Source organism: Niveispirillum fermenti, assembly GCF_048066175.1.
Classification (GTDB): Bacteria; Pseudomonadota; Alphaproteobacteria; order Azospirillales; family Azospirillaceae; genus Niveispirillum; species Niveispirillum fermenti.
Genome location: NZ_JBLTXA010000001.1, coordinates 1 through 57,671 on the forward strand (window position 1 = coordinate 1; position 57,671 = coordinate 57,671).

Sequence of the window (57,671 nt, forward strand, 5' to 3'; positions counted from 1 at the left end):
TCGGCGGTCGCCGCCGTACCAGCTCCCGGTGAGTTGCACTCACCGGGAGCTGGTATCACGCCGCAGGCGGGCCCAATAATCCAGCCGTTTGCGCACCTCCCGCTCGAAACCGCGTTCCACAGGGCGGTAGAAAGGCCGGCGGTCCATCCCCTCGGGAAAATAGTTCTGCCCGCTGAACCCCTCGGGCGTGTCGTGATCGTAATTGTAGCCGTGGCCATAGCCCAACTGCTTCATCAGTTTGGTCGGCGCATTCAGAATGTGCTTGGGCGGCGACAGGCTGCCCGTTTCCTTGGCGGCGCGCGCAGCCTCCTTATACGCCGTGTAGGCCGCGTTTGATTTCGGCGCCGTGCCCAGATAGATCACCAGTTGTGCGATGGCCAGTTCCCCTTCGGGGCTGCCAAGACGCTCATAGGCTTCCCAGGCGGCGGTTGCCTGGGTCAGGGCGGCAGGATCGGCCATGCCGATATCCTCCACCGCGAACCGCGTCAGCCGCCGGGCGATGTATCGCGGATCCTCTCCCCCAGCCAGCATGCGGGCATACCAGTAAAGGGCGGCATCCGTGTCCGATCCGCGCAGCGACTTGTGCAGGGCAGAAATGAGGTTGTAATGGCCTTCCTGCGCCTTGTCGTATAGCGGCATGCGCCGCTGCACGGCGGCGGCCAGACCGTTATTGTCCAGCATCGTGCCTTCCGGCAGGGCGAACAACTCCTCGCACAGGTTAAGGCAATAGCGGCCGTCACCGTCCGCCAGTGCCTTGACGGCGGCCCGGGCGTCGGGGTCGAGCGGCAGGGGCCGCCCCTCCTCCGCCTCCGCACGCGCCAGCAGCAATTCCAGGGCCGCATCGTCCAGCCGGTTCAGCACGAAGACCTGCGCCCGCGACAGCAGGGCGGCGTTCAATTCAAAACTGGGATTTTCCGTTGTCGCCCCGACCAGGGTTACGGTCCCATCCTCCACATAAGGCAGGAACCCGTCCTGCTGCGCCCGGTTGAACCGGTGAATCTCGTCGATGAACAGCAGGGTGCCCTGCCCGCCCTGCCGCCGGGTCCTGGCCGCCTCGAACACCCGCCGCAGATCGGCAACACCGCTGAAGATTGCCGAAAGGGGTTCGAAATGCAGGTCGGTCGTCTGGGCCAGCAGGCGCGCCAGCGTCGTCTTGCCGCAGCCGGGCGGGCCCCACAGGATCATGGAGACCAGCCGCCGGGACCCGATCATCCTCCCGATAGGGCCATCGGGCCGCAGCAGATGGTCCTGGCCGACCATCTGGTCCAGGCTTTGCGGACGCAATCGGTCTGCCAGGGGCCTGGGCGCCTGTGCTTCAAACAAACCTGCCACCCTATCCGTTCCCATGGCCATGGCGATCCCGTTCCGTTCCCTTATTTCAGATGGGGGACGGGCTGCGCAATGTCCATCCCGCCCTGTCGGCGCCGTCGCCGGACGGTATCAGGATGGGGGCTGCGCCGGGGTGGCCGGGGCCGCGGCGGGGGGCGGCGCGGCCGCTTCCTGCCGGGCCGTGCGGTAATTGTCCAGGAAATTGCGGAACAGGTCGATTTCCGTAATGCGTGAGCGGATGGTGGCGGCATCGGCCAGCCCCGCCGCTTCCTCCGGCCGGGTCAGCAGGCGGAATGTGTTGGCATCCCTGGAATTTTCCATAGCAGGGCCGAAATCACGGCGCAACGTCTCCAGCCCGGCATTGTCCTGTGCCAGCGACAGCGCGATGGCATGGTTGATCACCAGCCCGGCCGTCTGTGGTTCCAGCGCCGCGCCCGCGGCCGGCGGCGGGCCGATCAGATCACCCAGAGCCGCCGCCGCGGCCGGCCATTGGCGGTCACGCATCGCGATATCGACGCGAAGCAGATTGGCATTGTGCGACTGGTCTGTCGCCAGCAACTGCACGGCGTCCGCCCCCTTGCCCGTCTGCGACAGGGCGCGGGCACGCAGAAGCTTGCGCTCCTCCACCAGTTCAGGGGGCAGCCCGTCCACCAGACTCTTGTCCAGGGCGGCGATGGCGTCATCGGGCTTGCCATCCAGCAGGCGGATACCGGCCAGCCGCGCCCCGACCTGGGCCTTTTCGGTTCCCGTCAGCCGATACTGCACCTGATGGTCCAGCAACTGGGCCGCCCGGTCCAGCAGATCGATCTCCACCAGCCGTTCGGCCAGACGGCGGATGATCCTGTCGCCATCCGGACCAGGCGGGGTCAGTTCCCGATATTGTTCATAGAGCGCAAGAGCCTCCACGGCCGACATGCTGGCCGCGCCGTCATTGGCGAACAGATTCGTGAAGGTCCGCGTCAGGTCGGATGCGATCTCTCCTGCGTCCCTGGTATTGGGGAACTGCGAGATGGTCTGCCGCATCGTATCGAAGGCCTGGGGATAATTCCCGGCCAGCGCATGCACCTCGCCGATCCGGCGCAGATTGGACAATTCCAGGGCGTCACCACGCCAGGCGAAGCGCAATGTCTCCATCTGCCGGGCGGCCTCCTTGGGCTCCATCCGGCCCAGGTCCAGCGCGGTGTCGATATAATCGCGCTTGCCACGCATGGCATAGAGCCGGTCGCGCCCTTCCTGCGCACTGGCGAAATAGGGCAAAGCCTTCTCATTATCGCCCAGGGCCCGGAACACGGCGCCACGGAAATACTGCACCGCCGCGGCCTGAGGCCCTGTTTCCCCACCCCGCTTGGCGACACGGTCCATGATCGATGCGGCTTGGTCGGGGTGCCCGGCCTTCAACGCCGCGTCCGTGGCGGACAGGGCGAGGCCGGTGTAAAACGGCTCCGGATAGCGGTCCAGCAACTCCCTGTTCTGGGTGAACAGAGTGTTGGCCCCGTCGAAATCCTGCTGACCGGCCAGGGCGGCGGCCCGCCACAGGGCCGCGTCGGGTTCCGCAGACAATTGCCGGTTGGAAAGATCGGCCTGTGCGCCTGCGTAATCGCCCGTCAAGGCGCGGCCGATACCGCGCACGGCCAGAAATTCCGGCCGGCGGTCGACATCGGGCTGCAATTCCTGCACCCGCGACAGCATCCCCAGCGCCTCATAGCCCAGCCCGTTGGCCAGATAGAAGCGTGCAATGTCCAACCGCCCGCGCGTGCGTTCCGCCTCTGGCATGGCAGCCAGCCGGTCCCAGCGTTCCTGTCGCGCACGGGTGAAGTCACGCAAGGGGACCTGTCCCCAGCGCTGAAAATCGAACAGCCTCTCCTCCTCCGCCGCGGGCGGCGGGGGTGGAACGGCGACCTGCACGTCGGCCGCGGGCGACAGGGTCAGCCCACCGGGAACGGAAACCTCCACCCCCTCGCGCACGGGCTGGACCAGCAGACGATCATCCAGCGGGCGGACGACGATGCCCTGCAGCGTGGGCAGGAACTGTACCTCCGCATAGCGCAGCGGAACCGGCATATGCGATCCCGGCTGCGGCAGCGGCACCACCTTCAGCATGTCACCAACCACAGGATCATGGAAGGCCAGCACCGTTCCCGCGTCCGGGGCCGCTACCACCAGCCGGGAGCCCAGCGCGAAATCCAGGTCCGGTTCAGGCGTCAGAATATGGTCATCGGGACCGTCGGGCACCGCCGAGGGGGGCTGGCCGTTTGTACGGGACAATAGCAGCCGCCATGCCGTTCCATCCCGCTGCACTGAGGCCTGCATCAGCGCCGGCATCGGAAATCTGAACCCCGCACCGTCCGGCACGTCCAGCCGGTCGATACTGACCGGCAGTTCCGGCGGGGGGGCCGGCACCGCACCGTCGGGAATTTCCCCGTCGAACAGCACATGCAGGAAGCCCGCACGTTCAAAGACGGCAGCGGACCGCGCCACCTTGGGATCAAAGACCAGGACCACCGGGGCCGCCGCCGCTTCCACCGCTGTTGCTGCCGGCTCGACCACCGGTGCCGGCGCCGGCACGGGTGAAGCCAGCGGCGCCGGCGTAACGGGTGTCGCCGCGGCGGCCGACGGGGCCGATGCCGCGGTGCCGGATGGTGATGCCCCGGGGCCGGAGGATGCCGCTGGTCCGGGTGCTGCGGTTTGTGCTGGCGGCGGCACAAGGGCCGTGGGAGCACCCGTGGCCGCCTGCTGCGCCGGCGGGGTGATGGCACCGGGGGCCGGCCGGCCGCGCATTTCGTACAGCGGTGCCCCTTCGCGCACGCCACGCGGGTCGGCCGCCGGAGGGGCGGCGGCAGTGGTAGCAGCGGCAGGGGCGGCGGATGCCGGAGCCGTCGTCGCCGCGGCGGGATTGGTCGGCCGGGCGATGGCGCCGGGTGGCGGCCTGTCCAGCACATCGACAACGATGCGGTTGCCCACCCGGCTGTCCTTGAGGCCGGCCCCGGCAGGAATGTCGAAGCGCAGGGTCACCGCGCCGTCACCGGCCGTCTGCGACAACCCGGCGATACGGCTGGGCCGCGCCCGTGCGACCGCTGCCAGATCCAATTCTGCCGGCACGGGAAAGCGGATCGAAACCGCCGTACCATTCTGTTCCACACTATAGGGCGTGGACCGGGGCCAGTCGAAGACAAGCCGGCTGTAGGTCGGATGCACACCGCTGCGCACAGGCACCCGCAGCGCGGGCGCGGCGGCCGGGGCCGGCGGGTTCTCAGCCGGCGCCGGGATGGATTGCTGCGCCGCGGACGGTGGTGCTGCCAGCAGCGCGCCCAGAGCCACGCCCAACACCAATGCCCGCCGCAATCGAAGACGCCCGGCCATCATGGCGTCACCCCATGTTCACGGACGACCAGATCGACGCGCCTGGCCTGTGGCGACACACGCCCGCCCGACCGTCCATCGCCATGACCGCGCACCGTGATATCCCGCAGATAGCCGGCGGCCCGCAGCGCCTCGGCCACCGATTGGGCACGCGCCAGCGACAATTCCCAGTTGCTGGGCCAACGGCTGCCGGCCGGCAGTGCATCGGCATGACCGACGACATCGACGGCATTGCCGATATTGGCTGCCACCCCCCCCATGACGAACATGGCCTGCCGGCCGCGCGCCGACAGGGTGGCATCGCCGGGCGCGAACAGCAGGTCAGCCGGCATGGACAGGACCAGCGAGCCGTCGATACGGTCGATGCGCACATCGGCCAGCTCGGGATTGCCCGCCATCTGGCTTTCGAACACGCGGCCCAGATAACCCAGGTCGATGGCCTTGCCACGATCCAGGCTGGCGGCGGAAAAGGCGGCCTCCGGCCTCTCCTCGCCCTCCTGCGCCGGCGTGGCCCCCGGCACGCCCGCGGCCAGCGCCTGGTAACGGGCCGGATCAGGCTCGGACATGGCGTAAAGCATGACGAAAAAGGTCAGCAGCAGGCAGATCAGATCGGTGAAGGTCACCAGCCAGGCACGTCCGGCCACCGTGTCAGGTGCCGCGAAACTGAACAGGGCCGGGGAACGGCGGTCGCGCATCACTGGCCCCCCGACCCGTGGATCGTGAATAGCAGCCGCATGCCGCCCGCCCTTTGTCCCTTCTCCAGCCCGACCGACAGGGATGGGGCATCGGCCCCCAACGCCGTCAGGGCCCGGGCCAGCGAACCGGCCCGCGCGACAAGGGGGCCCGTGTCGGCATCATCGGGTGCGGCGAACAATATCTCCGCCCGCACCGCCACACCCGATCCGCGCGGTTCCAGCACGCGCGCGATGCGGTCCATCAACCCCTGCTGATCAGGCCTGATCGATTGCCCGTCACCGGAGAACAGGGCCGCGGCCGGCAAGGCGATGAACAGGGTCCCCGCCTCCTGCCCGGCCTCCACCTTGGCCAGGGGCAGTTCGGCCCGGATCAGGTCTCCCAGGTCCCGCACCGCGCGCGCCGCCTCGCGCAGCGACTGCTGCCGGTCTCCGGGCGCCCCGGTCAGCAGCGCCTGGCTGGAAAAGGCGTCATCCACGCTGCGGATGACAGCGCCCACCTTCTCATCATGGAAATGCGAAACACTGTTCAGCAGGATGAAGAAGGCCAGCAGCAGGATGAACAGGCCCAGATACAAAAGCTGCCCCCCCTGCCCGCCGCCGCCCTGGCCATCGCCGGGCGCGGCGAACCGCACGGGAACCGCGATGTCAGGATCGGATCGGTCGGATGGGAGCGGGCCGGGCATTCATCCTCAATCGAACAGCGAGTCGATAAAGGCCTGATCGATACCCGTACCGGGCATGGACGGGCCGTTCAACAGGTCGGAATCGGCGGAACCGGATGCGGCGGCCGGGGCGGCGTCGGGGTGACGGCGCTGCACCTCCTCCCCCATGGCGATCAGCAGGGCTTCCACCTTCTGCTCGATATGCTTCAGAGCACGCACGACCTTCGTGATGCGCTGTCCCGTGATGTCCTGGAAATTGCATGCCTCGTAAATGCCGGTCGTGATGTCCATCAGCTTGTTTGACACTTCGGCCGGCACGTCACCGGCCAGCGCCATCATCTGGTCGCAGGCATCCATGATGCGGTTGGTCGCATCCTCCGTGGCGCCGACCACGGCGTCCAGTTCATCGGTCGCCAGGGGAATATGTTCTGAATGGATATCGGCCGGCTGGATGCTGGCGATCTCCTTCTTGGCGGTATTGATGAACCGGGCCAACCCTTCCAGTTCCGCATAGACATGCAGGTGATGCTGGCCCAGGTCTCCCCCCATGGAGGACAGGACGGATGCGACAATGGTCGTCACCTCCTCACGCGAAAGGGGCTGACGCGCCTCCGCGCGGGCATTGTCCAGACGGCCCTGGAGAACCGGATCGGCAGCGGCAGTGCGGAGCATCGGGAGACACCTTCAAGCGCTAAGGACCAAGGAACCGGGCAAAGCCGGCAGAGCGAACGGACAGCGCCCGGCCGCCTTCATACAATTAATCGGGCACGGTGGGCAGCGTCTTCCGCGCTGCCAGCAAAATCGTCACTTCCTGGGCCCGCTTCTGTTCCATCGCCGCCAGGACGGGCGCAACCTTCGCCTCCTTCATGCGGCTGATCACATTGATCAGCACGTCATTTTCCAGGCTGTTGAAGATTTTCGCGGCATCCACGGGCTTCATCGTCTCGTAAATCTTCACCAGACTGTCCAGTTGGGCCTGCTGTTCACTGTTGACCTGAGTCAGCAAGCCCTGGATTTCCTGCTTCAGGCCCTGCAATTCACCGATCTTCTGATCGAATCGCTGTTCGGCCGCCGCCAGCATGGCTTCCCGCTGGTCCAGTTCGCGCGCGCGCGTGTCCAACTGCTCCCGGCGTTCCTGCAGGCGCTGGAGCAATTCCAGTTCCGTGGGGGTGAAGCTCTGACCCGGTGCGCCGGACGGGGCCGGTCCCACATCGGGTTGATGCGTGGCGGGCGGGCTGGCCGCAGGCTCGGCCGAAGCAGGCGGCTGTGCCGGCGGGGATTGGGTGGCCGGGGGATCGCCGGCCTGTGCCACCTGGGTCGGTGGCGGCGTCAACGCGGGCGCGGGCGGCAACTCGGGCAGACCCTGCGGCCCCGTCTCCTCCGCGATGGAGGGGGAGATCAGCGACAGGCCCCGCCCCGTGGTCAGGGTCAGCCAGATGTCCCCCACCTTGAAGCCCAGGACCAGCATGGCAACAAAGATGGTGGCCGGCAAAAGGCCGGGACGGACCAGTGCCCGACGCGCAGCGCGCCCCTTGCCCGGCGGAACACGCCCCTTGCCTGCGGCACGGACGGGCGCGCCGGGCCGCACGGGCTTGGCCTTGGCCGCCGCCGGCTTGCCGCCGGACGGCGTGGCGGCATTCTTCTGCGGGGGCTTGGCCGCAGGTGCGGGCTTGGGCTGCCGGGAAACGGGAAGGTCGGTCATGGGCGCAGATTCTCCAGCGCCTGAAGCAGTTCCTTCTCCGCCCGGGAGCGGGGTTCAGGTCCGCCCGGCGACGGGGCCTGCGGAGGCGGCGCCGATGTCGCAGCGCGCACGGCAGCCGCAGCGGCAGGGGCCGACGGGCGCGGCAACGGCGCGGCCGTCAGCGGCGGGGGTGGTGCGGATGGCATGACGGCCGCCCGCGCCTTGCCCGAGGCCGCTTCCAGCCGGTTGGCAAGGCCGTCGGCCGCCTGCACGATCAGCTCCATCTCCTCCTTCAGGGTCTGGGCACGGGTGATCAGGGCGGCCAGCGCCTCTCCCGATTCCTGCGCCGTGCGGCGCATGCCCTTCACCGAACTGTCCGCCTGGGCCGTCGCCTCGGCAAAGCCCTTAACCAGTTCCTCCAGTTCCGCCCGGCTTTCCTTGACGGCGGAAAGCTGCCGGTTGAGCCGCAGGGCGTAGATGATGGTCGCCACCAGCAGGCCGACGATGGCCACGTCCAGCAACAGCGAGAGGATGGAGGCGATCATGGCTGCGACTCCGGCTTGGGGGCTTCCTTGTCGATACGCACGGCGATATTCCCGCCCTTGCGGCCCATCCGGCCCAGGAACATGGGCACATCACCGCAGCGCAGTTCGATCGTCTCGTCGGGTGCGACGTTCAGCAGCACGCGGCTGCCCACCCGCCAGGACATGACTTCCTGCAATGGCAGCACGATCTCGTCCAGCACGGCGGAAAGATGCACGTCGGTCTGCCAGAGTTCGGACGCCAGATGGGTTTCCCAGATGCTGTCGCGGCCGAACTTCTCACCCATGAACATCTGCAGCAGCAGTTCGCGCACGGGTTCCAGCGTGGCATAGGGGATCAGCAGTTCCAGGCGCCCGCCCCGGTCTTCCATGTCGATGCGCAGCTTGACCAGCACGGCGGCGTTCGCCTGGCGCGCGATGGTGGCGAAACGCGGATTGGTTTCCAGCCGATCGAAACGGAAGGTGACGGGCGACAGCGGATCGAAGGCCGCCGAAAGGTCCGACAGGACCACATGCACCATGCGTTCCACCAGATTGCGCTCGATGGTAGTATAGGGCCGGCCTTCGATACGCATGGCGGCGGTGCCGCGGCGCCCGCCCAGCAGCACGTCCACGATGGAGTAGATCAGCGCCGAATCGATCACCATCAGGCCGTAATTGTCCCATTCCTCCGCCTTGAACACGGCCAGCATGGCGGGCAGAGGGATGGAGTTCAGATAGTCGCCGAACCGCACGGAACTGATCTGGTCCAGGCTGACTTCGACATTGTCGGAGGTGAAGTTGCGCAGGCTGGTCGACATCATGCGCACGAGGCGGTCGAACACCACCTCCAGCATGGGCAGGCGCTCGTAATTGACCAGCGCAGAATTGACCAGCGCCATGACGCCGGTATTGTCGCCGTCGCCCGCCCCGTCCTTGTCGAAACCCAGCAGACTGTCGATTTCATCCTGGTTCAGGACGCGCGTGGCACCGCCGCCGCCGCCCATGTCGCCAAAGGCGTCGCCGGCCCCTTCATCGGCCATGGCCGCCCATTCGGCGGCCATCCTTTCTTCTTCGCTCAGTTCCTCAGGCCCGGCCATGGAACGCACCCTTTCGCATCACTGCTGGATCAGGAATTCCTTGACCAACACATCCTTGACCTTGACAGGCGCGGCCGCCGCATTGACCCGCATCAGCAGTTCCTCCCGCAGCCGGTAGATGCCGGCGGACCCCCGCAGATCATCGACGCGCAGTTCACGCAAGTAAACCTGGAAGGCATCCGTGATGCGGGGCATCGCCTGGTCCAGCGGCACCATATCCTCCGGCCGCGCCACCTCGAACGTGATCCCCAGCTTCAACAGCGTGGCCCGCCTTTCACCCGTATTCAGGTTGATCAGGATATCGGGCATGTCCTTGTAGAGCGGCGGACCCTTATAGGGGGGCAGTTCAGGTTCGGCCGGCGCTTCCTCCGCATGCTCGCCCTCCGCCTTTTTGCCCAGCAGGCCGTCCAGCGCACCGGTGAAGAAAGCGGCAGCGGCCCCGGCGATGACCAGGACGACGGGCAGCACGATGAACAGGACGATCTTCTTGCCGCTCAACTTCTTGCGCGGCAGATCGGTCTCCGACCCGCCGCCATCGGTCTCCAACGACGTCATGCTCACCACCCCCAAAACCGACAGGCCCGCCGATGCGCGTCAAGACCCTGCGCCAAGACCCAAGGAAATCCGGCATCGCTGTCGATCCGGAATGATACCAAGCCGACTCAACGCTTTCCACGCATTTACAGCATCGAAAGCATAATTTGCGGTGAATTCCCAACAATCTTGCGCAGGAAACCAACCGGAACCGGGTCCGGAGCGGCGGGCAGCCGGTCATCCGCCCTCGATGATAAAATGCTGCAACGCAGCTTAACCCCCTTCCGGTTTGATGATACCGTCGTCCGGACCGGCAACCAGCCGGCGAATAATGCGGGGGTCTGGGGCGAATGGGCATTCACGTCGCGTTGAACCACAAGACAGTCTACCGCTACGACCGGCCGGTTTTGCTGGGCCCGCAGGTCGTGCGCCTGCGCCCCGCGCCGCACTGCCGCACGCCCATCCTCTCCTATTCGCTGAAGGTCACGCCCAAGAAACAATTCCTCAACTGGCAGCAGGACCCGCAATCCAACTGGCTGGCCCGTTTCGTCTTTCCGGAAAAGACGACCGAATTCACGCTGGAAGTCGATCTGGTGGCCGACCTGGCGGCCATCAATCCGTTCGACTTCTTTCTGGAGCCGGCGGCGGAACGGGTGCCCTTCGACTATGATCCGCTGCTGGCCAAGGACCTGAAACCCTTTCTGGAGACAGAGCCGGTGGGCCCGCACCTGCGGGAACTGCTGGACGCGGTCGACCGGTCGGAACAGGCCACCGTGGGTTTCCTGGTGGGGCTGAACGCCCGGCTGCAGGAGATGATCGGCTATGTCATCCGGCTGGAACCCGGCGTGCAGACGCCGGAGGAGACGCTGGAGAAGCGCACCGGCTCCTGCCGCGACAGCGCCTGGCTGCTGGTGCAGATCCTGCGCAATCTGGGCCTGGCGGCTCGCTTCGCCTCCGGCTACCTGATCCAGCTTGTCGCCGACCAGAAGCCCCTGGAAGGGCCGGAGGGGCCGGAGGCGGACTTCACCGACCTGCACGCCTGGTGCGAGGTGTACCTGCCGGGTGCCGGCTGGATCGGACTGGACCCGACATCGGGCCTGTTCGCGGGCGAAGGCCACATCCCCGTCGCCTGCACGCCCGATCCGTTCAGTGCCGCCCCCGTATCGGGGGCGCTGGACGAATGCGAGGTGTCGTTCGAGCATCATATGGCCGTGACCCGCATCCGCGAGCAGCCACGCACCACCAAGCCCTATTGGCCCGAACAATGGGCCGCCATCGATGCGCTGGGCCGGCAGGTGGACCGGGAGATCGTGGACGGGGATATCCGCCTGACCATGGGGGGCGAACCGACCTTCATCTCCATCGATGACATGGACGGCGCGGAATGGAATACGGCGGCATTGGGGCCCACCAAGCGCCTGCTGTCGGGCGACCTGATCCGCCGGCTGAAGCGGCGCTTTGCGCCCGGCGGCCTGCTGCATTTCGGCCAGGGCAAATGGTATCCCGGTGAAAGCCTGCCGCGCTGGGCGCTCCAGCTTTACTGGCGCAAGGATGGCGACGCGCTGTGGACGCATGAGGAATACCAGGCCGACGAGCGCCGCGACTATGGATTCACCGCCGGGCACGCCGAGAATTTCATCCGCACCCTGGCGGAAAAGCTGGGTATTTCCGGCGACTATGCCCGCGCGACATATGAGGACCCCTGGCACTATATCCAGAAGGAACGCAAGCTGCCCATCAATGTCGACCCCTTCGATTCGAAGCTCGACAGCGAGGAGGAACGGGCGCGGCTGGCCAGGGTGTTCGAGCGGGGGCTGGACCAGCCCATCGGCTTTGCCCTGCCGCTGAACCGCCGGCACGAGGCGACGGGGCCGGTCTGGCTGTCATCGGCCTGGACGACGCGGGCCGACCGTCTGTTGCTGGCCCCCGGCGACAGTCCGGTGGGTTACCGCCTGCCCCTGGGCTCCCTGCCCTGGGTGGCACCGGCGCAATATCCCTATCACTACGAGCAGGACCCGTTCGATCCGCGCACACCGCTGCCCGCCTATGAGGAACTGTCGCAGCAACTGGCGGAGAACAAGGGACGCACGGAGCCGGTGGAGAACCGCCGACGGATGGCCGACGTGCGGGAGGCCGTGCCCGAAAAGGGACAGTCGGCCTGGTGGATCGTCCGCACGGCCCTGTGCGTGGAGCCGCGGAACGGCCGGCTTTATGTCTTCATGCCCCCCACCTCTTACCTGGAGGATTGGCTGGCACTGGTGGCCGCGATCGAGGCGGCCTGCGTCGAGCTGGACATGCCGGTGGTACTGGAAGGCTACGGCCCGCCCAAGGACCCGCGCCTGGACAGCATCGCGGTCACCCCGGACCCCGGCGTGATCGAGGTGAATATCCACCCGGCCGCAAGCTGGGATGACCTGGTCCGCAACACGACCGAACTGTATGAGGACGCCCGTCAGAGCCGGCTGGCCACGGAGAAATTCGCCCTGGACGGACGGCATGTGGGCACGGGCGGCGGCAACCACGTCGTCGTCGGCGGGCCGACACCGGGGGACAGCCCGTTCCTGCGCCGGCCGGACGTGCTGCGCTCGCTGCTGACCTACTGGCAGAACCATCCGGCGCTGTCGTTCCTGTTCTCCGGCACCTTCATCGGCCCCACCAGCCAGCATCCGCGCGTGGACGAGGCGCGGCACGACAGCCTTTACGAGCTTGAAATCGCCTTCAAGGTCCTGGACGAGGCGGGGGCCGACTGCCCGCCCTGGCTGGTGGACCGCGCGCTGCGGCATCTGCTGGTCGACGTGCAGGGCAACACCCACCGCAGCGAGTTCTGCATCGACAAGCTGTACAGTCCCGACAGTTCCACGGGCCGGCTGGGGCTGCTGGAACTGCGCAGCTTTGAAATGCCGCCGCATGCACAGATGAGCCTGGTGCAGCAATTGCTGCTGCGCTCCCTGATCGCCTGGTTCTGGAAACAGCCCTATCGGGCCCGGCTGGTGCGCTGGGGCACCCGGCTGCATGAGCGCTTCATGCTGCCGCATTTCGTCGCCCAGGACATCCAGGATGTGGTCGGCGACCTGCGGGCGGCCGGCTATGCCTTCAATGAGGAATGGTTCAAGCCGCACATCAATTTCCGGTTCCCCACCCTGGGCCATGTCAGCCAGCGCGGCCTGGTGCTTGAACTGCGCACGGCTCTGGAGCCCTGGCATGTACTGGGCGAGGAGCCGGGCGGCGGCGGCACCGTGCGTTTCGTGGACAGCAGCCTGGAACGGGTGCAGGTGAAACTGTCCGGTGCCAGCGACGACCGGTTCATCGTCACCTGCAATGGCCGCAGGGTGCCACTGCATGCGACGGGTACGGAGGGCGAGTTCGTGGCCGGTGTCCGGTACCGCGCCTGGCAGCCACCTAACTGTTTGCACCCAACGATCCCCGTGCATACGCCGCTGATCTTCGATATCGTGGATAGCTGGACGGGTCGCTCGATCGGCGGCTGCACCTACCACGTGGCACATCCGGGCGGGCGGAACTTCACCACCTTCCCGGTCAATGCCAACGAGGCGGAGGGGCGGCGGCTGGCTCGGTTCTTCCCGTTCGGGCACACGCCGGGGCCGATGGCGGCACCGGTCGAGATCCGCAATCCAGAGTTTCCGTTGACCCTTGACCTACGCCTTGGCTGATCCTCCCCGCGGCAGCGCGGGCTTATCTGCGGAACCCTGGGACGAGATGGTCACGGGCGACGGTCAGGTGCGCGCGCACTGGCAGTCCTTCATCTCGTCCGGGGCCAGCGACAGCGCCTCCATGGAGGAGCGCTGGGATGCCGGCCGCCGCCTGCTGTTCCAGAACGGCGTGACCTACCATGCCTATGCCGACCCGCAGGGGGTGGAGCGACCCTGGCCGCTGGACCCCATCCCCCTGCTTCTGCCGCAGTCGGAATGGCTGATGATCGCCCGGGGGGTGCAGCAGCGTGCGCGCCTGCTCGACCGGGTGCTGGTCGATTTCTACGGACCACAGCGCCTGCTGCGCGACGGGGTTCTGCCGGCGGGCCTGGTGTTGGGCGATCCGGGCTTCCTGCGAGCATGCCACGGCCTGACGCTGCCCACGGGATCGCGTCTGACGCTGCTGGCAACCGACATGGTGCGCGACCGCGACGGCGTCTGGCGCGTCCTGTCCAGCCGCACCCAGGCCCCGACGGGCACGGGATACACACTGGAAAACCGTGTGGTGCTGAGCCAGACGCTGGCGCAATCGTTCCGGGCCTGCAACGTGGAACGGCTGTCGCCCTTCTTCGAACAATTGCGCCAGACGCTGGTGGCCCTGGCCCCGCGCCAGTCCGGTCCCGATGGCTGCCCGCGCCTCGTGCTGCTGACCCCCGGCCCCCTGAACGAGGCCTATTTCGAGCATGCGTTCCTGGCCCGCCACCTGGGTCTGACCCTGGTGGAAGGGGCGGACCTGACCGTGCGCGACCAGGCCGTCTATCTGAAAACGCTGGGCGGGCTGGAACGGATCGACGTCATCCTCCGCCGCGTGGATGATGATTTCTGTGATCCGCTGGAACTGCGCTCCGACAGCATCCTGGGCGTTGCCGGCCTGCTGGAGGCCGTGCGTGCCGGCAATGTCGTGGTGTGCAACGGATTGGGCAGCGGCGTCACGGACAGCGTGGCGCTGACGCCATGGATGGGCGAGCTTTCCCGCCACCTGCTGGGAGAGGAGCCGTTGCTGGCCGATGTCCCCACCTATTGGGGCGGGGATGCACGGCAACGGGCGGAAATGGTGGCCGGCCTGGACCGGCTGGTTTTCCGCCCCGCCTATTCCACGCTGGGCCACCGGCCGACCTTCGGGCCGGAACTGGACCATGCCGGCCGCGCCGAACTGGCGGCCAATATCCGCCGCCGCCCGCAGGATTGGGTGGCGCAGGAACCGGTCACCCCCTCCACCGCCCCCGTCTGGCGGGACGGGCGGAAGCTGGCCCGGCCGCTGGTGCTGCGCGCATTCGCCTGCGCCACGCCGGATGGCGACTGGATGGTCATGCCGGGCGGGCTGGCACGCATCAGCGCGGATGACCGTTTCGCGTCGGTCTCCCTGCAGACGGGGGCGGGCGCCAAGGATGTCTGGATCACCGGTGCGGCGGGCACCAATCCACAACGCCGGCGCGGGGCCAGTCCCCTGATGCCCGATGGCACGGGCGACACCGGCCCCCGCACGGGCGACCTGCCGTCGCGCGCCGCCGACCATCTGTTCTGGGTCGGCCGCTATGCGGAGCGGGCCGACAATGCCGTGCGCATCCTGCGGGCCGCGGCCCGCCGCCTGTCCGACGACGCCCACCCGGGCGCGGAGGAGGAATTGCTGCCGCTGCTGCGGCTGATGGGTTTCACCGGCATGATCCCGGCGGAAATTTCCGGCCTGCCCCAGGCCGATGCCGTGCGCGGCATGCGTCAGGCGCTGGAGATCGTGGCCGACCGCGGCAATCCCGGCGGCCTGCGGGCCACCATGGACCGGCTGCGCCGTGCCGCATCGGGGGTGCGTGACCGGTTGCCGGGCGAGTTCAGCCGTGTATTGACCGTGCTGGACGAAGTGTCGGCCCGGCCCGTGAAGGCCGACCCGGCAGCCATGCATCTGCATCTGGACAAGATATCGCGGCTTCTGGCCTCGTTGATCGGGCTGGAACTGGATGGCATGTCCCGCGGGCCTGCCTGGCGCTTTCTGGTGCTGGGGCGCCGCCTGGAACGCGCCATCGGCATCGTCGGCGCCTTCCATGGCTGCGGGCTTGGGGCCGGAACCAGCGCGCCGGTGGCCGCCCTGTCGGTCCTTCTGGAACTGGCCGCCGCCGCCACCGCCTACCGGGAGCGCCATCCGGTCGGCATCCGGCGCGAACAGGTGCTGTCGCTGCTGCTGGCCGACAAGGAACATCCGCGTTCCCTGGCCTTCCAGATCAAGACGGTGCAGCGGCAATTGGAGAAATTGCCGGTGGTCGAGGGCGAGACGCCGGCCACCAGCCCGTCACGGCAGGCCTTCGACCTGCTGGACGCCGCCGCCGGCCTTGTCGCCGATCCCCAGCCGGCCCGCGACCCGACCGCGCTGGCGGCGTTGGCGGAACGGCTGGGCCGTCTGCTGCCGGAAATCTCCAACCTGTTGAGCCAGGCCTATTTCAGCCATGTCTTTGCCCGCACGACGTGAACAGGTCCCGGTGGCGCTGCCGACGGATGGCGAGCCAAAGCCGGCGCCCAAGCCGGCAACGCGCTACCGCTGCACACATGTGACACGCTATGCCTACAGCGATACGGTGACCAGCGCGCAGATGCTGGCCCATCTGAAGCCGCGCCGCCACCCGCGCCAGACCTGCCATGACACCCGGCTGACCATCGTGCCATGGCCCGCCGTACTGACGGAACGGGAAGACTGGTTCGGCAATCCCGTCACCTATGCCGCCCTGCATACCCCCCATCGCGAACTGGCCGTGACGGCGGAGATGGAGGTGACGGTGGAACCGCCACCGCCCTTCCCGGCCGAGACGACACCGCCCTGGGAGGAGATCGCGGCCCTGGCGGCCGGCCGGGGCGACACGGTGGAGTTCGTGCGGCCGTCGGCGCGCGTCCCCATGGCCGACGCTGCCCTTTGCCTGTTCGCAGCCGGGTTCTTTCCCACCGGCAGGCCGGTGGGCATCGGGGCCCTGGAATTGACGCGCCGCATCCATGCCGATTTCAGCTTCGATCCCACGGCCACCACGGTCAGCACCCCGATCAGCGAGGTTCTGACCCGGCGCCGCGGCGTCTGCCAGGATTTCGCGCATCTGATGATCGGAACCTTGCGGGCGCTGGGCCTGCCGGCCCGCTATGTTTCCGGCTATCTGCGCACGCTGCCCCCGCCGGGCAAGGAGAAGCTGCGGGGGGCCGACGCCTCCCACGCCTGGGTGCAGGTCTGGTGCGGGCCGGATGAGGGCTGGATCGATCTTGACCCCACCAACGGCCGGCAGTGCGACACCGATCATCTGACCCTGGCCTGGGGACGCGATTACGACGATGTCTGCCCGCTGCGCGGCGTGATCCTGGGTGGCGGCAGCCATGGTGTGCTGGTGGCCGTGGATGTGGAGCCCGTGGACAGCCCTTGAGGTTCCAGCCCCCACGGGCCCTGCTCCCCCACCGTCGGCGGCGGCGACCCTGCCCCACACCGCCGATGGGTTCCCACGATCCGCCGACATGCGCTATAGAGCCGCTTGACGGGGAAAATGCAGCGGGGTCGGTTCGGGATGCAGGTCGGCATCGACATGGGTTTGACGGCGGAGGGGCGCACCGCCACGATGGACCTGGAGGAATTGCTGGCCACCCGCCTGCTGGTGCAGGGCAATTCCGGTTCCGGTAAATCGCACCTGCTGCGCCGGCTGCTGGAACAGTCCGCTCCCTGGGTGCAGCAATGCATCATCGATCCAGAGGGGGATTTCGTGACGCTGGCCGAGAAGTTCGGCCATGTCGTCGTCGATGCGGCCCAGCATACCGAATCCAGCCTGCAGAAGGTGGCGGCCCGCGTGCGCCAGCATCGCGTCTCCGTCGTGCTGGCCCTGGACGGCGCCGATATCGAAGGCCAGATGCGCCTGGCCGCCGCCTTCCTGGGCGGTCTGTTCGATGCCGAGCGCGATTATTGGTATCCGATGCTGGTCGTGGTGGATGAAGCACAGCTATTCGCGCCTGCGGCAGCCGGCGAGGTCTCCGACGAGGCGCGCAAGGCCAGCCTGGGGGCCATGACCAACCTGATGTGCCGGGGCCGCAAGCGCGGGCTGGCCGGCATCATCGCCACCCAGCGCCTGGCCAAGCTGGCCAAGAACGTGGCGGCGGAGGCCAGCAATTTCCTGATGGGCCGCACCTTCCTGGATATCGACATGGCGCGCGCGTCGGACCTGCTGGGCATGGAGCGCCGTCAGGCGGAGATGTTCCGCGACCTGCAGCGCGGGCATTTCGTGGCCCTGGGCCCGGCCGTGTCGCGCCGCCCCCTGCCCATCCGCATCGGCGAGGTGGAAACGTCGGGCCGTGGCGGCAGCCCGAAGCTGATGCCCCTGCCCGACCAGCCGCCGGCCGATGCCCGCGACCTGATCCTGACCCCGTCGGCAGACGAACTGGCCGCCCCGCCGCCGCCCGTGCGCAAGGCCCCACCCGCGCCGCCACCCGACATCAACACCGCCCTGCGCCTGGCCGGCCAACGCCAGGCAGAGATGGCGGCCACCGCAGCACTGAATCCCGAACCCTCGCTGTTCGAAGCTGCGGAGAATGACGGCAAGCTGGACGAGGTGCTGAGGCAGGTCCTGGCCGATCCTGATGCCGCGTTCCGCACCGATGCCGTTCTGTATCAGGATTTCCTGGTCCGCTGCCGCATCCACCGGCTGCGGGGGGAAACGCTGGACATGCCGGCCTTCCGCCGACGGCTATCGGTGATCCGGGCCGGGGTGGATGCGGAAGGGGCCGACGACCCGGACTGGACGGAGGCGGAGAAGGCCGCCAAATCCCTGCCGGAGGACATGCAGGGGGTGTTCCTGCTGCTGGCACGGGCAGCACTGGCCCAGGCGCCCTGCCCGTCCGATGCGGAGGTGGCACGCGCCTGCGGCAGCCGCTCCCCCGGACGGGCACGCCGGCTGCTATCCTATATGGAACAGCGTGGGGTGATCGTGCAGCGCGGGCTTATCGGCGGGCTGCGTGCCATCGGCCTGCCGCATCTGGGACGGGAGACAGCGGCGGGGGACCCCAACGCCCCCGACCCGCTCGACACCGATGGCGACGGTGCCGCCGGCGCGGCATGAACGGCCGCACAGGCAGCCTTGCAATGGCTGGCGATTGCCGTCATGGTGCCGGCCTTCAATTCCCCTTTTCGAGCGCGCGGAGCGACGCCCATGCCGACCGGCACCGTCAAATGGTTCAACAGCGCCAAGGGCTATGGCTTCATCACGCCTGAGGATGGCGGACCGGACGTGTTCGTCCATATCTCGGCCGTCCAGTATATCGGCCTGCCCACCCTGAAGGAGGGGCAGTTCCTGGAATATGAGGTCGAGGTCAATCGCAAGACCCGCAAGCCCATGGCCATCAACCTGCGCAACTGATCCGCCGACGGCGCCTTACTTTTGGCGCATGCGGGGTATTCCCTGTCGATGGGACACTTGCATCGGGGCCGTTCCCTGCTATGACGGCGCCCAAACCCGCGCCGGCCACCCGCCGGCGCGCCTAAGATGGGAATCCGGACCATGTCCACACTCCATAAGCAGGCGATGGATGCCGTTCTGAAGGCCGCCGAGATCGATGTTCTCGGCACCCTGGAGGAACAGGGGATCAAGGACCGGTACAGCGAGGAAGGCGACCAGGCCGCCTACGATGTCGCCATCCTGCATGGCTACCGCGTCTTCATGCGCATCTGCGAGGCCAACGGCCTGGCCGCCGATGCCGACCTGTTCGCCGAAATGGCGGCCGAACTGGCTGACGACATTGCCAACGACCGTGGCGACGCGGACTGACCCCACCCGCTTGCAAACAACCCCGGGCCCCGATCACGGTGGGTGTCGCCCATGAGGATTCGTGACAGGGCAAGTCTTGCACCTGAAGCCGCCGATTGGCTGCGCACCAGGCACAGGCTCAGTCCGTCCCCGCGCGGCGCCCGCCGTCCGGGTCAGGGGCGATCAGGTTGCGCCCGTCCCACGGGCTCAGCATCAGTCTGAAATCACGGCAGGTCAGTTCGATGTGCCGGGTCAGGATCGTGGCCGCCTGCCAGTCGATATCCGTCTCCACCGACAGGGCGACATGGTCCAGGTCCGGGCAGCGCATGCGCATCTGGTTGACCAGCCGCACCAGACGCACAAGTGCGGCGGCAAGGTCGTCCGGCAAGGCCGTTATGTCGGGATAAGGCACCATGGATCGTCGGCAAGTCTTTCAAAGGACGGGCGTTTCCGGACGGATGACGCCCGTCCCGATCTTGCCGCGTTGCCGATGGAAATTCATTGGACCATTCGGCCGCAACACCTATAACGGATAGTCGATACGCACCCGCCACCGGCGGGTTATGCCAAGGGGAGAGTGAGCCTTGTCTCAGGCGCTTCAGACGGTCGCCAAGCTGGCCCGCGCGGCAGAGAAGGGCTTGCCCATCGCCCGTGGTTCCGTCCGCATGGACGAGGCGGGCGATGTCAGCGTCACCAGCCCCACCGAAATGTCGGAACATCATTTCTTCCTGGACGGGCTGATGTTCCATGTCAGCCTGACGCCGGAGGGGGATCAGACCCTTTTCAGGATCTGGGCCGATGTGGGTTATCTGCCTTTCAGCATCGAATCCCCGGAAAAGCGCGTCCACCTGTCGCGTATCCTGCGCGCCACTGCGGGCCTGGAAAAGGCCAAGTTCATCACCGACAGCAACCAGAAGATCATCGTGCTGGGGCAGGCCCGCGTGCCGGGCCACCTGACCTTGCCCGATCTGATCTATGAGGCGCTGCAATTCCTGCAGGAAGCACGGCCCTATCTGAAGGTGTTCGGCCAGTATTTGTGATACCGGCGGCCGGATTACCGGTCGTGCGCTTGTCATGCCCCCGATTTGTCCCGCCGGGTCCACCTTCATCCGGGATGAAGGTGTCCGGACAACCGCGTGCGGTCACCAGCGGCGTCTGGCCGCGCCGAAGGGAGGACGCTTGACCAGCGGCTTCGGCGGCGGCGGGGGCGGCGGTGGCGGCGGCGGCGGTGGCAGGTCGGCCGTCACCTTCTCCCCCGCCGCCATCTGGGCCAGCGCCTGCATCAATGTGCGGGCACCGGCCATGCGGGTCTCCTCCGCATCCCAGGGCCGCAGAAACACCAGCTTGTGATCGGGTCGCAGCTTGGCCGTGCCGGCCTGCTTCTGAATGAATTCGACCAGCTTGGCGGGATTCCTGAAATTGCTGTTGCGGAACGTGACGACCGCGCCCTTCGGCCCGGCATCCAGGTTCGACACGCCGGCTTCCCGGCATAGGCGCTTGATCTCCATCAGGCGCAGCAGATTGTCGACCTCTGGCGGCAGCTTGCCGAACCGGTCGATCAGTTCCACGCCGAACGCTTCGATCTCGTCCTTCGATGTCAGGTCCGACAGGCGGCGGTACAGCGTCAGCCGCACGCCCAGGTCGGGCACATAGCTGTCGGGGATCAGGACCGGCATGCCCAGCGCGATCTGGGGCGACCAGGCGTCCTCGGCCAGTTGCGCGTCGCTCAATCCGCCGCGCGCCGCCTCCACCGCCTCTTCCAGCATCTGCTGATACAGCTCGACGCCAACCTCCCGGATCTGACCGGATTGCTCCTCGCCCAACAGGTTGCCGGCGCCGCGGATATCCATGTCGTGGCTGGCGAGCTGGAAACCGGCGCCCAGGCTGTCCAGGGTCTCCAGCACGTGCAGGCGCTGCTGCGCCGTGGCCGACAGCACCGTCTTGGGCTGATAAGTCAGGTAGGCATAGCCGCGGACCTTGGACCGGCCGACGCGGCCACGGATCTGGTAAAGCTGGGCCAGGCCGAACAGGTCGGCCCGGTGGACGATCATGGTATTGGCGCGCGGAATGTCCAGGCCCGATTCGATGATGTTGGTGGCCAGCAGCACATCGTACTTGCCGTCATCGAAGGCCGTCATCACGTCTTCCAGTTCCGTGGGCGCCATCTGGCCATGGGCGGAAACGATCTTCACCTCCGGCACCAGTTCCTCCAGCCGAGCACGGACCCGGCCCAGATCCTCCACCCGCGGGCAGACATAGAAGCTCTGCCCGCCGCGGTGATGTTCGCGCAGGATGGCCTCCCGGATCACGACCGGGTCGAAGGGCAGCACGAAGGTGCGCACGGCCAGGCGGTCGACCGGCGGCGTGGCGATCACCGACAGTTCGCGCACACCGGACAAGGCCAGTTGCAAGGTGCGCGGGATGGGCGTGGCGGACAGGGTCAGCACATGCACGTCCGCCCGCAATTCCTTCAGCCGCTCCTTCTGCTTCACGCCGAAATGCTGTTCCTCGTCCACGATGACCAGACCCAGGCGCTTGAAATCCACGCCCTTGCCCAGCAGCGCATGGGTGCCGATGACAATATCCACCGTGCCATCGGCCACGCCCTGCCGGGTCTGGGAGGATTCCCTGGTCGTGACCATGCGCGACAATTGCCCGATACGCACGGGCAGGCCGGCGAAACGGCTTTCAAAGGTGCGGGAATGCTGCCGGGCCAGCAGCGTTGTGGGCACCACGACGGCCACCTGTCGCCCCGCCATGACAGCCAGGAAGGCGGCGCGCAGCGCCACCTCCGTCTTGCCGAAACCGACATCGCCGCAGATCAGCCGGTCCATGGGCTTGCCGGACCCCATATCCTCGATCACATCATCGATGGCCCGCAACTGGTCATCGGTTTCGGCATAGGGGAAGCGGGCACAGAACTCGTCCCAGGCGCCGTCGGGGATGGGCACGGCATCGGCCCGGCGCAGCGCGCGCTCCGCCGCGATGCGCAGCAGGGCGTCGGCCATGTCCTTCAGCCGGCGCTTGACGCGGGCCTTGCGTGACTGCCAGCCCACGCCGCCCAGCTTGTCCAGCGTGGCGCCCGCGTCCTCGCTGCCATAGCGGGACAGGACCTCGATATTCTCCACCGGCACATACAGCTTGTCGCCGCCATCATAGATGAGGCGCAGGCAATCATGCGGAGCGCCGCCGACCTCCAGCGTTTCCAGCCCGTCATACTTGCCGATGCCGTGATCGATATGGACCACGAAGTCGCCGGGGTTGAGCGAGGCGGCCTCGGCGATGAAATTGGCGTTGCGGCGCTTCTTCTTCGATCCGGCGCGGACCAGACGGTCGCCCAGGATGTCCTGTTCGGTGATGATTGCCAGGCCCGGTGCCGTGAAGCCATGGTCCAGCGGCAGCACGATCAGCGCCGTCGTCCCCCGCGGCAGGGACGTCAGGTCGGCCCAACTGTCCACGGCCTGCAGGCGCGTCAGACCATGTTCCTTCAGGACCGACAGCAGCCGGTCGCGGGACCCCGTGGTATAGCCCGCGATGACCGTGCTGCGGCCATCCTTCTCCAGCGCGTGGATATGGTCGCGCAGCACGTCATAGACATTGACGCCCGGCTGCACGCGCGCATCGGCGAAATCCCGCCCCTTGCGCCCGCCGCCATCCACCATGTCCTTGTTGGACACCTCCCCTTCCACCGCGGCAAAGGGGGAGAGTTGGGCCACGGCGCGCACGGCCAGATGCCGGTCGAACGTATCCCCATCCAGGAACAGCAGCGAGGGCGGCAACGGCTTGTAGACCGGATTGCCGGATTTGCGCTCCGTCTCCGCCATGGTGCGGCGGGCCTGGTAGAAATCCTGGACCTGCTCCAGCCGCTCGTCGCGGGCCTGTTCGACATTGGGGTCAAGCGTCACCGACGCATCGGGCAGATAGTCGAACAGGGTCTCCATGGAGCTATGGAACAGCGGCAGCCAATGTTCCATGCCCGCATGCTTGCGGGCAGCACTGACGGCCTCGTACAGCGGATCATCATCGGTGACGGCCCCGAAATGCTCGCGATAGCCCGTGCGGAACCGCTGGATGGACATTTCATCCAGGAATATCTCCGACATGGGCATCAGCAGGAAGCCGTCGCGCTTCTCCACCGTCAACTGCGTCATGGGGTCGAAGCTGCGCACCCCCTCCAGATCATCGCCGAACAGGTCCAGGCGCAAGGCCTCCTGGCTGCCGGGGGGAAACAGGTCGATGATGCCGCCACGCACGGCAAATTCCCCCGGCTCGCGCACCGTCTGCGCCCGGACATAGCCGTTCTGCGCCAGAAAGCGCTGCAATTCCGCGACATTGACGCGCGTGCCGACCTTGGCGCCGAAGCTGGCATTGCGGAAGGCGAGGCGTGGCGGCACCTTCTGCACCACGGCGTTCACCGTGGTGATGACCAGCAGGGCCGACGCGCCCCTGGCCGCAGGCCGCAGCAGTCTTGTCAGGGCCGCGATGCGTTGCGCCACGATCTCCCCATTGGGGGACACGCGGTCATAAGGCAGGCAATCCCACGCCGGAAAGCCCACCACCTCCACCGACGGATCGAAGAAGGCCACCGCTTCGGCCAGCCGGGCGGCGCGGGCATCGTCGCTGGTGATATGCAGCAGGCCCGCCGCCCCGCCGCGCCGCGCCAGGGCCGCCAGGATGCGTGCATCCTGCCCGTCCGGCGTGCCCGATAGCAGCATGCGGCGGGGATGGCCCAGGTTCAGCGCGATGTCGGGCGTCGGGATCAGGCTCATGGCAATCGGCTTTGCTGCTGGCGCGGGATGGTGCGGCGGGTATAGCAGGGATCGCGGCGGATGGGAACAAAAGGGGGACGGCCGTCGCCGTGCCATTCGGCGTGGATACCGGGGGCGGGATTTCCCGACCCCGGTATTACCGGTAGCGGTGAGCCCGCAGCATCTCCATCAGCGGCCCCTGCCATTCCGGCGGAGTCGGTTCCTGTCCCGTGATCCAGTTGTAGAGATCGGGGTCGGACATCTCCAGCAACACCTCGAACCGGTCCACCAGATCGTCGTCCATCGCGGCGACATGCTTGCGGGCGAAGCTGCCCAGCAGCAGGTCCATCTCCTTCGTACCGCGATGGTCGCTGCGGAAGATCAGGCGCTTGCGGCGGGGGTCCAGGTCGGCGTCGGGCAGATCGATCATCATCTTGGTTCCGGTTTGAAGCTGGGCTTTGATATAGAACCAGACGGGCGGCCTGTCAGCCGTCCGCTGTCCCATCGTCCCCGTGACAGATAGAGCCGCCCCTTGCGCCCCGCCATCCTGTTCCCCCTTTTCGCGCCCGTGACCAGCCTTCCTGGGCTGGGTCCGCGCCTTGGCAAGCTGGCCGAGAAGCTGGCCGGCCCGCATGTCGTGGACCTGCTGTGGCACAAGCCGACGGGCATCGTGGACCGAATCCAGGTGCCCGCCATCGCCGAGGCGCCGGAGGGACGGCACGTCGTGCTGACGGTGCGGGTGGACGGTCACATGCCGCCGCTGGCCCCCAACCGCCCTTATCGCATACGCTGCATCGACCATACGGGATCGATGGATCTGGTCTATTTCCACATCAAGGGCGACTGGCTGGAAAAGAAGCTGCCCCCGGGCAGCCAGATCATCGTTTCCGGCAAGGCCGAATATTATAACAACCATCTCCAGATCGCCCATCCCGACCATGCCGCCCCGGCGGAGGAAGGGGCCCCGCCCTCGTCGACGGAGCCCACATATCCGCTGACGGGCGGCCTGAACCCCAAGCCGTTGCGCACGGCCATCCAGGCCGCCCTGGCTCGCGCGCCCGAACTGCCGGAATGGCAGGATGCTGCCTGGCTGAAGCGGCGCGACTGGCCGGACTGGCATACGGCCCTGACCCGCCTTCACCACCCGGTGGATGAAGGGGACATCAATCCGCTGGGGCCGGTGCGGCAACGCCTGGCCTTCGATGAATTGCTGGCCAACCAGTTGGCCCTGGTGCTGGTCCGCGCACAGCAGAAAAAGCTGACGGGGCGGGAGACCCAGGGCGACGGGCGCCTGCGCGCTGCCGTCTCCGCCGCCCTCCCCTATCGCCTGACGGGCGCACAGGAACGGTCGCTGGCGGAGATCCATGCCGACATGGCGTCCAAGTCCCGCATGCTGCGCCTGTTGCAGGGCGATGTGGGCAGCGGCAAGACCATCGTGGCCCTGATGTGCATGCTGAACGCCGTGGAAACGGGCGCCCAGGCCGCCCTGATGGCACCGACGGAGATCCTGGCACGCCAGCATGCGGAAACACTGGCACCGCTGTGCGAGGCCGCGGGCGTGCGGCTGGCCGTACTGACCGGCCGCGACAAGGGCAAGGCGCGGGCCGCCCTGCTGGAAAGGCTGGCGGCGGGGGAGATCGACATCCTGGTCGGCACCCACGCCCTGTTCCAGGAGGAGGTGACCTTCGCCGACCTGGCCATTGCCGTCATCGACGAGCAGCACAAGTTCGGCGTGCATCAGCGCCTGCAACTGGCGGCCAAGGGGCGTGGGGTCGACACGCTGGTCATGACGGCCACCCCCATCCCCCGCACCCTGACGCTGACCGTCTATGGCGACATGGACGTGTCACGCCTGGACGAGAAGCCGCCGGGACGCCAGCCCGTGAAGACCGTCGTCATGCATGCCGACCGGCTGGAGGAGGTGGCGGGCAGCCTGTCCCGCGCCATTGCGTCCGGCCAGCGCATCTATTGGGTCTGCCCGCTGGTGGATGAAAGCGAGCAGGTGGACCTGGCCGCCGCGACGCACCGGCACGCCGCCCTGGCCGAACGGCTGGGGGACAGGGTGGGCCTGATCCATGGCAAGATGAAGGGAACGGACAAGGATGCCGTCATGGCCGCCTTTGCCGAAGGGCGGCTGGACGTGCTGGTCGCCACGACCGTGATCGAGGTGGGGGTGAACGTGCCCGAGGCCACGATCATGGTGATCGAACATGCCGAACGGTTCGGGCTGGCCCAGCTTCACCAGTTGCGCGGGCGGGTGGGCCGTGGCACGGGCGCCAGCACCTGCCTGCTGCTCTATTACCAGCCCTTGGGAGAGGTGGCACGTCAGCGCCTGCAGGTGATGAAGGATACCGAAGATGGATTCATCATCGCCGAAAAGGACCTGGAATTGCGTGGGGCCGGCGAGATGCTGGGCACCAAGCAATCGGGCATCCCGGAATTCCGGCTGGCCGATCTGGCGGTGCATGGCGAGCTGCTGGCCGTCGCCCGCGACGATGCGCGGCTGATCGTGGAACGCGACCCGGAACTGGAGACGGAGCGCGGAACGGCACTGCGGACGCTGCTCTATCTGTTCGAGCGGGATGCGGCGATTAGGTACCTGCGGTCGGGGTGATCCCCGCCCATGCTTGCCGTCCGGCGGCGGAGGTGGAACATTCCACCCATGACAGACAGAAGGCCCCCCATGCCCCACGCCCCCTCCTGGTATGCCGACACGGCCCATGCAGCACCCGCCCGCCCCCTGCTGGTCGGCGACACGGTGGCCGATGTCTGCATCGTCGGCGGTGGCTATACGGGGCTGGTGACAGCCATTGAGCTGGCGGGCAAGGGGCTGTCCGTCATCGTGCTGGAGGCGGAGACCGTCGGCTGGGGTGCGTCGGGGCGCAATGGCGGGCAGATCGTCACCGGCTTCAACAAGGGGATGGACCAGATCGAGGGCTGGGTGGGCAAGGACGATGCCCGCCATCTCTGGGACCTGTCGGAAGAGGCCAAGGCCATGCTGTCCGATCTGGTCGACCGCCATCGGATCGATTGCGACCTGAAATGGGGCTATCTGCTGGCCGCCCTGAAGCCGCGGCACATGACGGGGCTGGCGGAACACAAGGCGGAACTGGAGGGGCTCGGCTATCACAGGACGCGCATGGTCGAGCGCGACGAGGTCCGGTCCATGGTGGCCACCGATGCCTATCTGGGCGGGCTGTATGACGAGGGCAGCGGACAGTTGCATCCGCTGAACTATGCACTGGGCCTGGCCCTGGCAGCGGAGGGGATGGGCGTGCGCATCCATGAACGCAGCCGTGTGGTCCGCGTCGATACCGGCGACAATCCGCGGGCCTTCACGGCCACAGGCACCGTATCGGCCCGCTTTCTGGTGCTGGCCGGCAATGCCTATCTGGGCGGCCTATGCCGGCCCATCCGCAGCCGCGTGATGCCGGCAGGCACCTACATCATCGGCACCGAACCGATGGACCCCGACCGGGCCCGGGCCCTCATCCCCTCCGGTATCGCCGTGGCGGACATCAATTTCGTGCTGAACTATTACCGCCGCAGCCCGGACCACCGGTTCCTGTTCGGCGGCGGCGTCAGTTATTCCGGTTTCGACCAGCCGGGGCTGAAACAATCGCTGCGCCGGACCATGCTGAAATATTTCCCGCAACTGGCCGATCTCGCCATCGACTATTGCTGGGGCGGGCATGTGGCCATCACCATGAACCGCATGCCGCATCTGGGCCGCGTCAGTCCCACCACCTATTTCGCCCAGGGCTATAGCGGGCACGGCGTGGCGCTGACGGCCATCGCCGGCCGGGTGATCGCGGAGGCGATTGCGGGCCAGGCGGGACGGCTGGACGTGTTCGCCCGTATCCCCCACCGCCCCTTCCCCGGCCCTGCGGGGCTGAAGATGCCGGCCCTGGTGCTGGGCATGATGTGGTACCGGCTGCGCGACTTACTATAAGGCCGACGGCAAAGGCCCCTGGCCCCTGCGGTTCAGGGCTTCACCGCCAGCGCGATCCAGCCGGGCACCGGCTCCCCCCGTTGGGTGCGGGCGCTGAAGGGGGCAAGATGGCGCAATTCCAGCCCGGCATCCGCCACGGCCCGGCGCAGATGCGCCTCCCCATGGGCGAAGCGCCGCCCCTCATGCAGGATGAAGCCCGGTTCGACCGTCCGCTCGCAGGTGAAGGCGAAATGGCCACCATCGGCCAGGGTCACCGCCGCCGCCGCCATGACGGGGTTGAGGTCGCCGACATAGACCAGCACATCGGCCGCCACCACCAGATCATGCGCCGCCGGCCGCGCCAGCATGCTGGCCACCAGATCACCGACCCACAGCGCATCATAGATCTGCCGCGCGCGGGATTTTTCCACCATACGGGGCGACAGGTCGAACCCGGCCAGATGCGCAGCGACCGGGCGCAGGGCCGCCCCGGCCAGCCCCGTGCCGCATCCAGCGTCCAGCAGCCGCAGCCCCGCGCCGGGACCGATCCCATGGTCCAGCAGCAGGTCGCGCAGCGCACCGGGCCCGCCATAGCGAAGCTTTCCGACCAGTTCCTGCTCGAACCGGTCGGCATAACTGTCGAACAGCGCGCGCACGAAGGCCGCGGACAGCGTCGCCGCGGCCGGGCCGTGGGCCAGTTCGGCCAGCGCCGCGGCGGCACCGCCCGTATCGTCCGGATCGGCCTGCAGGGCCGCGCGCAGCACGGCGGCGGCCTTGCCCGGCTCGTCCAGTTGCGTCCAAAGGCGGGCCAGAATGACGCGGCCACGCGGCAGCGCGGGATCGGCCGGGTGGGCACGCCGCAGCGCGCCGTCCAGCATTTCCACGGCGGACAGCCCCTCGTCAGCGGCCAGCATGACCTGTGCCGTATCGATCAATATCTCCAGGTCGTGCCGTGCCAGGAACCGCGCCTCGCGCGCATGGGCCAGCGCCGCGTCCCGGTCACCCGCCGCCAGCATCAGGTGGGCCATGTGGCGATGGCCCATCGCATCGTCAGGCCGCGCGTCCAGCAGCAGCCGGCACGGCTCCATGGCCTCCCCGTGCCGACCCAGCCCGGCCAGGGCCGCCACCAGGCCCCGCAGGCAGGGCAACCGGTCCGGCTCTTCCGCCAGGGCACCCCGGAAGGCCTGCGACGCCTCCTCCAGCTTGCCTTTCTCCAGCAGCAGGTCGCCCAGCAAACCCGCCGCCTCCGCCCCGCCGCCCATGGCAAGCAGGATGGCAACCGCACCATCAGCGTCCTGACGGTCCAGATGGGCGTAGGCTTGGGTGATCACGTCGGTCATGGCGAATCCGGAAAACGCGGGCCGGCCGCTGCCGGGCGGATCGCGCTATATCATGCCGGTGAATGGCCGCCAGGGGGTACCGATGGGACAAACCAGCCCTTCTCGTGGGGATATATGCGGCGAATACAGCAAATCCAATGATTCCCGGTTGACCCAATGCGTCTAATCTGGAATTGCTATGCGGCCGGTGCATGGTGCCGGTCATGGTTTTCTTCAGGGAGCGGTCACCGCATTTCGTAACGGTGGCCTGGGCATGGGTCCCGCGCACAAGCGGGAATTTCGTCGGCGGCATCACCGCCGGGAACGCGACAGGGGGAACGAGGATGAAAGAGATGCAGATGCGCATGCGACGCGCCGCAGTCCCTTCCATCCGTGACTCCGCCCTGTTCATTGCCTTCTCCTTTGTATTCGCGCTGACCTTTCTCGCCGCGCCCGCTCGGGCCGCATGCCTTGACCATATCGTGGCCGCGGAAAAGGAATTCAGCATCCCGAAGGGCATCCTGATGGCCGTGTCCCTGGTGGAAAGCGGTTCCGGTGGTGCTCCCTCCCCCTATGCCATGAATATCCGCGGCCGCACGGTCTCGCCCCGCACGGAAGCGGAGGCTGCAACCTACCTGCGTGACAATCAGGGCAACCTGCGTGGTGCCGTCTATGCCGGCTGCATGCAGCTTTCGCTGACCCATCACAAGCAGGCCTTCCGTCCGGTCGAAAAGATCGTGAACCCGGAAGCCAATGTCCGCTATGCCGCCCGGTATCTGGTGACCCTGCGCCGGGAAACCGGAAGCTGGGCCGGGGCCGTCGCCCGCTATAATGGCGCCAGCGGCACGAAGGCGGCCGCCTATCAGTGCAAGATCAAGCAACAGCTTGTCAGCCTGGGCGCCCAGACCAGTGCCGATCTGGTTGGTGTCCCCGATTGCGCTGGCCAGAAGACGCCGCATGTCGCCCCCCGCACCCGCCGCGCCTTTGAGAAGCTGGACGATATCCCTGTCGGCTGAGCGGCTGTCTTTCTGGTCGCAGCGCCGGTCGTGCCGGGGCCCCGTCAGCATGGCCAGCCCCTGACCTTCCCGATCATCTGCCACCTGATTATCCAGCAGCCGCTGGTTCTGCCGCCGGTTCGTTTGACGCCCGTGATTTGCCGGTTCTGCCCGGACTGGCAACCCGGTGCCATGTCTGCCATGTAAAGCCGGGGCTGGTGTCCGCCGCGGGGATCACGCACGAAAGGTGCCGGTCCCCTTCGCCCGCACCGGAAACCATGTACCGTCTTTCCACCCTGCCCCCTGTCGGCCGCGCCATCCTGACGATGGTGGTGGCGGTGGCGATGTTCAGCACGATGAATGTGCTGGTGAAATGGCTGGGCTCCTCCTACCCCGTGACACAGGTGATCTTCTTCCGGGCATCGATCGCGCTGGTCGTGATCCTGCCGCTGGTCCATCGCGCGGGCGGCCTTGCCTCGCTGCGCACCGCGCGGCCCCTGGGGCACCTGGCCCGTTGCCTGATCGGTGTCACCTCCATGGCCTGCGGCTTCACGGCCATTACCTATCTGCCGCTGGCCAATGCCGCCGCCTTTGCCTTCACGGCCCCGCTCTGGACAACGCTGCTGGGCCTGCTGATCCTGGGGGAGAGGGTGCGATGGCGGCGGGCGGTGGCGCTTGTGGTGGGCTTCGCCGGGGTGCTGATCATGCTGCGCCCCGATGCCAACCTGCTGCGCGAGGCGATGGCGGGTGGCCGGGTGGCCGTCGGCAGCCTGCTGGCTCTGACCTCCGCCGCCCTGGCCGCCTGTGCCATGATCTCCATCCGGCGCCTGTCCGCAACGGAACCCAGCACGACCATCGTCTTCTATTTCATGCTGAGCGGCAGCATCATCATGGGACTGGCGTGCCTGCCCGACTTCGTGATGCCGACGCCCACCGATGCCCTGCTTTTCGTCGCGTTGGGCGTCGTGGGTGGGGTGGGGCAGCTTTTGCTGACCAGCGCCTATCGTGGCGCGCCGGTGGCCGTCATCGCGCCCTTCGACTATACGGCCATGCTGTGGGCCACGGGCTATGGCTATCTGATCTGGTCGGAGGTGCCCCATCCCATGGTAGCGCTTGGGGCCTTGATCGTGATCGGCAGCGGGGTCTACATCATATGGCGTGAATCCAAGCTGGGCATGATCCACAAGGCCCAGGCCGCCAGCACCACGAAGAACCTGTAACATGAACTATCGCCACGTCTTCCACGCCGGCAACGCCGCCGATGTCATGAAACATGCCGTGCTTGCCTGGCTGCTGGACCGGCTGCGGGCCAAGCCCGCCCCCTTCTTCGTGCTGGATACACATGCCGGCATCGGACGCTATGATCTTGACGACCAGGCCGCACGGCGGACAGGGGAGGCGGTGCGCGGTATCCGCCGTGTGCTGTCCCGGCCGGTGGATGGCCTGCCGGACTGCCTGTCGCCCTATCTGGAAACGATCCGGTCGCTGAACGCCGAGGGTGGGGATGGCGACCCCATCCGGCATTATCCAGGCTCTCCCTGGCTGGCACGATCGCTGATGCGGCCGGACGACCGGCTGCTGCTGGCGGAACTGCATGCCGACGATGTGCGCACGCTGCGGGCATTGTTCCAGGGCGACCGGCAGGTAAGCGTCCACCATATGGATGGCTGGCTGTCGCTGAAGGCCCACCTGCCACCGCGGGAACGCCGCGGCCTGGTCGTCATCGATCCGCCCTTCGAAGCGCCGGACGAATATGAGCGCATGGTCGCCGCCCTTGCCATCGCGCACCGCCGCTGGGCCACGGGACAATACCTGCTGTGGTATCCCGTAAAGGACCGCGCCACGGTGTGGCGTTTTCACCAGATGCTGGAGGATACGGGCATCCCCCGCATGCTGGCGGCAGAGCTTTGCTGGTCCGACGACGACCGGTCCGACCGGCTGAACGGGTCCGGCCTGATCCTGGTCAATCCGCCCTGGAAGACGCAAGAGACCCTGTCCACGATGCTGCCCGCCCTGCAAAAGGCATTGGATGCCGGCATCGGCCCCGTCGGCTGCCACTGGATCCGGGGAGAGGATGGCAGCACCGCTCTTTGATGCGGGTGTGCTTGTTTTCGCGCCTTCATCTTTTGGTCACGCTTGCCATCTTGCAGCGCACACTGGCTTAGGTCACAGTACGAAAGTGTGATGGCGTATCCGAACGGGCGATAGCCTTTCGTAGGGGCGCGCCGGATGCCGCATCGGGGGACAGGGGGACTGGAATGGTGCATATGCCGCGTCGGCCATTCATGGCGGAAATCCAGATGGCCAAGCGAACCGGCAGCGCCCGCAACGGGGCGGAGGTGCGGGACGGCGCCGTGACGGCGGCCGTTTCATCCGCCGCCCTGCCCCCGCCGCCGCCCGTCATGAATGTCAGCGTGGACAATGCCGAGGTGCTGGCCGCCATTTCCGCCCTGGGGGGAAAGCTGGACCGCTTCCTGACGGTCGACCACACCCATATCGAACAAATCCAGGTCGAAATCGCCGATATCGCCGGCCGCATCAAGGCGACAAAGGTTGAAATGGCCGCCCTGCGGCATCCCCTGGCGCACGAGGACACGTTCCAGGAGGCGAGCGAGCAATTGTCAGCCGTGGTGCGCGCCACAGAGGCGGCGACCAACATCATCATTTCCGCCGCCGAAGAGGTGGAGGACATCGTCAATGAAGTGCGGTCTCAACTGCCCGAAGGGTATCAGAGCAGCCGGCTGAAAGATTTGAACGACGTCACCCTGCGCATTTTCGAGGCCTGCAATTTCCAGGATCTGACGGGGCAGCGCATCACCAAGGTGGTACAGGCGCTGGCCTTCATCGAGGAACGGATCGACAGCATGATGTCCGTCTGGAACAGCAAGGAATTCGAGGCGCTGCCCCTGCCGCCCAGCATCGCCAAGCATGATGATGGCCTGGCCCTGCACGGGCCGATGGATGGGCAGGCCAGCGTTTCGCAGGCCGATATCGACGCCCTGTTCGACTGATCCCATATCCGGTGATCGAAGCCGATCACCGGACCTGTTGTCCGGCACTGCCATCCGGCGGCCCGGCAGGGTGGACTGTGTCAGGCGACGTTGCGCCGGACCATGTCCTCCAGCCTGGATGTCCGCATGTAAAGCCCATGGCTGCGTTGCAGCAGCGAGCGCAAGGCGGGCGGCAGGGCCAGATTGTCCGGTCCCGACGGGTCGGAACAGATATGGCCGCCTGACAGGGCGTAATCGTCCCCCACGGCCTGCTCCTGGGTCAGTTCCCCTGCATGCACGGCTTTCTGGGCCAATATCCACGCCATGACCTGTGTCAGCCGGCTGGTGACCCGCATCGACTCATAAGAGGCCTGAAGACGAACGGCGGGCGGCAGGCTGCGCTGGTCCGCCGCCTCCTGATAGGCCACGTAGTTGCGGGCCTCCAGCAGCAGGCTCATGGTCTCATCATAGGTTCTGTTGAAGAAGGCTGTCGGTCCGTTCACCCGCGACTCCTTCCCGGCGCCGGCACGATCGCCTGGATGCGCCTGCGACACCGGCAAAGTGTAAGGGCATTTGCCGCCGTTTGACAATCGGTGCCGGTCGCCTCCTTGGGGGTGCCCCACCCCTACCAATGTGCAGGGGAACTTTTTGCGTCTCCCCCTCTTGAAGGGCGGAAGCCCGGTTCTTACGTCAATGGCGTGGAGGCGGCGCCCGATGACGGGGTCGCGGATATCCACGAAGCCAAGGGGCCGGCCGATGACGGGGGCCCCGAGACCCAACGTATCGCTCCTGGAGGATACCAATGCGTAGCTATGACCTGTCGCCGCTTTTCCGTTCCACCGTCGGTTTCGACCGCATGACGCGCCTTCTGGAGAATGCGCTGAACGGGGAAGATAATGGCAGCAACGCCTATCCCCCCTACAATATCGAAAAGCGTGGCGAGGATCAGTACCGCGTCACCATGGCCGTGGCCGGTTTCAGCGAAAGCGATATCGAGATCACGGCACACCCCAATCTGCTGATCGTCCAGGGCAAGGCCAAGGAGACGGAAGGGACAACCTTCCTGCATCGTGGCATCGCCGGCCGCGCGTTCGAGCGCCGCTTCCAGCTTGCCGACCATATCCGGGTGACCAACGCCATACTGGAGAATGGTTTGTTGCACATCGAGCTGGTGCGTGAAGTGCCGGAAACCCTGAAGCCGCGTTCCATCCAGATCGCAACCTCCACGCCCAAGACCTCGCTGCCCACGCGCGACGCGGCGTAACCGCGATTATCTTGAAACGCTGAAATTAAAAGAGGGCCGCTACGATGGCGGCCCTCTATTTTTTACCCATTTCCCTGAAGCCCCGCCCGTTCAACCCTGCCGAACGAACAAGCCGAAAGTAGGAGCCCGGGCTCCAGGGGTCAACCGGCAACAGACGTTAAAGAACCATGGACGCAAAGAAAACGTCATGATTGTTGCCGAATTAACGCACCCTCATCCAGCCTTCGCATAACCGGCCTGCTTCAGGGCCGTGCCGATCTCGTCCAGGGTGGCGGGATCATCGATGGTGGCTGGCATCTTCCAGGCTTCGCTATCGGCGATCTTCTGCATCGTGCCGCGCAGGATCTTGCCGGAGCGGGTCTTCGGCAGCCGTTCCACGACCAGCGCCTGCTTGAAGGCGGCCACGGGTCCGATCTCGTCGCGCACCTTCTTGACGATTTCGGCCAGAATCTCGGCATGCGGCCGGTCGACCCCCCGCTTCAGGACGATGAAACCCAGCGGAAGCTGGCCCTTCAGCGCATCGGCCACGCCGATCACGGCGCATTCCGCCACGTCGGAATGACCGGACAGGACCTCTTCCATCGCGCCCGTCGACAGACGGTGGCCGGCGACATTGATGATATCGTCGGTACGGGCCATGACGAAAATATAGCCGTCATCATCGATGAATCCGGCATCCGACGTCTGATAATAGCCGGGAAAATCGGCCAGATAGCTCTTGAAGAATCGCTCCCGCGCATTCCACAAGGTGGGCAGCGTGCCGGGCGGCAGCGGCAGCCTGGCCACGATGGCGCCGATGTCGCCGCGCTTTACCGGGGTTCCGTCAGCCGCCAGGACCCGGATGTCCCACCCCGGCAATGGAACAGCAGTACTGCCGTATTTCACCTTCAGCAGATCAAGCCCCAGCGGATTGCCCGCGATGGGCCAGCCTGTCTCCGTCTGCCACCAATGGTCGATCACAGGCACCTTCAGGTGCGTTTCGGCCCAGTTCAACGTATCGGGATCGGAACGTTCGCCGGCCAGGAACAGGGCCCGCAGGGTGGAGATGTCGTGATTGGCGATCAACTCGGCGTTCGGGTCCTCCCGCTTGATGGCGCGAAAGGCGGTCGGGGCCGTGAACAGCGTCACGACCTTATGTTCCTCGATGACCCGCCAGAAGGCGGCCGCGTCCGGCGTGCCGACGGGCTTGCCTTCATAGACAAGGGTCGTGCAGCCCTGCAGAAGCGGACCATAGACGATATAGGAATGGCCGACGACCCAGCCGACATCGCTGGCCGTCCAGAACACCTCCCCCGGTTTCAGGCCATAGAAATGCTCCATGGTCCATTTCAGCGCGACGGCATAGCCGCCCGTATCACGAACCACGCCCTTGGGCTGGCCCGTCGTGCCGGACGTGTAGAGGATGTAGAGCGGGTCGGTGGCCTCCACCATCACGCAATCGGCCGGCCGGGCCGCCTCCATGGCCTGGCCCCAGTCCAGATCACGGCCGGGGGTCAGGGCCGCATGAGCCTGCGGACGCTGGAAAATGATGCAATGCGCAGGTTTATGATGCGCCTGATCGATGGCGGCATCCAGCATGGGCTTATAAGGCAGGATCTTGCTGCCTTCGATCCCGCAACTGGCCGACATGATGACCTTCGGCGTGGCGTCATTGATGCGCGTGGCCAGTTCATGCGGCGCGAATCCGCCGAATACCACGGAATGCACGGCCCCGATGCGGGCACATGCCAGCATGGCGGCCACCGCCTCGGGGATCATGGGCATGTAGATGATGACCCTGTCGCCCTGTGTCACCCCCTGGTCACGCAGCGCACCGGCCAGCCGTGCAACCTGATCCAGCAGCTCCGCATAGGTGATGAAGCGCTTGCTGTCGGACACCGGACTGTCATGGATCAGCGCCACCTGCGCACCGCGACCGGCGGCAACATGCCGGTCAAGCGCGTTATGGCAAATATTCAACCGTCCCCCCCGATACCACCGATAGAAAGGCTTATCACTTTCGTCCAGTATGGTTGTCGGGAAGCGATCCCATTCGATGGCTTCCGCAGCATCCCGCCAGAATTCCACAGGATCGGCCATGGACTGATTGTAGATCGACTGATAGCGCCCGGTCATGTCGTCCCCTCCCCGCTTCATGCACCGGAGCCGCGGGATGAAACGGCCGGCACATACGTTTGCTCTGATTTCGACCCTGTTGGAACGGGACATCAATGATTATGTCTGCCGCTTCACACTAATCAGCAAGAACAGCCGCCAGCTTTCATCCCCGACCTTGGTCTGCGACATTTGCAACCAGCCATCACGAGTAGCCGTCTCCATGATCGTTGACAGCCGACATATCCAGTTCTCGCCAGAGGCCATCCGGGCGGCGGTGAAGACCTATCGTGAACTGTTCCCGCAAAAGCAGCCGCCGGGCCTGCTGGGTCCCATCCTGATCCGCAGTGACAATCCCCTGATCCTCGGGGTGAAGATCCAGGCCATGGGCTCCAGCGTCTATCGCGAGATCGAGATGGAGGAAGCCGAAGTGGCGGCCGTGCTGATCATCTATTGCCGCAAGATGAAGATCCCGCTGCCACGGGCCGCGGAAAAATCGATGGAGGTCGATGGCGACCGTATCGCCTTGATCGTGTCGAAGGCCATGCAGGTTGTGGCCTAAGCGGGTTCCTCCAGATCGGCCCACACATGGGCGGGCTCGGAGCAGCTGCAAACCATGGAGTTTAACAGTCCTGGCGGGGCCCGCCTACCGGTCGGCCTGCCGGTTCACGACGGCGGAAACGGGCGCCAGCACGATCCCGCGGTCACGCAGGCCGACCGCCCAATCCGACAGGCGTTCCACACTGACGGGATAGGTGGCCTCGGCAAAGCCCACGGCCACACCATTGGCCTTGGCCAGTTGCTCGAGTTGAGCCAGTTGGGCGTCGATGCCGATGACGGACGGCACCCGGTCGATCTGAAGGTCGCTGATCACGCGCGGCAGGGACAGTTCCTTGGCCACGGCACTGCCCTTGCTGCCTGCAACCTGCCAGAGGTCGACATAAAGCAAGCCGCGGCGATGCACCTGCTGGAGCAGCCCGCGCACATTGTCACGCTGGGTCAGGAAGGCCGTGCCGCTGTCCGTCCTGGATGTCACGCCGACATAACCCGTGAAGGCGGCCATGCTGGCCTCAAGCCGCCTTGTATTCTCCTCATCCGACAGGTTGGTCAACAATGTGTTGGGACCGGGATCGTTGGCGGGATAGCCCGCCGGCTGCAAAGGCACGGCCAGCAGCACCTCGTGCCCCTTCGCACGCACATCATCGACACGGGCCTGCAGATCCTGTCCGGATGGGGGAAACGCGAAGGTGACAGCGCTGGGCAGCCGGTCGATGGCCGCCTGCGTCGCCGCATGCGACAGGCCCAGGCCGGTCAGGATGATGGCGATGCGCGGACGCTGGTCTTCCTGCGGGAAGGGCCGGGCGTAATATTGCCAGGCCGTCGTGCCATCGGGCGCCACACGGGGCACACGGCCAACGCGCAGCCGTTCAACCAGCATGTCGTTGCGCGAGGGGGTCAGGGTGACAGGCATGTCCACAGGGTCCAGCGGCGCCTCCTCCACCGGGGCCGCCGTGGCGGGCGGGGCGAAACGGGGGCTTCCGTCCGGCAACAGAATCACGATCCGGCTGCCCAGGCCGCGGGCAGCATCCAGCCGGGCCACCGTTTCCGGCCCCTTCACGGCCAGCACAACCGCCACGCCTGCCATGGCCAGCACCAGCAGCAGGGCGGCGATGGCCGGTGGTGATGGACGGGCCCGCCGCGCCGGGCCTTTGGCCTTGCGCCCGTTCCCACCCGTCTCCTCCTCCGTCTCCAGACCCAGCAGCGACAACTCACTGCTGTCGGAGAAGGGGTTGCCGGCCTTGCCCTTGCCGCGGCCACCGCGCGGCTTCACCCTGTCCCAGAACCGCTGACCCGCCTTGCCCGGCACAGACCGGTGATCCGCCTCGTCCCCCTTGGCGTCAGCATCCGCGCCCGCCGTGGCACCACCGCGGCGCACACCGAAGCGCGAGGCCAGCACGGCTGCACTGCCGCCACCGGTTCCCGCCGTGGCACCTGCCTTGGACTTGTTTTTTCTTGTGAACGGAAACAGGGGCACGGCCGGGGATGCTTATCGTCAGTTGGTATGTTTCGCCTGGGAGAAGAGGGCAACACCACGCAGCAGGTCAAGTGCGCGGGAAAGCTGGTAATCGACGGGCTCCGGCGCGGGCGGCTGGGCCGTCGGCGTGGTGGAGGGCGTCACGTTGGCACCGGGGTCGGCGGGCGCGTTCGGCACCGGCGGGGAGGCCGGCGCGGGTGCCGCCGGCGTGCCCGGACGGGTGCCGCCCTGGTCGGTATTGCGCAAGGCATTGGGCAGGTCGGCCTCGCGCCGGCGCTGGGCCGCCTGGGCCAGTTCCTCAACCTTGGCGGGCTGCACCTCGATGTCCGGGGAGATACCCAATTGCTGGATCGACTTGCCCGAAGGGGTGTAGTACCGCGCCGTGGTCAGCCGCATGGCGCTTTGCTGCCCCTGGAGCGGAATGACGGTCTGCACCGACCCCTTGCCGAAGCTCTGGGTGCCCAGGATGATGGCACGCTTGTGATCCTGCAGCGCACCGGCCACGATTTCCGATGCCGATGCCGACCCGCCATTGATCAGCACCACGATGGGCAGCCCGTCCGCGGAATCGCCGGGCTTGGCAGTGTAACGGTCACCCTCCTTGCCGCCGCGTCCGCGGGTGGAAACGATCAGCCGCCCCTTTTCAAGGAAAGTGTCGGACACGGAAACCGCCTGATCCAGCAGGCCGCCGGGATTGTTGCGCAAGTCCAGCACATAGCCGATCAGCTTCGGCCCCAACTGTTCCTTCAACCTGGCGATGGCCCGGTCCAGACCCGGCTGGGTCTGCTCGTTGAAGCTGGAGATGCGGATATAGCCGATATTGTCCTCGGCCCGGAACCGCACGGACTGAACCTTGATATTGGCACGGGTCAGGTTCAACTGGATCGGCTCGGCCACATTGTCGCGGCGGATGGTGATGCGGATGTCGCTGCCCACGGGGCCGCGCATCTTCTCCACCGCCTCGTTCAGCGACAGGCCCACGATCTGTTCATCGTTCAGATGGGTGATATAGTCGCCCGGCTGCACCCCGGCGCGGGCCGCGGGCGTCTCATCCATGGGGGAGATGACCTTGACGAAGCCGTTCTCCGACGTGACCTCGATCCCCAGGCCGCCGAACTCACCCCGGGTCTGCACCCGCATATCCGCGAAGTTCTTCTTGTTGAGATAGGAGGAGTGCGGGTCGAGCGAGGTCAGCATGCCGTCGATGGCCGCCTCGATAAGCTGCTCGTCCGTCACCTCCTCCACATATTCGGAGCGCACGCGCTCGAACACGTCGGCGAACAGGTCGAGCTGCTTGTAGGTTTCGGACTTCAGCGGCTGGCGGGCGGCGGCGGGGGAAACCACCAGTGCGGGAGCGGTGAAGGCCAGAAGGGCCGCGATGGCGGCGGAGGAGAACAGCTTGCTCATCATCAACCTTGTCCCTTGCCGTCGGAGGCTGCAAGGCCGCGGGCGGGGTTGACCGGCTGACCACCGCGCCGCAGCTCATAATACAATGTCGGGCTCGAACCACCCGACAGAAGGCCCACCGGCTCCCCTCCCAGCACGCGCTGGCCGACCTGGGCGTCGATACGCCCCAATCCGGACAGCAGGGAATGATATCCGTTGGCGTGTTCAAGGATCAAGAGAAGCCCGTACCCCTTGAACGGCCCCGCGAACATCACCGCGCCATCGGCCGGCGCCACCACCGCGGCACCGGCCCGGCCGCGATAGGTCAGGCCCCGGCTGGTGGCCCCGACATCGTCGGTCTGACCATAGCGGGTCACGACCTGACCGCCGACGGGGGCCACCATGCCGCCCAGGATGGCGCCGGATTGTGGTTCCGGTGGGGCACGTTTCAGGCCGGCGATGCGGTCGCGGGCGCGTTTCTCCCGTTCGGCCTCTGCCTGGGCCTGGCGGCGACGCTCCGCCTCCGCCTTGCGCGCGGCCGCGGCCTTGCGCTCCGCCTCCAGCTTCTCGATCAGCTCCTTCAGGTCGCCGGCGCGTTCCGCCAGGGCGGTGGCGCGCGCGGCCACGCGCGTGCGCTCCGCATCCGTGCCGCGTGACACCTGCTCCCGCCGGGCCACCAGGGCCGCCAGGTCCTTCTGCCGCAATGCCAGGCTTTCCGCGGCCCGCGCCGTCTTTTCCCGCTGCTGGGCCAGTTTCTGCCGCAGGTCAACCAGGGCCTGCAACTCGCGCGACAGCGCATCGGCCCGTGTCTTCAGCTCAGGCACGGCGGACCGCAGCAGCAGCGCGCTCTTCACCGTGTCGCTGGGCGATTGCGGGGCGGCGATCATCGCATCGGGCGGCAGACGCGACAGGCGCTGCAGCGCCCCCAGCAATTCCGCCAGCGCCGCGCGGTCAGCCTCGATCCGCTCCAGCCTCTCCTTCTCCTCGCTCCCCAGTTCGCCCAGTGCGGTTTCCAGCCGCGCCAGTTCATCGGACTGGGCGCGTTGCTGTTGGGCGGCTTCCACGGCGCGGGCCCGCAGGTCGGCCAGTTCCTTCTCCAGCGCCTCTGCCCTGGCATCCAGTTCGGCGCGGGCCTTGTCGGCCTGCTGCAGGTCGCGCTCCACCTGTTGCAACTGCCGGGCCGGATCGGCGGCACGCTGCTGCGCCGATGCCGGAAGCACCAGCAGGGCCGGCAGCATCAAGGAGAGCAGAAGGGTCCGACGCGGTGCCAATGGGCGCCCATTTCCGTATGTATGCCAAGGCTCCAGAAGGGTGGAGACGACCGCCCCTCCAGGCCAACCCCTTGATAGAACATCGCTGACGCGGCTGTCATCCGGTTTGCGATAGCCTTTTGGCGGATCAACCCTCCGGGCCGGCCGGCGGGTGGAGCAGCCAGTCGCGCAACGGGGCCCAGATGCGGGCCTTCGCGCCACCGCTGACGATCATGCCGATATGGCCCAGGCTCGGTTGCCAAACGGTGGCTCCCGGCAGGGCCGTGCCCAGCGCGCGTGCCGCCGCCGGAGGCACGATCCGGTCACGGGCGGGCACGATGACAAGGGACGGACAGGCCAGCGACTGCGGCCTGACCGGCATGTCCGCGATGCGCCATTCCCCCCGGCCCGGCGTATTCTCGCCATACCATCCCGTCAGGCATTCCCGCGCGATGGCCGCCGGCAGGCTGACGCCATCATTGAGCCAGTCCTCCAGTGCCACGAAATCGTCCGCTTCGTCCCCGGCCATGTCCATGGTGCCGAAGCGGCTGAACTTCTTCAGAGCCAGCAACGGGTCCAGCGTGGCAAACAGGGTCTGCACCCCATCCACCGGCAATTCACCCAGCAGGCGCATCACGGGATCGAAAGGCGTGACCAGGGCAGCCGTGCGCTGGGCCGCGGCGGCATCGTCGGCGTGAAAGTCCCACGGGGCCGCCATGGCCACATAGGCCGACACCAGGTCCGGCCGGCGCAGGGCGGCGCCAAGCGCCAGAAGCCCGCCCATGCAATAGCCGGCCAGTGTGACGGGCCCGCCGACGCGCGCGCATGTCACCTCCAGCGCGCGCACCAGCCGCCCCGCCACCACGTCCGACATGGTGAAGCCGCGCTCCGCCGCCTGCGGATAGCCCCATTCCAGAAGAAACGGGCGGATGCCGCCCCCGCCTTCGCTGTCGCCGCCGCCTTCGCCGGCCAGCCAGCGCAGCAGGCTTTTCCGCCAGGACAGGTCCAGTATATAGCCGCGGTTGATCAGCGACGGCACGAACAGGACCGGCCGGCCCCGGGCGCCCATCTCCAGCAAGCGGGTGGCCCCCTCCTGCCAGACGGTCGGCGCGTCCTCGATATCCCGCTGATAGGGATGGTGGCGATAGCGTTCGACCCCTTTCAGGAAGGCGTCGATTCGCCAACGCATGCCACGATCCACGGCATTGCTGAACGGCGCCAGCCGTTCAGTCGGCAGCGGGCCGTCGGGCAGGCTTGCGGCGGCGCCCAGGCTTTGCAGCAGGTCGCGCCGCAGTGCCGCCGCCCTCTCCCTCAGGCTGGGGTGCCAGTGCGGCCAGTTCGCGTTCAAGAGCGGCAATGCGGCCGGAGAGCTGAGCAAGATCGCCAGCCCCGTCCCCAGATGCAGCCCCAGCGGGCGCGGTCCCTGGCGCAGCGGCGGCGGGCCTGCCGGTTCCGCGCGCGTCCTGCCGTTCGTCATGGCTTTGCGTCCCCTGTGCCGCGGCCGCGCCGGGCCAAAGCGATTTCATCATGTCCAGCCACGGATTGCCGGCCTTGGCCGATCCCAGGGCCTGCTCCAGCATGCCGTTGAAGGTGATCGCCGTCTGGCCGAAAGCCGTCATGGTGCGGGCCATGCTGTCGGCCACGGCGGGGTCGGCGCACAGTGCCGCCCATTGGTCCTGCCACAGGTCCAGATAGCGCCGGGCCAGTTCATCCATGCCGGGCGGTTCCTTGGGTTCGCTCACCTTGCCCCTCACCTTGCCGTCGACGCCGGGCTCCGGCGGTTTCCGGCGGCCGTCGGACCGGCCGCACTCCATGCAGCATAATCAAACCGGTACGTCCGCCAAACAATAGTTACGTATTATGCGTGCGGCGTTGCGGAACGCTTGCGCTGCGACCGCGTAATGACGTACTCCTTGATATAACGATCCGCAGCATCGACCGGGGGAAACGTCGCCAAATGGCTGAAAAAGAAGACACCAAGCCCGCGCCGGTGACCATCAAGAAGTACGCTAACCGCCGGCTGTACAATACCGCCACCAGCTCCTATGTCACGCTGGACCATCTGTGCCAGATGGTGAAGGACGGCACGGACTTCGTGGTCTATGACGCCAAGAGCGGCGACGACATCACACGATCGGTCCTGACGCAGATCATCGTGGAGGAGGAATCGAAGGGCCAGAACCTGCTGCCCATCCCCTTCCTGCGGCAGTTGATCAGCTTTTACGGCGACAATATGCAGTGGCTGGTGCCGCGCTATCTCGAACATTCGATGAAGTCCTTCACGGGCAACCAGGACAAGATGCGCGAATATTTCCAGAATACGTTCGGGAGCATGTTTCCCTTCGGCGGATTCGAGGAGATGAGCAAGCAGAACATCGCCCTGTTCGAGCGGGCCATGCGCATGTTCAGCCCCTTCAATGGCGACATGCCGGTCACCCCGGCGGAAGCCCCTGCACCCGAAGCCGGCAAGGCGAAACCCGACGACAAGTTCTCCGAGCTGCAAAAGCGGCTGGACGAGCTGCAGAGCCAGATGGAGAACCTGACACGGCGCAAGGACTGACCCATCCGCCCCGTCGTCTCCGGTCTGCCCCCGTCATGTCCTTGATATACCGAAGAAGGTGCCCCCTGTGCCGGCAGGGGCACCGCTGGGATTTCCATGCAAACGTCCTGCGCCAATGTTTGCCGCCCCAGTGTCTGCCGCCCCAGCCTCTTCGCCCTTCTGGCATCTCTGGGTGATTCGCGGAGATGGCACGCCAATCCTGGCCGGCACGCATGAAATTCCGCCGGGCGGACCTGCGTCCCCTGCCATTGCGCATCGCCGACGGCTGCCTATAATCCCGCGCTTTCCGGGATCACCCGTGCGAGAGCGACAGGGAGCTGGCAGCCGTGACAACCTCATCCGCCCCCGAAAGCCAGGGAACGCCGGTTCCCGTCGGCATCATCATGGGCAGCCAGTCCGACTGGGTTACCATGAAGCACGCCGCCACCGTGCTGACCGACCTGGGCGTGCCGTTTGAAACCCGCATCGTTTCAGCCCACCGCACGCCGCAGCGGCTTTATGATTACGCGACCAGCGCCAAGGCACGCGGGCTGAAGGTCATCATCGCCGGTGCCGGCGGCGCGGCGCACCTGCCGGGCATGGCCGCATCCATGACCTGCCTGCCCGTGCTGGGCGTGCCGGTGGAAAGCCATGCGCTGAAGGGCCAGGACAGTCTTTTGTCCATCGTGCAGATGCCCGGCGGCGTGCCCGTCGGTACGCTGGCCATCGGCAAGGCCGGGGCCATCAATGCCGGTTTGCTGGCCGCCTCCATCCTGGCCCTGTCGGATGAACGGCTGGATACAGCCCTGACCGCCTGGCGGCAGCGGCAGACGGACGCGGTGGCCGCAGCCCCCGTGGACGATCCGGCCTGATGCCGCACCGGCCGGCCCCTGATGTTCCCTGACGTGAAGGACAACCCACCCATGACCGCGATTCCGCCCGGCTCCGTCATCGGTATCCTGGGTGCCGGCCAGTTGGGCCGCATGACGGCGCTGGCCGCCGCCAATCTGGGTTACCGGGTGCATGTCTTCGCACCGGAGAGCATGGACAGTTCATGTGGGCAGGTGGTCGCCTATCACACGCAGGCGGGGTGGCACGACCTGCGGGCACTCGCCCGCTTCGCCGACGATGTCGATGTCATCACCCTGGAATGGGAGAATGTGCCGACCTATGCCGTGGAGTTCCTGGCCAGGCACGTCCATGTGCATCCCGGCGCCAATGTCCTGGCCGTCGCCCAGGACCGGCTGGCGGAAAAAAGCTTCGCCAACAAGCTGGGGATAGGCACGGCCCCCTTCCGTGGTGTGCGCAACCCGGCGGAACTGGCCCTGGCCATGGCGGAGATCGGGACTGCCGCCATTCTCAAATCAACCCGCATGGGCTATGACGGCAAGGGGCAGATCCGCCTGAACCCGGGGGATGAATTGTCGGGCGCCTTCGATGCCATCGGCAGCGATGATGCCATCCTTGAAGGTTTCGTGGATTTCGAACTGGAAATATCCGTCGTCACGGCGCGCAAGGCCGACGGCACGCTGGCCTCCTTCCCGCCGGTACAGAACAGCCACAAGGCCGGCATCCTGGATACGACCAGGGTCCCCGCCGCCATCACACCTGCCGTCGCCACGGAGGCCGTGCGCATCGCGGAAACCCTGGCAACCGCACTTCAGGTGGTCGGTCTTCTGGCCGTGGAGATGTTTGTGACGCGCGATGGCCGCGTGCTGGTCAATGAAATGGCTCCCCGGCCGCATAATTCCGGTCACTGGTCCATCGATTTCGCCGAAACAAGCCAGTTCGAGCAGCTTATCCGCGCCATCTGCAACCTGCCGCTGGGTTCCACAGGCATCATGCGGCCCTGTGTGATGACCAACCTGATCGGGCATGATGTCGACCAATGGCAGGCCCTGTTGGGCGAGCCCGGCAGCCGCCTGCATCTTTATGGCAAGGGCGAAGCCCGATCGGGTCGCAAGATGGGCCACGTGACCCGGCCGGTCTGACCCGCCGTTTTTCCCGCATCTGCCGCAAGTCATCAATCCGCGCCCTTCGCCTGCCATGAACCGCCGGGGCCGCGCCGCGCCCACACCCTGTCTGTGATGCAGCGCACAATCATGCGCTGCAATAGCAGCCATGCGCTTGCATCTGCTATTCGCAGACGCAGCAAGAATTTGGAATGCATTTGCGGCTCAGCTTGCCATGCTATGGTCCAGATCGGGGTTCAGGTGGAGGGTTCCATGGAAACGGGCCGTATGGGTCGGGCTGCCTTGCTGGCGGCCGGGCTGACGGGACTGTTGGCGTTGACGGGTTGTGGCCGTGGGGGCCAGGATCCGCAGGCAGCGGCGCAGGCGCCGCAGGTTGTCGTCAGCCAGCCCGTCAAGAAAAACGTCAAGGAATGGGATGAATATACAGGGCGCTTCGCCGCCGTGGAGGGGGTGGAGATCCGGGCCCGGGTCAGCGGCTATCTGACGGCCGTCAGTTTCCAGGATGGCCAGATCGTGTTCAAGGGCGATCCGCTGTTCGTGATCGACCCCCGCCCCTATCAGGCGGTCGTGGACATGGCACGCGCCGGTGTGGCCCAGGCCCGGTCATCGGTGCAACTGGCCCAGCGGGAATTGGACCGTGCCCAGGATCTGCGGCGGACGCAGGCCGTATCGCAATCCGTGCTGGACACCCGATCGCAACAGCTGCAGAACGCCCAGGCTGCCCTGCTGTCGGCAGAGGCGCAACAGCGCGCCGCCGAACTCGACCTTGAATTCACCACGGTGCGCGCACCCGTGACGGGCCGCGTCTCGAACCGGCGGGTCTCGGTCGGCAATCTGGTCAGCGGCGGAACCGCGCAATCCACCCTGCTGACCACGATCGTCTCGCTGGACCCGATCCATTTCTATTTCGATACCGACCAGGCCTCCTATCTGCGCTATACACGCCTGAACAGCATGGGCGAGCGGACAAGCAGCCGGGACGGCGCCACGCCCGTGGAACTGGCCCTTCCCGACGAACAGGGCTTCACCCACAAGGGCCGCATCGACTTCCTGGACAATCGCATCGATGACGGCACGGGCACCATCCGGACCCGCGCCGTATTCGACAATCCCGACATGCTGCTGACCCCCGGCCTGTTCGGGCGGCTGCGGCTGGTCGGCCGCCCCGATTACGAAGGATTGCTGATCCCCGACGGTGCGATCGGCACCGACCAGAACCGACGCTTCGTGCTGGTCGTCGACCCGGAAAACAAGGTGGTCTACCGGACGGTGACGACGGGACCGCTTGTGGACGGGCTGCGGGTCATCCGCGACGGGCTGTCGGCCAATGATCGCGTGATCACGGCCGGCCTGCAGCGCGTGCGCCCCGGTGCCACCGTCACACCCATGGAACAGCCGGTCCAGGGCGCCGCCCCGGCCCAGGGGGCACAACCATGAAGATCGGCCGTTTCTTCATCGACCGGCCGGTCTTCGCCATCGTCCTGTCGATCATCATCATCGCCGTCGGCACCATCTCGTACCTGACACTGCCCGTCTCGCAATATCCGGAGGTGGTGCCGCCCACCGTCACGGTGACGGCACGCTATCCCGGTGCCAATGCCGAAACAGTGGCGAATACCGTCGCCGCCCCGATCGAGCAGGAGGTGAACGGGGTTGAAGGCATGCTCTACATGTCCTCCAACTCGACCAGCGACGGTCAGATGAACCTGACCATCACCTTCAATCTGGGCACCAACCTGGACGAAGCGCAGGTTCTGGTACAGAACCGCGTCGCCATCGCCGAGGCAAGACTGCCGGAGGAGGTGCGGCGCAACGGCGTGGTGACGCGCAAGGATTCGCCTGACCTGATGCTGGTGGTCCATCTGCTGTCGCCCGACAACACCTATGACCAGCTCTATATCTCCAACTATGCCCTGCTGCGCGTGCGCGACGTGCTCAGCCGCGTGGAGGGTGTGGGCAACATCAACCTGTTCGGGGCGCGCGACTATTCCATGCGCGCCTGGCTGGACCCGCAGAAGATCGCCTCCCTTGGCATGTCGGCGGGCGAGGTGGTGGCCGCCATCCAGCAGCAGAATGTGCAGGTGGCCGGTGGCAGCCTCGGCCAGCCACCGCTGGACACGCCGCGCGACTACCAGCTCAATATCACGCTGCAGGGGCGGCTGACGCAGCCGCAGGAGTTCGAGAACATCATCGTCAAGCATGGCGACGATGGCCGGCTGGTCCGGTTGAAGGATGTGGCGCGGGTGGAACTGGGCGCGCGCGACTACATCACCAATTCCTTCCTGGACGGCAAGCCGGCCGTGGTGCTGGCCGTGTCGCAGCTTCCCGGCTCCAACGCCCTGGAGACGGCGGCCCGGCTGAAACAGACGGTGGAGACGCTGAGCCGGGATTTCCCGCCGGGTCTTGAATACCGCATCGTCTACGATACGACCCAGTTCATCGCGGAGAGCATCAACGAACTGATCAAGACCATCGTGGAGGCCATGGCCCTGGTGGTGCTGGTCGTTCTGCTGTTCCTGCAACGGTGGCGGGCGGCCATCATTCCCGTTCTGGCCATTCCGGTATCACTGATCGGCACCTTCGCCATCATGTCGATGTTGGGGTTTTCCATCAACAACCTGACCCTGTTCGGGCTGGTGCTGGCCGTCGGCATCGTGGTGGATGACGCCATCGTCGTGGTGGAGAATGTGGAGCGTAACCTGGCGCTGGGCCATTCGCCCATCGAAAGCGCGCGCATCACCATGGATGAGGTGGGCGGCGCGCTGGTTTCCATCGCCCTTGTGCTGTCCGCCGTGTTCATCCCGACTGCCTTCATCGAAGGCATCCAGGGTGAGTTTTATCGACAGTTCGCCGTCACCATCGCCACGGCCACCATCATTTCAGCCTTCAATTCCCTGACCTTGTCACCGGCATTGTGCGCCCGGCTGCTGAAGGCCCATACGCCGGGGCACCAGGCGGCCACCGCGCGGCTGGCCGTGGTGTCAGGCCTGCTGGACCGTTTCTTCGCGGCGTTCAACCGGCTGTTCGACCGGCTGGCCGATGCCTATGCCGGGCTTGTCACGCGGGTGACGCGGACCACACCGGTCATGCTGGCAGTCTACATATTGCTGATCGCAGCCACGGGCTTCGTTTTCACCCGCATCCCGTCGGGCTTCATCCCGCAGCAGGATCAGGGCTATCTGATCATCGCCGTCCAGACGCCGGAAGGCACGTCGCTGACCAATACCACCGATGTTGTGCAGAAGGTGGCGGCGATCGCACGCGAAACGCCGGGCATCGCACATACGGTACAGTTCGCGGGCTTTTCCGGCGCCACCCGCACCATCGCCCCCAATGCCGGCGCCATCTTCACCCCCATGGTCCCGTTCGAGGAACGCAAGGCCAATGGCTGGACCGCCAACAGCATCCTGCAGGAATTGCAGAAGCGGGTCTTCATGGCGGTGCCGGAGGCTCAGGTATTCGTCGTGCCACCACCGCCCATCCGGGGGCTGGGTACATCGGGCGGGTTCACCCTGCGTGTGCAGGATCTGGCCGGCAACGGACCGGCGGCCCTGGAACAGGCCACATGGGCGCTGGCCCAGGCCGGCAACCAGGTGCCCGGCCTGACCAGCGTCTTCACGCCGTTCAGTGCCCGCGCACCGCAAATCTACCTGGATGTCGACCGCGCCAAGGCGCAGATGCTGGGTGTGCCGGTGACCAGCGTGTTCCAGACGCTGGCCATCTATCTGGGGTCGGCCTATGTGAACGACACGAACCTGTTCGGCCGCACCTTCCAGGTGACGGCGCAGGCCGATGGGCCGTTCCGGCTGGATCCGGAGAATATCGGCAAGCTGCAGACGCGCAACGACCAGGGCCAGATGGTGCCCCTGGGGTCCTTCGTGGATTTCAACTTCATCACCGGCCCCAACCGCGTCCTTCGCTACAACCTGTTCCCGGCGGCGGAGCTGCAGGGCAACAACCTGCCGGGCGTCAGTTCCGGCACGGCCATGGCCGCCATGGAACAGGCGGCAGCCACGGCCCTGCCCGCCGGATTCAAGGCCGAATGGACGGATCTGTCATATCAGGAGAAGAATACCGGCAATTCGGCACTCTACATCTTCCCGCTCTGCGTCTTCTTCGTCTTCCTTGTCCTGGCCGCCCAGTATGAAAGCTGGTCGCTGCCCTTCGCCATCCTTCTGATCGTGCCCATGTGCCTGCTGTCGGCCGTGGGCGGCCTGATGATGCGCGGCATGGACAACAACATCCTTGCCCAGATCGGGTTCGTCGTGCTGGTGGGGCTGGCATCGAAGAATGCCATCCTGATCGTGGAATTCGCCCGGCAACTGGAGGCGGAAGGCCGAGACCGCTATGATGCGGTGATCGAGGCGTGCCGCCTGCGCCTGCGTCCCATCCTGATGACGTCCTTCGCCTTCATCCTGGGCGTGGTTCCCTTGATGATCGCCAGCGGTGCCGGCGCAGAAATGCGCCAGAGCCTGGGCACGGCCGTCTTCTTCGGCATGCTGGGGGTCACCTTCTTCGGCCTGCTTTTCACGCCCGTCTTCTATGTCGTCATCCGCCGGTTCGTAAGCGGAAGCCACAGGCAGCCGGACCCGGCCTGATCCGGCCCGGCACCAACGGCGCCGGCGTCACGTGGCCGCCGGCGCCGGGAACCGCTGTGCCATCCAGTCGCGCCAGTGGCCTTCCAGCGATGCGGCACGCTCGGCCGCGTCGTTGCCATAGGCAAAGCGGACAACGCTGACACTCACATGGTCGCTGCGTTGATAGACGCCGCACATCATGATGCCGGGCCCCGGCTCCGACAGGCGCAGGACGAGGTAACGCTGCCCCTTCTCCTGCACCACCTTCTCGATCACCCCGGCCAGCGTCTCCGGCCCTGCGGGCCCCGCCCTTTCCTCCCCCACCAGGGGATTGTCCAAACCGGTGGCGGACAAAAGGTCCCGCCAGCTTTCCAGCGTGGACAATGTGGTGGGAACCATAGCCATGAAACCGGCACCGGGAAGACCGGGGAAATATTCCAGATAAAGCCGCAGCGCGGCGAAGAAGCAGGGCCAGCCGCTTTCAAAGCCTTCCAGTTGGTCGTCCCAATCGTCGCCGCTGGCAAACAGGGAATGGACCATGCGCACCTGACACAGCCCGCCGGATCGGGCCACGATGGAAATCTCGGTCGCCACCGGCGGGGCGTTCTCCATCCAATCCCGCTCCACATAGCCGAACCGGTGGGGCGGCTGCCACAGTGTCACCTCACCATTGGTGGAGACCTCCTGGCCGAAATCGAAACGGAAACGTCCGCCTTCACGCTCTTCGATCTCCGCACGCATGAACCAGGCGGCATTGCCGGGCCCCGTCGCCATGGCCTGCCACACCTGTTCGGGGGTGCCAGGGGTCAGAAACTCCATCTCCACCCAGCGTTTGCCGCTGTCATCCTTCTTGATCGGCATCGGGGGCTCCTTTCCTTTCGTCAGGCGCGGGATAGGCCGCAACAACCAACCGGTGCGGCCGGCCGCCCGGCGCGGTGTCGTCGTGATAGCGGCCCGCCAGTGTCGCCACGCAGGCCGCCAGATCCTTGCTGAAGGCCGCACGGTCGGCCGCAGAACGGAACCGGATGATGGTATCGATGGAAAGCGTGGCCAGCCGCCGGTCCGACAGGCGCGCCCGCGTCCAGAGCTGGCCTACCTCCCGCACGATGCGCGCCGCCAGCGCCACCAGATATGACGCGGACATCCGATCGGCCGCACGCTCCGGGTCGGCCGCCAGCGGGCCCAGCGCCGCCGGGGAAACGATGTAGCTGGCGGCCGTCGCCACCATGATACGTTCCGTCAGCCCGCCCCATTGCCGTTCCTCCACCGGCCTTACCAGCCCCTCCACCTCCAGCGCGCGCAGATGGTAATTCACCTTCTGCCGCGGCAGGCCCAGGCGGCCGGCAAGGGACGCGGCCGATGACGGCACCGCCAGTTCGGCCAGGATACGGCCCTTCACCGGGTCCAGGGCAAGACAGGCCGCCACGGGGCGATCAAGGATTTCCACGTCGAGCATGAGCGCATGATGCCTTGACAAAAAAATTTGTCAAGGCACTCGGTCGTCAGCCGCGATGTGTTCGTTGGTACCGGACAGGTGGCGCCGGACAGGCCGGGGTGAATGCTGGCACCCACCGGCGCGGACAGCCAGCCCTTGACCTGTTCCCGGTCGCCCCTTACCCATCTGTCCTGATGCCTGCGCCTACAGGCGGGATGGAAGCGACGGCAAACTTTCGCGGTGGAGCGGATCAATGGCGGGTGCCCAGACAAAGATGGAACAATTGGCCGTCCCAGGTGCAGATTGCGGTCTGTGCCCACGGCTGGCCGCGTTCCGGGAGCGCAATCGCGCCACCTTTCCGGCCTATCACAACGCCCCCGTCCCCGCCTTCGGCACGCTGGCCGGACGATTGCTGATCGTGGGGCTGGCCCCCGGCCTGCACGGGGCGAACCAGACGGGTCGCCCCTTCACCGGCGATTATGCCGGCGACCTGCTCTATGACACGCTGGTCCGATACGGGTTCGCCCGCGGCCGGTACGACCGCCGGCCCGACGATGGGCTGGAACTTGTTGAATGCCGCCTGACCAACGCGGCCCGATGCGTACCGCCGGAGAACAAGCCGACACCAGCAGAGGTGGCGACATGCCGCCAGTTCCTGACCGCGGAAATCGCGGCGATGGAACAGTTGCGGGCCATCGTGGTGCTGGGCACGGTTTCCCACGCCAGCACGGTGACAGCACTGGGCCGCCGGCCGGCGCATTTCGCCTTCGCCCATGGCGCCCGCCATGAGGTGAAGCAAGGCGTCACCCTTTTCGACAGCTATCATTGCTCCCGCTACAACACCAATACCGGCCGGTTGACGGCGGGGATGTTCCAGGCGGTCTTCGCCGCCGTGCGGGAGCATTTGGACACAATCGGCTGACAGGACAGCCGGCCCCTGCCATCAGAATTTAAGGGCGCGCGTCACGCCACCAGGGCGGCGCCAACCACGAACCATGCATACATGGTACCGAAGAAGCCCGTGATGGCCAGGAAATCGCGGACGAAAGCAGCGCGGTTCATTTGAGCCTCCGTTGTTCTGATGACCGCACTCTGACAGAACAAAAAAAGAACATCAAGCCTGTTGTTCCTTTTTTGTTCGCATGACGCCGTGGCATTTCCATGACCTGTGCGCATGGCGACGGCCGAGCGCCCAGCCAACGGCCAAGCCCTTGCCGCACGGCACCCCCGCCCGGACAGACAGTTGACGCCTGCGCGGATGACGATCATCTATGGACCAGCCGTTACCGTCCGTGGCAGGGCTTCCCCGTACCGGGGCCTGAAGCGGACCGGCTTCAGCAGATTGTCCCGTGGGGCCGGTCGGCCCTTGTGATTTCGGAAGAACGCAGCACCATGCCCATCAGGATTCCCAACAACCTGCCCGCCCGGTCCGTCCTGGAGCAGGAGGGCGTGATGGTGATGGACGAACAGCGGGCCGTGCGCCAGGACATCCGGCCGATGCGCATCGCCATCGTGAACCTGATGCCCCTGAAGGTCCCGACAGAGACGCAATTGGCCCGCGTGCTGGGCGCCGGACCCTTGCAGGTCGACGTGACGCTTGTCACCACGGGCAGCTATGTGCCCAAAAACACCTCGGCGGAACATATGGCCGCCTTCTACAAATCCTGGGAGGAAGTGCGGGAGGAACGGTTCGACGGGCTGGTCGTGACCGGCGCGCCCGTGGAAACACTGCCATTTGAGGATGTAAAGTACTGGCCCGAGTTGCAGGAGATCATGAACTGGGCCCGGACCAACGTCTATCAGAGCCTGTTCATCTGCTGGGGCGCCCAGGCGGCTCTCTACCATTATTATGGCGTGCCGAAATACCCGCTGCCGGCAAAGGCCTTCGGCATCTTCCCCCACCGCGTGCTCAATCGCACCAGCCGGCTGCTGCGTGGTTTCGACGACATGGTGCAGGTGCCCGTTTCACGGCATACGGAGGTGCGGCGCGCCGATGTGGAGCGTTGCCCGCAACTGGAGATTCTGCTGGAAGCGGACGAGACGGGCGTGTGCCTGGTCCATGACCGGGAAACGGGCGACAGCTTCATGTTCAACCATCTTGAATATGACGATTGCACCCTGCGCGACGAATATCGCCGCGATGTCGGGGAGGGCCGGCAGATCGCCCCACCGGCGCATTACTTCCCCGACGATGATCCGGAGAAGATGCCAGCCAACCGCTGGCGCAGCCATGCGTTCCTGTTCTTCGGCAACTGGCTGAACGACCTGTACCAGGGCACGCCCTACGATCTGGCGGACCTGGACCGCACCGTCAGCCGGTCAGGCGACCGGGCCGCCTGACCGGCTGCGCCGCCTATTGGGGGTGAGGCGGGATGCAGGAATAATCACGGGTCCCGGCGGTCCAGACCCCAGCTTCCCCAACTTCCCGGTGTGCTGTATCGCCGCTCGATGGCGGATGCGCGGCCATCCCCGATGATGTTGTCCAGCGCCTTTTGCATCCGTGCCACGGTGGCGGGCGGCAGGCGTTTGTTGCAGGCCATGGCGCCAGTGGACCGGGTCAGCCGCATCACCATGCGCACCGGAACCTCCGCCTGCCGCGCCTGATAGGGCGCAGCCCAGGCACCGCCGGCGAAAAGGTCGGCCTGGCCGTTGAACAGAGCACCGATCTCCGCCGCGCCTTCCATCGGTACAAGGGTGACACCCGCCACATCGCGTGTCATGTCGCGCAGATGTTTTTCCAGGGCGCCGCCCCCCTGGACGGCGATGCGCAAGCCGGCCAGATCCTCCGGCTTCGTGATCCGCTGCTGGAAACCCAGCGACGCGAACAGGGCCCAGCCCCCCTCCATCAAGGGTCCGACCCATTGATAGAGTGGCTTGCGCTCCTCCGTCAGATTGATGAGAAAAATACAGGCATTGGCCGTGCGGCCCAGCACGGCTTCCGCCTCCAGCCAGGGCAGAATACGGTATTCATGCGCAATGCCTGTTTCCTGCATGATCAGCCGGACCTTGTCGGCCGCCAGCCCCACAAGCTCACCGGTCAGCGCATCTTCAAAATTGGCCGGGGGGTTGGTCTCGGTGAGCAGCAGCAGTTCTTTTCCACCGGCTGCCATCACCGGCACCGCCGACCAAAGGCCAAGTGCCGCCACCATCGAACCCGCCCCCAGCCACCGCAGCAGGCCCCTTGCCGTTTTCCTGTTGGACACCACCGCCAACCCGCTCACAACCCTTGGATTGAAACCATGTCCGATCTTATCGGACAACCTGCAGTACGCCTCACCTTTTCCGCCTATGCAACGACAAAATTGGCATCCGCGACCTTCGGTCTATGCCCCAAAGAATAATACCAACGTATGTATCAATTATTAATAATTCCCCGGACTGCGTAGCGTCGGGTTGGCCAGCGGACCGGGCTCAGGCCATCAGCATCCAGCCCGCTTCCATGGCTTCCGGACCGGCCAGGCCCAGCGCCTCCCAGGCGGCGACCGCGCCGCCGGCACCCGTTGCCTGGACCGTATCGCCGGCATCAACCGTTACGGTGATGCGATAATCCAGACGCCGCGATGAATAATCGCGCAGTTCCAGATACACATCTTCGGCCTGCTGCGTGAATATCCGGACCGACAGCCCGGACGGGCGCGCCATGTCGCTGGTGACGACGACATTATCCTGCCCGCGCGTCAGCAACTGGGCCATAGGCATGATACCGGCCAGACCGGGAAATTCCAGCGTGATCTTGTAATTGGTATAGGCCGCGCCCCGGAACATGAACCAATCATTGTCGCCCGATTCGGACAGGATACCCGTCATCGCCTGTTCCACGATCAGGCGATGGTCAGCCTGATCGGTTCCGAACGGTGTTCCGCCGACGGGAGCCGACAGATAGGCAGCGACCGCGGCAGCCTGCCAGCCCTCCCCCGTAATATCATGGGTCATGGCATAGGCGGCAGTGTCGAAGGCACCGGCCGTGCGGCCCTCCGCAAAGCCGGACAGCAGGTAGTGCCGGGTCAGGGCTGCCGCATCATGCCCCACGCTGGCAGCCAGGTCAGGGTTCGACCCCAGATAATCATATGGGTTGAACCGGTCCGTGGCCCGCCCCTCCCCCGCACCATGGGCGAAATAATGGGCATAGGCGGCGTTGCCGTCGCCGCCGAACGCACGAACCAGATCGGGATGGGAGGCCAGATAGATCGCCGGATCGAAGGAAATCTCCCGATATTCCTTGTATCCGTAATGCACGTAATGGGCGACACCGGCCGCCGCATCCAGGCCGAAGGCCGCCCGCAGATCAGCATAGGAAGCGATGTAGGAGAGGCCCGAGAAGCTGACCCCCTGCCCCATCGCAGCACCGGTCTGGATGAAGTCCAGCATGCCGCCGGCCCGGCTGACGCCGATCAGGTCGAGCCGGGCCGGATCGGACGCCAGATAGGCCATGGCATCGAAGCCCGATACCGTCCGTCCCTCGCGCAGGCCATAGGTGACGTAATGCTGCATGGCCGCCGTGGCATCCAGTCCGAAGGCGCCGATCAGGTCCAGATTACTGGCCAGATAATCCAGCGCGTCGAAACCGTCGGCCAGCCGGCCTTCCGCCTGCCCGAACGTGATCCAGTGACTGCGCGCTGCATCGGTATCCGGGCCGAAGGCCGCGATCAGGTCCGGGTTCGAAGCGAGATAGAGCAGGCTGTTGAAATCCAGGGCCGCCATCTGTTCGCGCGTCAGGCTTTCCGACGAGCCCAGAAACCGGAAATTCTCCACATTGCTGACCAGCGCGCTGCCGGCCGGTCCCTTGATCAGCAGGCTGCCATCGATGGTGGTGACGATGCGATAATCGCTGGTGCGGCCCGGCAGATGGACGATGTCTTCCCCGCCCCCGCCATCCACGGTGTCATTGCCGCCGCCCAACAGCAGGATGGTGTCATTGCCGCCACCGGTGACGATATGATTGTCCAGCGCATTGTCGCGGACCGTATCGGCCCCGGTCCCGGTCGCCACACGGGAGATGAAGGTGCCGACCGCCAGCGACAGGTTGCGGGCCAATCCGGCCACATCGGAATAGCTGCCGGGCCGCATATCGACACTGGATTGCGCGGCGAAGCCTGACAGGTCCAGCGTATTACGCCCTCCCCCATCCCAGATGGCGACCACGGGCTGACGGTTGATCGTGAAATCAAAGACAGAGCGGCCGGCCGTGCTGTTGAAGCCATAGACCGTGTCACCGTCACGGGTGGCATAGTTGCGACCATAGAAATCCTGCACGGCCAGGATATCATACATCATGGGCGTAGAAGCATAGCGAGACCCGTGATTGGCACCCGTATTGCCTGCGCTGAAATACGACATCAGGGTGTATTGCGCGCTGTCCTGATAAAAATCGGCATTATTGGCATAGGTCACAGGCCTGTTGCTGCCGGACGCATTGTAGTCGCCGGGGTGCAACAGGCCCAGCGTATGCCCGATCTCGTGCAGCAGGGCGGAGAAATCGTAATGGCCGGGCGTGTTCCCCGACCATGTGTCCCCGGTACCGTGATTGACCCAGAGCGGCCGCGTCGTACCCGACGTGAAGGCGAAACCCCAGACGCCGCTGCTGATCGTGTCGGAATTGGCGAAAGTGATCTGTCCCTGCCGGGCCGACGGAGCGGCATTCTCGACAAAGGTCAGCCGGGCCACATCGGACCACAGATCCAGCGCCAGGCGCGCGGACTGCATCTGCGCTGTGGTGAAACTGTTGAAGCCGGCATAGTCCGCCCCGCTGCTGCCGGCCGGCCGCGTCACGGGAAAGCTGAAGCCGATGCTGCG

General features: G+C 66.3%; 46 protein-coding genes (1 of these 46 running past the window's edge). 22 read left to right on the forward strand and 24 right to left on the reverse strand.

Features of this window, described 5'->3' with window-relative positions:
• Positions 1-39: 39 nt before the first annotated feature.
• The 9 genes from ACM9LZ_RS00005 to ACM9LZ_RS00045 form a co-directional block, all read right to left on the reverse strand.
• The gene (locus ACM9LZ_RS00005; protein WP_416617624.1) at positions 40-1,347 is read right to left on the reverse strand and encodes a replication-associated recombination protein A; all 1,308 of its coding nucleotides are present in this window, start codon (positions 1,345-1,347) and stop codon (positions 40-42) included.
• A gap of 93 nt (positions 1,348-1,440) precedes the next feature.
• The gene (locus ACM9LZ_RS00010; protein WP_416617278.1) at positions 1,441-4,692 is read right to left on the reverse strand and encodes a tetratricopeptide repeat protein; all 3,252 of its coding nucleotides are present in this window, start codon (positions 4,690-4,692) and stop codon (positions 1,441-1,443) included.
• Entirely contained in the window at positions 4,689-5,384 is a 696-nt protein-coding gene (locus ACM9LZ_RS00015; RefSeq protein WP_416617279.1) for an OmpA/MotB family protein, read from the reverse strand. Before ACM9LZ_RS00015 ends, ACM9LZ_RS00010 begins: the two co-directional genes overlap by 4 nt.
• Entirely contained in the window at positions 5,384-6,067 is a 684-nt protein-coding gene (locus ACM9LZ_RS00020) for a hypothetical protein (RefSeq protein WP_416617280.1), read from the reverse strand. The genes ACM9LZ_RS00015 and ACM9LZ_RS00020 overlap by 1 nt, the downstream gene beginning before the upstream one ends.
• A gap of 6 nt (positions 6,068-6,073) precedes the next feature.
• On the reverse strand, positions 6,074-6,718 hold the full coding sequence (locus tag ACM9LZ_RS00025) for a protein phosphatase CheZ (RefSeq protein WP_416617281.1): 645 nt from the start codon (positions 6,716-6,718) through the stop codon (positions 6,074-6,076).
• Between the two features lie 85 nt (positions 6,719-6,803).
• A complete protein-coding gene (locus tag ACM9LZ_RS00030; RefSeq protein ID WP_416617282.1) occupies positions 6,804-7,748 on the reverse strand; it encodes a MotE family protein in 945 nt (314 codons plus the stop codon).
• The gene (locus tag ACM9LZ_RS00035; RefSeq protein ID WP_416617283.1) at positions 7,745-8,272 is read right to left on the reverse strand and encodes a DUF6468 domain-containing protein; all 528 of its coding nucleotides are present in this window, start codon (positions 8,270-8,272) and stop codon (positions 7,745-7,747) included. The genes ACM9LZ_RS00030 and ACM9LZ_RS00035 overlap by 4 nt, the downstream gene beginning before the upstream one ends.
• Positions 8,269-9,348, reverse strand: a complete 1,080-nt coding sequence (fliM, locus tag ACM9LZ_RS00040) for a flagellar motor switch protein FliM (RefSeq protein ID WP_416617284.1) — start codon at positions 9,346-9,348, stop codon at positions 8,269-8,271. Before fliM ends, ACM9LZ_RS00035 begins: the two co-directional genes overlap by 4 nt.
• A gap of 18 nt (positions 9,349-9,366) precedes the next feature.
• Positions 9,367-9,903 carry a flagellar basal body-associated FliL family protein gene (locus tag ACM9LZ_RS00045; protein WP_416617285.1) on the reverse strand — a complete coding sequence of 179 codons (537 nt, stop codon included), beginning with the start codon at positions 9,901-9,903 and terminating at the stop codon, positions 9,367-9,369.
• A 329-nt stretch (positions 9,904-10,232) separates the two neighbouring features.
• On the opposite strand from ACM9LZ_RS00045, the gene ACM9LZ_RS00050 reads away from it, so the two are divergent.
• The 6 genes from ACM9LZ_RS00050 to ACM9LZ_RS00075 all read left to right on the forward strand — a co-directional run bounded on the left by ACM9LZ_RS00050 (position 10,233) and on the right by ACM9LZ_RS00075 (position 19,363).
• Positions 10,233-13,553 carry a transglutaminase family protein gene (locus ACM9LZ_RS00050; RefSeq protein WP_416617286.1) on the forward strand — a complete coding sequence of 1,107 codons (3,321 nt, stop codon included), beginning with the start codon at positions 10,233-10,235 and terminating at the stop codon, positions 13,551-13,553.
• Positions 13,546-16,050, forward strand: coding sequence for a circularly permuted type 2 ATP-grasp protein (locus ACM9LZ_RS00055; protein ID WP_416617287.1), 2,505 nt, complete (start codon positions 13,546-13,548; stop codon positions 16,048-16,050). The genes ACM9LZ_RS00050 and ACM9LZ_RS00055 overlap by 8 nt, the downstream gene beginning before the upstream one ends.
• Positions 16,028-16,981: a transglutaminase family protein gene (locus tag ACM9LZ_RS00060; protein ID WP_416617288.1), complete on the forward strand. Its 954-nt coding sequence runs from the start codon at positions 16,028-16,030 to the stop codon at positions 16,979-16,981. Before ACM9LZ_RS00055 ends, ACM9LZ_RS00060 begins: the two co-directional genes overlap by 23 nt.
• Positions 16,982-17,119: 138 nt before the next feature.
• Positions 17,120-18,658, forward strand: a complete 1,539-nt coding sequence (locus ACM9LZ_RS00065) for a helicase HerA domain-containing protein (protein WP_416617625.1) — start codon at positions 17,120-17,122, stop codon at positions 18,656-18,658.
• A gap of 90 nt (positions 18,659-18,748) precedes the next feature.
• A complete protein-coding gene (locus tag ACM9LZ_RS00070; protein ID WP_416617289.1) occupies positions 18,749-18,955 on the forward strand; it encodes a cold-shock protein in 207 nt (68 codons plus the stop codon).
• 141 nt (positions 18,956-19,096) lie between these two features.
• On the forward strand, positions 19,097-19,363 hold the full coding sequence (locus tag ACM9LZ_RS00075) for a hypothetical protein (protein ID WP_416617290.1): 267 nt from the start codon (positions 19,097-19,099) through the stop codon (positions 19,361-19,363).
• Positions 19,364-19,481: 118 nt separating this feature from the next.
• Here the strand turns inward: ACM9LZ_RS00075 and ACM9LZ_RS00080 are convergent, their stop codons facing one another.
• On the reverse strand, positions 19,482-19,757 hold the full coding sequence (locus ACM9LZ_RS00080) for a hypothetical protein (RefSeq protein ID WP_416617291.1): 276 nt from the start codon (positions 19,755-19,757) through the stop codon (positions 19,482-19,484).
• A gap of 169 nt (positions 19,758-19,926) precedes the next feature.
• Here ACM9LZ_RS00080 and ACM9LZ_RS00085 point away from each other — a divergent pair, with 169 nt between their 5' ends.
• Positions 19,927-20,382 (forward strand): hypothetical protein, encoded by a 456-nt coding sequence (locus tag ACM9LZ_RS00085; RefSeq protein ID WP_416617292.1) that lies wholly within the window; start codon positions 19,927-19,929, stop codon positions 20,380-20,382.
• 102 nt (positions 20,383-20,484) lie between these two features.
• Here the strand turns inward: ACM9LZ_RS00085 and mfd are convergent, their stop codons facing one another.
• Positions 20,485-24,111 (reverse strand): transcription-repair coupling factor, encoded by a 3,627-nt coding sequence (gene mfd, locus ACM9LZ_RS00090; RefSeq protein WP_416617293.1) that lies wholly within the window; start codon positions 24,109-24,111, stop codon positions 20,485-20,487.
• Between the two features lie 136 nt (positions 24,112-24,247).
• Entirely contained in the window at positions 24,248-24,523 is a 276-nt protein-coding gene (locus ACM9LZ_RS00095) for a succinate dehydrogenase assembly factor 2 (protein WP_416617294.1), read from the reverse strand.
• Between the two features lie 99 nt (positions 24,524-24,622).
• Between ACM9LZ_RS00095 and recG the strand changes: the two genes are divergently transcribed.
• Entirely contained in the window at positions 24,623-26,704 is a 2,082-nt protein-coding gene (recG, locus tag ACM9LZ_RS00100) for an ATP-dependent DNA helicase RecG (RefSeq protein ID WP_416617295.1), read from the forward strand.
• A 69-nt stretch (positions 26,705-26,773) separates the two neighbouring features.
• Complete coding sequence (locus tag ACM9LZ_RS00105) at positions 26,774-28,042, forward strand: NAD(P)/FAD-dependent oxidoreductase (RefSeq protein ID WP_416617296.1); 1,269 nt, start codon at positions 26,774-26,776, stop codon at positions 28,040-28,042.
• A 32-nt stretch (positions 28,043-28,074) separates the two neighbouring features.
• Here ACM9LZ_RS00105 and ACM9LZ_RS00110 read toward each other — a convergent pair whose 3' ends face one another.
• Positions 28,075-29,361 (reverse strand): methyltransferase, encoded by a 1,287-nt coding sequence (locus ACM9LZ_RS00110; RefSeq protein WP_416617297.1) that lies wholly within the window; start codon positions 29,359-29,361, stop codon positions 28,075-28,077.
• Between the two features lie 332 nt (positions 29,362-29,693).
• On the opposite strand from ACM9LZ_RS00110, the gene ACM9LZ_RS00115 reads away from it, so the two are divergent.
• The 4 genes from ACM9LZ_RS00115 to ACM9LZ_RS00130 all read left to right on the forward strand — a co-directional run bounded on the left by ACM9LZ_RS00115 (position 29,694) and on the right by ACM9LZ_RS00130 (position 33,346).
• Entirely contained in the window at positions 29,694-30,356 is a 663-nt protein-coding gene (locus ACM9LZ_RS00115) for a transglycosylase SLT domain-containing protein (protein ID WP_416617298.1), read from the forward strand.
• A 257-nt stretch (positions 30,357-30,613) separates the two neighbouring features.
• The gene (locus ACM9LZ_RS00120; RefSeq protein WP_416617299.1) at positions 30,614-31,555 is read left to right on the forward strand and encodes a DMT family transporter; all 942 of its coding nucleotides are present in this window, start codon (positions 30,614-30,616) and stop codon (positions 31,553-31,555) included.
• A 1-nt stretch (position 31,556) separates the two neighbouring features.
• On the forward strand, positions 31,557-32,429 hold the full coding sequence (locus tag ACM9LZ_RS00125; protein WP_416617300.1) for a 23S rRNA (adenine(2030)-N(6))-methyltransferase RlmJ: 873 nt from the start codon (positions 31,557-31,559) through the stop codon (positions 32,427-32,429).
• Positions 32,430-32,635: 206 nt separating this feature from the next.
• Positions 32,636-33,346 carry a protein phosphatase CheZ gene (locus ACM9LZ_RS00130; protein ID WP_416617301.1) on the forward strand — a complete coding sequence of 237 codons (711 nt, stop codon included), beginning with the start codon at positions 32,636-32,638 and terminating at the stop codon, positions 33,344-33,346.
• A gap of 80 nt (positions 33,347-33,426) precedes the next feature.
• Here ACM9LZ_RS00130 and ACM9LZ_RS00135 read toward each other — a convergent pair whose 3' ends face one another.
• The gene (locus ACM9LZ_RS00135; RefSeq protein WP_416617302.1) at positions 33,427-33,828 is read right to left on the reverse strand and encodes a DUF1465 family protein; all 402 of its coding nucleotides are present in this window, start codon (positions 33,826-33,828) and stop codon (positions 33,427-33,429) included.
• A 299-nt stretch (positions 33,829-34,127) separates the two neighbouring features.
• Between ACM9LZ_RS00135 and ACM9LZ_RS00140 the strand changes: the two genes are divergently transcribed.
• A complete protein-coding gene (locus tag ACM9LZ_RS00140) occupies positions 34,128-34,589 on the forward strand; it encodes an Hsp20 family protein (RefSeq protein ID WP_416617303.1) in 462 nt (153 codons plus the stop codon).
• Between the two features lie 213 nt (positions 34,590-34,802).
• Here the strand turns inward: ACM9LZ_RS00140 and ACM9LZ_RS00145 are convergent, their stop codons facing one another.
• Positions 34,803-36,704 (reverse strand): propionyl-CoA synthetase, encoded by a 1,902-nt coding sequence (locus tag ACM9LZ_RS00145; protein WP_416617304.1) that lies wholly within the window; start codon positions 36,702-36,704, stop codon positions 34,803-34,805.
• Positions 36,705-36,906: 202 nt separating this feature from the next.
• Here ACM9LZ_RS00145 and ACM9LZ_RS00150 point away from each other — a divergent pair, with 202 nt between their 5' ends.
• Complete coding sequence (locus ACM9LZ_RS00150; RefSeq protein ID WP_416617305.1) at positions 36,907-37,245, forward strand: hypothetical protein; 339 nt, start codon at positions 36,907-36,909, stop codon at positions 37,243-37,245.
• A gap of 84 nt (positions 37,246-37,329) precedes the next feature.
• On the opposite strand, the gene ACM9LZ_RS00155 is transcribed toward ACM9LZ_RS00150, so the two are convergent.
• The 5 genes from ACM9LZ_RS00155 to ACM9LZ_RS00175 all read right to left on the reverse strand — a co-directional run bounded on the left by ACM9LZ_RS00155 (position 37,330) and on the right by ACM9LZ_RS00175 (position 43,096).
• On the reverse strand, positions 37,330-38,718 hold the full coding sequence (locus ACM9LZ_RS00155) for a divergent polysaccharide deacetylase family protein (protein ID WP_416617306.1): 1,389 nt from the start codon (positions 38,716-38,718) through the stop codon (positions 37,330-37,332).
• A gap of 18 nt (positions 38,719-38,736) precedes the next feature.
• Entirely contained in the window at positions 38,737-40,125 is a 1,389-nt protein-coding gene (locus tag ACM9LZ_RS00160) for a S41 family peptidase (protein ID WP_445376661.1), read from the reverse strand.
• Between the two features lie 2 nt (positions 40,126-40,127).
• A complete protein-coding gene (locus tag ACM9LZ_RS00165) occupies positions 40,128-41,375 on the reverse strand; it encodes a murein hydrolase activator EnvC family protein (RefSeq protein WP_416617308.1) in 1,248 nt (415 codons plus the stop codon).
• Between the two features lie 127 nt (positions 41,376-41,502).
• The gene (locus tag ACM9LZ_RS00170; RefSeq protein ID WP_416617309.1) at positions 41,503-42,543 is read right to left on the reverse strand and encodes an alpha/beta fold hydrolase; all 1,041 of its coding nucleotides are present in this window, start codon (positions 42,541-42,543) and stop codon (positions 41,503-41,505) included.
• 37 nt (positions 42,544-42,580) lie between these two features.
• Positions 42,581-43,096, reverse strand: a complete 516-nt coding sequence (locus tag ACM9LZ_RS00175; RefSeq protein ID WP_416617310.1) for a hypothetical protein — start codon at positions 43,094-43,096, stop codon at positions 42,581-42,583.
• Positions 43,097-43,311: 215 nt separating this feature from the next.
• Between ACM9LZ_RS00175 and phaR the strand changes: the two genes are divergently transcribed.
• From phaR to ACM9LZ_RS00200, 5 genes are all read left to right on the forward strand, one after another.
• Positions 43,312-43,914, forward strand: a complete 603-nt coding sequence (gene phaR, locus ACM9LZ_RS00180; RefSeq protein ID WP_416617311.1) for a polyhydroxyalkanoate synthesis repressor PhaR — start codon at positions 43,312-43,314, stop codon at positions 43,912-43,914.
• 383 nt (positions 43,915-44,297) lie between these two features.
• The gene (purE, locus tag ACM9LZ_RS00185; protein ID WP_416617626.1) at positions 44,298-44,765 is read left to right on the forward strand and encodes a 5-(carboxyamino)imidazole ribonucleotide mutase; all 468 of its coding nucleotides are present in this window, start codon (positions 44,298-44,300) and stop codon (positions 44,763-44,765) included.
• 51 nt (positions 44,766-44,816) lie between these two features.
• Positions 44,817-45,884, forward strand: coding sequence for a 5-(carboxyamino)imidazole ribonucleotide synthase (locus ACM9LZ_RS00190; protein ID WP_416617312.1), 1,068 nt, complete (start codon positions 44,817-44,819; stop codon positions 45,882-45,884).
• A 234-nt stretch (positions 45,885-46,118) separates the two neighbouring features.
• The gene (locus ACM9LZ_RS00195; protein ID WP_416617313.1) at positions 46,119-47,303 is read left to right on the forward strand and encodes an efflux RND transporter periplasmic adaptor subunit; all 1,185 of its coding nucleotides are present in this window, start codon (positions 46,119-46,121) and stop codon (positions 47,301-47,303) included.
• Positions 47,300-50,464 (forward strand): efflux RND transporter permease subunit, encoded by a 3,165-nt coding sequence (locus tag ACM9LZ_RS00200; RefSeq protein ID WP_416617314.1) that lies wholly within the window; start codon positions 47,300-47,302, stop codon positions 50,462-50,464. The genes ACM9LZ_RS00195 and ACM9LZ_RS00200 overlap by 4 nt, the downstream gene beginning before the upstream one ends.
• Before the next feature lie 27 nt (positions 50,465-50,491).
• Here the strand turns inward: ACM9LZ_RS00200 and ACM9LZ_RS00205 are convergent, their stop codons facing one another.
• Both ACM9LZ_RS00205 and ACM9LZ_RS00210 read right to left on the reverse strand, forming a co-directional pair.
• Positions 50,492-51,304 carry an SRPBCC family protein gene (locus ACM9LZ_RS00205; RefSeq protein WP_416617315.1) on the reverse strand — a complete coding sequence of 271 codons (813 nt, stop codon included), beginning with the start codon at positions 51,302-51,304 and terminating at the stop codon, positions 50,492-50,494.
• Positions 51,285-51,899, reverse strand: coding sequence for an ArsR/SmtB family transcription factor (locus ACM9LZ_RS00210; protein WP_416617316.1), 615 nt, complete (start codon positions 51,897-51,899; stop codon positions 51,285-51,287). Before ACM9LZ_RS00210 ends, ACM9LZ_RS00205 begins: the two co-directional genes overlap by 20 nt.
• Positions 51,900-52,131: 232 nt before the next feature.
• Between ACM9LZ_RS00210 and ACM9LZ_RS00215 the strand changes: the two genes are divergently transcribed.
• Positions 52,132-52,800 carry a uracil-DNA glycosylase gene (locus ACM9LZ_RS00215; protein ID WP_416617317.1) on the forward strand — a complete coding sequence of 223 codons (669 nt, stop codon included), beginning with the start codon at positions 52,132-52,134 and terminating at the stop codon, positions 52,798-52,800.
• Between the two features lie 470 nt (positions 52,801-53,270).
• Positions 53,271-54,218, forward strand: coding sequence for a homoserine O-succinyltransferase (locus tag ACM9LZ_RS00220; RefSeq protein WP_416617318.1), 948 nt, complete (start codon positions 53,271-53,273; stop codon positions 54,216-54,218).
• A gap of 44 nt (positions 54,219-54,262) precedes the next feature.
• On the opposite strand, the gene ACM9LZ_RS00225 is transcribed toward ACM9LZ_RS00220, so the two are convergent.
• A complete protein-coding gene (locus tag ACM9LZ_RS00225; RefSeq protein WP_416617319.1) occupies positions 54,263-55,081 on the reverse strand; it encodes a substrate-binding periplasmic protein in 819 nt (272 codons plus the stop codon).
• A gap of 208 nt (positions 55,082-55,289) precedes the next feature.
• On the reverse strand, positions 55,290-57,671 hold the 3' portion of the coding sequence (locus tag ACM9LZ_RS00230) for a M10 family metallopeptidase C-terminal domain-containing protein (RefSeq protein WP_416617320.1). Its footprint extends 156 nt past the window's final position; the window shows 2,382 of its 2,538 coding nt (coding positions 157-2,538); the start codon falls outside the window, past its right edge; its stop codon occupies positions 55,290-55,292.

Coding starts and splice junctions, on each gene's coding strand:
- ACM9LZ_RS00110 (WP_416617297.1), bottom strand. CDS start 29,361: ATGACCGACGTGATCACCCAAGCCTACGCCCATCTGGACCGTCAGGAC.
- ACM9LZ_RS00130 (WP_416617301.1), top strand. CDS start 32,636: ATGGCCAAGCGAACCGGCAGCGCCCGCAACGGGGCGGAGGTGCGGGAC.
- mfd (WP_416617293.1), bottom strand. CDS start 24,111: ATGAGCCTGATCCCGACGCCCGACATCGCGCTGAACCTGGGCCATCCC.
- ACM9LZ_RS00220 (WP_416617318.1), top strand. CDS start 53,271: ATGCCCATCAGGATTCCCAACAACCTGCCCGCCCGGTCCGTCCTGGAG.
- ACM9LZ_RS00030 (WP_416617282.1), bottom strand. CDS start 7,748: ATGACCGACCTTCCCGTTTCCCGGCAGCCCAAGCCCGCACCTGCGGCC.
- ACM9LZ_RS00045 (WP_416617285.1), bottom strand. CDS start 9,903: ATGACGTCGTTGGAGACCGATGGCGGCGGGTCGGAGACCGATCTGCCG.
- phaR (WP_416617311.1), top strand. CDS start 43,312: ATGGCTGAAAAAGAAGACACCAAGCCCGCGCCGGTGACCATCAAGAAG.
- ACM9LZ_RS00150 (WP_416617305.1), top strand. CDS start 36,907: ATGATCGTTGACAGCCGACATATCCAGTTCTCGCCAGAGGCCATCCGG.
- ACM9LZ_RS00210 (WP_416617316.1), bottom strand. CDS start 51,899: ATGCTCGACGTGGAAATCCTTGATCGCCCCGTGGCGGCCTGTCTTGCC.
- fliM (WP_416617284.1), bottom strand. CDS start 9,348: ATGGCCGGGCCTGAGGAACTGAGCGAAGAAGAAAGGATGGCCGCCGAA.
- ACM9LZ_RS00025 (WP_416617281.1), bottom strand. CDS start 6,718: ATGCTCCGCACTGCCGCTGCCGATCCGGTTCTCCAGGGCCGTCTGGAC.
- ACM9LZ_RS00120 (WP_416617299.1), top strand. CDS start 30,614: ATGTACCGTCTTTCCACCCTGCCCCCTGTCGGCCGCGCCATCCTGACG.
- ACM9LZ_RS00145 (WP_416617304.1), bottom strand. CDS start 36,704: ATGACCGGGCGCTATCAGTCGATCTACAATCAGTCCATGGCCGATCCT.
- ACM9LZ_RS00105 (WP_416617296.1), top strand. CDS start 26,774: ATGCCCCACGCCCCCTCCTGGTATGCCGACACGGCCCATGCAGCACCC.
- ACM9LZ_RS00200 (WP_416617314.1), top strand. CDS start 47,300: ATGAAGATCGGCCGTTTCTTCATCGACCGGCCGGTCTTCGCCATCGTC.
- ACM9LZ_RS00035 (WP_416617283.1), bottom strand. CDS start 8,272: ATGATCGCCTCCATCCTCTCGCTGTTGCTGGACGTGGCCATCGTCGGC.
- ACM9LZ_RS00140 (WP_416617303.1), top strand. CDS start 34,128: ATGCGTAGCTATGACCTGTCGCCGCTTTTCCGTTCCACCGTCGGTTTC.
- ACM9LZ_RS00005 (WP_416617624.1), bottom strand. CDS start 1,347: ATGGGAACGGATAGGGTGGCAGGTTTGTTTGAAGCACAGGCGCCCAGG.
- ACM9LZ_RS00070 (WP_416617289.1), top strand. CDS start 18,749: ATGCCGACCGGCACCGTCAAATGGTTCAACAGCGCCAAGGGCTATGGC.
- ACM9LZ_RS00205 (WP_416617315.1), bottom strand. CDS start 51,304: ATGCCGATCAAGAAGGATGACAGCGGCAAACGCTGGGTGGAGATGGAG.
- ACM9LZ_RS00095 (WP_416617294.1), bottom strand. CDS start 24,523: ATGATGATCGATCTGCCCGACGCCGACCTGGACCCCCGCCGCAAGCGC.
- ACM9LZ_RS00015 (WP_416617279.1), bottom strand. CDS start 5,384: ATGCGCGACCGCCGTTCCCCGGCCCTGTTCAGTTTCGCGGCACCTGAC.
- ACM9LZ_RS00215 (WP_416617317.1), top strand. CDS start 52,132: ATGGCGGGTGCCCAGACAAAGATGGAACAATTGGCCGTCCCAGGTGCA.
- ACM9LZ_RS00050 (WP_416617286.1), top strand. CDS start 10,233: ATGGGCATTCACGTCGCGTTGAACCACAAGACAGTCTACCGCTACGAC.
- ACM9LZ_RS00075 (WP_416617290.1), top strand. CDS start 19,097: ATGTCCACACTCCATAAGCAGGCGATGGATGCCGTTCTGAAGGCCGCC.
- ACM9LZ_RS00010 (WP_416617278.1), bottom strand. CDS start 4,692: ATGATGGCCGGGCGTCTTCGATTGCGGCGGGCATTGGTGTTGGGCGTG.
- ACM9LZ_RS00115 (WP_416617298.1), top strand. CDS start 29,694: ATGCAGATGCGCATGCGACGCGCCGCAGTCCCTTCCATCCGTGACTCC.
- ACM9LZ_RS00170 (WP_416617309.1), bottom strand. CDS start 42,543: ATGCGTTGGCGAATCGACGCCTTCCTGAAAGGGGTCGAACGCTATCGC.
- ACM9LZ_RS00195 (WP_416617313.1), top strand. CDS start 46,119: ATGGAAACGGGCCGTATGGGTCGGGCTGCCTTGCTGGCGGCCGGGCTG.
- ACM9LZ_RS00020 (WP_416617280.1), bottom strand. CDS start 6,067: ATGCCCGGCCCGCTCCCATCCGACCGATCCGATCCTGACATCGCGGTT.
- ACM9LZ_RS00060 (WP_416617288.1), top strand. CDS start 16,028: ATGTCTTTGCCCGCACGACGTGAACAGGTCCCGGTGGCGCTGCCGACG.
- ACM9LZ_RS00065 (WP_416617625.1), top strand. CDS start 17,120: ATGCAGGTCGGCATCGACATGGGTTTGACGGCGGAGGGGCGCACCGCC.
- purE (WP_416617626.1), top strand. CDS start 44,298: ATGGGCAGCCAGTCCGACTGGGTTACCATGAAGCACGCCGCCACCGTG.
- ACM9LZ_RS00160 (WP_445376661.1), bottom strand. CDS start 40,125: ATGAGCAAGCTGTTCTCCTCCGCCGCCATCGCGGCCCTTCTGGCCTTC.
- ACM9LZ_RS00080 (WP_416617291.1), bottom strand. CDS start 19,757: ATGGTGCCTTATCCCGACATAACGGCCTTGCCGGACGACCTTGCCGCC.
- ACM9LZ_RS00190 (WP_416617312.1), top strand. CDS start 44,817: ATGACCGCGATTCCGCCCGGCTCCGTCATCGGTATCCTGGGTGCCGGC.
- ACM9LZ_RS00125 (WP_416617300.1), top strand. CDS start 31,557: ATGAACTATCGCCACGTCTTCCACGCCGGCAACGCCGCCGATGTCATG.